Genomic DNA, 54,997 nt, shown 5'->3' on the forward strand with positions numbered 1-54,997 from the left:
CCCCCCCCCCCCCCCCCCCCCCCCCCCCCCCCCCCCCCCCCCCCCCCCCCCCCGGCCGGTGAGGAGTCGGGTGTGGTGGAGGCGAGGGCGGTCAGCTGTCCTTGAGGACGCCGGCCGCGCGGGCCTCGGTGAGCCACTCGGGGAACTCGACCATCAGCTGCTGGTAGAGCTCGTCGTGGGAGAGGCTGCGCGGGTCCCGGCCGGCGTGGAAGAAGCCTGCGTTGTCGACCGCGCGCTTCTCCGGGACGGCCAGGTCGTCGAGCTTGCGGAGGAAGTCGAAGCCCTTGGCGTCCGGGTCACCGAAGCCGATGAACTGCCAGAAGATCGGGAGCCCGGCCGCCTCGCAGAGCGCCTTCTCGGCGGCCGGCTTGGAGGTCGGGGCGCCGTCCGTCTGGAAGATGACGAAGGCCGGGGCGGTGGCGCCGGACTTCTTGTAGTGGTCGACGACCGCGTTGATGGCCCAGTGGTAGTTCGTACGGCCCATGTGGCCCAGCCCGGCGTGCAGTTCCTCGATCCGGCCCTCGTAGTTGGTGAGGTCGAGGTCGGCGGTGCCGTCGATGTCGGTGGAGAAGAAGATCACCGGCACGGTGGCGTCGTCGTCGAGGTGCGCGGAGAGGCCGAGGGCCTGCTCGGCGAGGTTCTGGACGGTGCCGTCCTTGTAGTAAGGGCGCATCGAGCCGGAGCGGTCCAGGACCAGGTAGACGGCGGCGCGCTGGGTGGCGAGGCCGTGCTTCTCCAGGGTGCTGCCCGCGGCCTTGTAGAGGCTGACGAGGGCGGGGGCGGTAGTGGGGAGCGAGGCCGCGACGGCGGAGGCGGTGCGGGCCTCGGCCTCGGGCTGGTCGGCGGTGGGGTGGTCGGCCTTGGGCTCGTCCTTCGGCTCGGCCTTCTGGGGGGCCTCCGTGTTGGGCGCTGCGGCCTTCGGCTCGTCCTTGGGAAGGTCCGCGGCCTGCGGCTCGGCCGCGGCCTTCGCCTCGTCCTCCGGCTTCGCCTCCGCCGCGGGCTTTGCGTCGGCCTCCGGCTCGGGCTCCGCGTCGGCCTCCGGCTGCTGCACGGGTTCCGGCGTGGCCGCCTGCGGCTCGGGCTCCGCCGCCACCTCGGGCTCCGGCTCGACGGCGTCGGCCGCGGCCTCGGCCTGCGCGTCCGCCGTCACCTCGGGCTCTGCGACAACCTCCGCCTTGGCCTTGCCCCCCGCCTTGGCCTCGACCTCGGCCTCCGGCTCCGCCTCGACCTCCGCCTTGGCCTCGACCTCGACCTCCGCCTCGACCTCTGCCTCCGGCTCCGGCTCCGGCTCCGCCTTAGTCTCAGCCGCCTCGGCCGCCGGTTCGGTCTCGGCCGCCGCCGTGCCCGGCTTGTCGAAGGCCTGGCTCACGAGATCGGCGACGGCATCGGCACCGGCCTCGCCCTCGGCCGACACGGACGGCGCGACCGCCACGGTGGCGTCGTCGCCGGCCGCCGGCTCCTCACGGCCCGGGGAGCTCTCCGCCGCCCGCTCCGCCCGCTCCGCACGCTCCGCACGGTCCGCGCGGCTGCCCTGGGCGGGCAGTGTCGGGGTCGTCGGTGCCGGGTCCGTGGCGGGGGCCTCCGTGGGGGCCGTCCGGGCGGCCGGGACCTCGGCTTCCGGAGTGGCGGGGGCCGGTGTGGACTCCTCGCGGGCCTCCGGGATGGTCGCGGACTCCGGCTTGTCGGCGCCGCTCGGGGCCGCGCCGGTTTCTTCACGGGTCGCCTTGGAGCGACCGAAAGCGTTGCGCAGCAGACTCCGAATGCCCATCGGCGAACCTCTCTTGCGGGTGCTGGGTGCGGCGTATGTCCGTGACGCACGGACATGTCCCTGACCAGGACGGATACGTAAGGGTAGCGGCCGGGACCGGCCTCATCGTGGGACCCCGCGCCTTGTAGTGGTGGGCCATCCGGGGGCTGTGACGGGCCGGCGGGTTTCGACCGGGCGCCGGAGTTCCGCCGCGGAGACATCGGTCCTGCGTACGAGGTTGATCAACAGTGTGCGCACCGCCGCGGCGCATGGCCCCGTACGGAATTTTCGATACCGGACTGCATCCTTCCCGCACTCCGGGCCGCCGTTGTTTGCGTCGTTTTGCCCTTCCCGGAGCCGGGATTGACTCCTCGTACGGTGCCGCGCGGACCTGCCGTCCCCCCGGATTCACCGCCTGTTCATGTTTGCGTCGTCATGTGGCGGATCGGCCCCTTTAGCGTCACGGCGAACCATGACCGCGAACCGAACGACGGTGCTCGCCTCCCTATCGGCTGCGCCGCACACCGTTCGACCTCGCTCGACTCCGTCATAGAGGGGGAAATGTGCGCAAGTTCCTGCCGTTGATCGGCTCGCATCCTGGTGGGCGTTCGGCCATGACGTGCCGCTACCGCTGTGGTGACGCCTGCTTCCACGAGACGCCGAACACCAGCGACAACGCCTACGTCGGTGACGTCATCGCCGGTGCGCTGTCCCGGCGTTCGATGGTGCGGGCCGCCGCGGTCGTGACGGTGGCGGCGGCAGCCGGCGGCGTGGTGGGCGGCGTGGGTGCGCCGCCGGCCGTCGCGGCGCCGGTGCCCGGCCCGGCGTCCCCGGGCGGGAAGGGCCACAAGGCGGCGCGCGGGCTGCGGTTCGCCACCGTGGCGCCGAACAAGACCGACGCGGTCGTCGTCCCCGAGGGGCACGCGCAGAACATCGTCATCCGGTGGGGCGACCCGATCCTGCGCGGGGCGCCGGCCTTCGACCCGGACCGGCAGTCGGCGAAGGCGCAGGCGGGGCAGTTCGGTTACAACAACGACTACATGGCTGTGCTGGACGTGCCGGGCGAGCGGCACCGGCAGCTGCTGGTGATCAACCATGAGTACACCGACGAGCAGCTGATGTTCGCCGGGTACGACGCGGAGGCGCCGACGCGGGAGCAGGCCGAGATCGGCTGGGCGGCGCACGGGCTGTCCGTACTGGTCGTCCAGGAGGAGCGGCACAGCGGGCGGCTGACGGCGGTGTCCCGGCACCGGCTCAACCGGCGGATCACCGGCACCACGCCGTTCGAGGTCACCGGCCCCGCGGCGGGCAGCGACCTGCTGAAGACGTCCGCCGACCCCAAGGGGACGCGCATTCTGGGGACGCTCAACAACTGCGGCGGCGGCATCACGCCCTGGGGGACGGTGCTGTCCGGCGAGGAGAATTTCAACCAGTATTTCGCCAACGGGGGCGAGGTCACCGATCCGACGGCGGCCGCCCGTCTCAAGCGGTACGGCATTACCGGCGGGGCGAGCCAGCGTAAGTGGGAGCGTTTCGACAAGCGCTTCGATGTGGCGCGGGAGCCGAATGAGCCGCACCGCTTCGGCTGGGTGGTGGAAATCGACCCGCACGATCCCGAGTCGACACCGCGGAAGCTGACGGCGCTGGGGCGGTTCAAGCACGAGGCGGCCGAACCGCGGCTGACGGCGGACGGCCGGCCCGTTCTCTACATGGGCGATGACGAGAAGTTCGATTACTTCTACAAGTTCGTCTCCGCCCGGCGGATGAAGCAGGGGACGTCACGGGCCGCGCGGGAGCACAACCGGACGCTGCTGGACGAGGGGACGCTCTATGTCGCCAAGTTCACCGGTGACAGCCCGGCGGGGGAGATCGACGGCTCGGGCAAGCTGCCGAAGGACGGCGAGTTCGACGGGTCGGGGGAGTGGATTCCGCTGGCCAGCGGCGACACCTCGCATGTGCCGGGAATGACGGCGGAAGAGGTCTATGTCTTCACCCGGATGGCCGCCGACAAGGTGGGCGCCACGAAGATGGACCGGCCGGAGGATGTCGAGCCCAGCCCGCGGACCGGGCGGGTCTATATCGCCCTGACCAACAACAGCGACCGCGGAAAGACCGGCAAGGCTCCGGCGGACGAGGCCAATCCGCGCAAGGAGAACAAGCACGGGCAGATTCTGGAACTCAGCGAGCGGTGGGACGACCCGGCGGCGGACCGTTTCGACTGGCGGCTGTTCCTGGTGTGCGGTGACCCGGAGGACCCGGCCACCTATTTCGGCGGATTCCCCAAGGACCAGGTCAGCCCGATTTCCTGCCCGGACAACATCACCTTTGATGTGCACGGAAATCTCTGGATATCGACCGACGGAAATGCGCTGGGCAGCCATGACGGGCTGTTCGGCGTGGCGACCGCGGGAGAACGGCGGGGTGAGGTCCGGCAGTTCCTGACGGTGCCCACGGGAGCCGAGACCTGCGGGCCGGTCGTACAGGAGCGCCGGGTGCTGGTCGCCGTGCAGCATCCGGGTGAGGTGGACGGAGCCAGTGTGGAGCGGCCCGCCTCGCAATGGCCGGACGGGGAAGGGGAGTTGGTCCGCCCCTCCGTAGTGGGCGTGTGGCGGAAGGACGGGCGGGACATCGGTATGTGAGGGAACGGCAGGTGCCCATGGGGGCGGGGGCCGGCTCCCCGTCCCCCTGGGCGCCGCCCCGTCCCCTGGCCCCGCGCCCGTCCCGCGACGTGCCCCGGCGGTTCCTCCCGTCCCGCCACATCACGCCGCGGAAACAATGTGGCAAGAGCAGGGTAAGAAGTGTGTCGCTCAGGTATCCGATGCGCAGGTGTGCCCGTCTTCTCCGGTGACCATTGTCCGGAGCCGTCCGTTGTGCCTAAGGCGGCCGGTTAAGAAGGCAAGAACCCTTCCTAGGGTGACGGGAGATGTGGGCGCATGGGGCTGACCAGTCAGTCGCTCGAATACACGGTGATCGTGCTGGCGGTGCTCTGTGTCGCCGCCACGGTCTGGCTCTGGCCCCGGCTGGCGCGGCGCGGCGTGGCGGCCGTCCTCGGCCGGCTGGGCGCGATCGTGGTCACCCAGGTGTCGATCGTGTGCGCGCTCGCCCTCGCCGTGAACACGAACTACGAGTTCTATGGCAACTGGGACGAACTGCTGGGCAACACCGACGAGGCGCCGGCATCCCTGAGCCAGGGCGGCGGGCAGTACGCCTCGATCGGCAACCTCAAGGGCGGACTGGTCCAGCCGGCCGGTCCGCAGGGGCTCGACCGGGTGAGCGGACTTCCCAAGGGGCCCGCCGACCGGGTGGGCAAGGTCGAGTCCGTGAAGATCATCGGCCGTCGCAGCCGGGCCATCAACCCGGGCTTCGTCTATCTCCCGCCGCAGTATTTCCAGCAGCAGTTCCGCCGCCAGCGGTTCCCCGTCATGGTCGTCATCAGCGGCTACCCCGGCGGGATCATGAACCTCGCCCAGCACCTCCAGGTGCCGCAGAACGCCGGCCGGCTGATCGCGCAGGGCAAGATGCAGCCGACGGTCATCGTGATGGTCCGGCCGACGATCGCCCCGCCGCGCGACACGGAGTGTGTGGATGTGCCGGGCGGGCCGCAGGCCGAGACGTTCTTCACCAAGGACCTGCCGGACGCCATGAAGTCGGCCTACCGGGTGGGCCGGGACCCCAGCGCCTGGGGCGCGTTCGGCTACTCGTCCGGCGGTACCTGCTCGTTGCAGCTGGCGATGCGTAGCCCGAAGGTCTACACCTCGGCGGTCTCGCTCTCCGGTGACTACGCGATCAAGGACGACCTGACCACCGGCAGCCTCTTCGGCCCCGGTCCGGAGGGCGCCCGGCGCGAGCGCGAGCACGATCTGCTGTGGCGGCTGAAGAACCTCCCCGCGCCGCAGATCTCCGCGCTGGTGGCCAGCAGCCGTAAGGGAGAGGCGGATTACGGCGACACCATGAAGTTCCTGCGGGCGGCCAAGTCGCCGATGACGACCGAATCCATCATCCTGCCGCAGGGCAGCCACCAGTTCACGACCTGGCGGCGGGAGGTCGTGCCGGCCCTTCAGTGGCAGAGCCAGCAGCTGACGTTCCCCCAGGACACCGAGGCGATCCCGCAGCGCAAGCCGGGCGTGGGCAAGGGCGGCGCCCCGGGGCAGCGGGCCACGCCGTCCGCGGCACCGTCGTCGTCCGACGACAACAAGGGCCGCCGGCGGGTGGAGGCGGAGCGCCCCCAGAGGTGAGCCGCGAGTGAGCTGAACAGGGGCGCCGGAGCTGTCCGGCGCCCCTATTGCATGTGGGCGTCGAGGGCCGGGGCGGGCGCGGAAAGCCGACGGCGGACGCGGAGTGGACCGTTGCGCGCGTCCCGGCCGCGCTACGGGCGGTAGACCATGCCCGGCTGGGGCTTCGCCGGGGAGAGCAGCTGGGAGACCGTGACGATCGTGTAGCCGCGCTTCTTCAGCTCCTTGAGGATGCCGGGGACGGCCGGCACGGTCCCCGGGTAGATGTCGTGCAGCAGGATGATGCCGTCGCGCTCGGTCTGTTCGAGCACCCGCTTGGTGATCAGGGCCGAGTCGTTGGTCTGGTAGTCCTTGGCGGTCACGCTCCACAGGACCTGGGCCAGGCCGAGGTCCTTGCTGATTGTGGAGACCGTCTCATCGGTCCTGCCCTGCGGCGGGCGCATCAGCCGGGGCGTCTTGCCGGTGATCTTGCGGACCGCGTCCTGGAGGCGGGACATCTCGCGCTTGGCCGATGCGGCCGGGATGTCGGTCAGAATCTGGTGCGACCAGGTGTGGTTGGCCAGCTCATGGCCCTCGGCGTCGATCCGCTTCACTTCGGCGGGGCGCTTGTCCACATGGTTCTTGCCCAGCATGAAGAAGGACGCGTGGACCTTCTCCTTCTTGAGGATGTCCAGCAGGCGGTTGGTGTGCTCGCTGGGGCCCGCGTCGAAGGTGAGCGCGACGCACTTGGCCTTGCGGCAGTCGACGGCGTCACCGGCCGCGTCCCGCGGGGCCTTGCCGCCCTCGGCCGAGGCGTCCTTCGCTTTGGCGTCGGCCGCCGGTGCGTCGGCGCGGGCGTCGGCCGGGGCGGTGACGTCGTAGGTGGCGCAGCCGCTGAGGGCCAGGGTGGCGGCCGTCAGCAGCCCGGCTATGGACGTGCGGCGGGCCGTGGATATCGGCTTCGGCATACGGGTCTCTCTTCGGGCGCGGGGGGTCGACAACGAGCCCGTGACCTGTGTTTTTGCGCATGGCAAAGCCGACGCGTACGGGGCGGTGCCGCGCCGCGCCGACCATCGGTGACAGCGGTCGAGAGGACTCGAGGGAACTATACATAGGCAGTACACACCGCGTGTATACGCGAGGTGCGTACGGGGCAGAGGAGGCGGAAGGGGCGGGTGGGAGGCACGGCGGCGGAGGCCGTCCGCGTCCACCCCGATCGGACGCGTCCGCCGCGACACCCCGCCCCCGCCGCGGTGGACTCATACCGTGACCGCACCGCCGCCGGACGACTGCCTGGCGCACAACGACTGGATCTGCGGCGACTACCTGAGCACCCGTCGGCAGATCCTTCTCGACGCGCTCCTCCAGCACCTCCAGCTGACGGTGTTCTCGGTGGCGCTCGGGCTGGTGATCGCGGTCCCGCTGGCGCTGCTGGCCCGGCGCAGACGCTGGACGGTCGGACCGGTGCTCGGCATCACCACGGTCCTCTACACGATCCCGTCGCTGGCGATGTTCTCGCTGCTGCTGCCGGTCTACGGGCTGTCCGCCACCCTCGTGGTGGTCGGCCTCGCGCTGTACTCCCTCACCCTGCTCGTACGGAACATCCTGGCGGGGCTGGACGGGGTGCCCGCCGAGGCCACGGAAGCCGCCCGGGGCATGGGGTACGGGCCGATGCGCCAACTGCTGACCGTTGAGCTGCCGCTGGCCGTGCCGGCGGCGATGGCCGGGTTGCGGATCGCCACGGTCTCGGCGGTCGCGCTCACCACCGTCGGCGCCATCGTCGGATACGGCGGACTGGGCAACCTCATCTACACTGGCATGAACGCGTTCTTCAAGGCGCAGGTGCTCACCGCGTCCGTGCTCTGTGTGCTCCTCGCGGTGGCCTTCGATCTGCTGCTGCTCGGTGCGGAACGGCTGCTCACCCCCTGGCGGCGGGCGAGCCGGCGGACGGTGCGGTCCCGGGCCACCGCCGGACCCAAGCGCCTGGTCGCGGCCCTCGGGCGGCGGACATGAACACCGTCTCCGCGGTCTGGGGATGGCTGACCACCGCCGCCAACTGGTCCGGTGAGAACGGCGTCTGGCACCGCCTCGAACAGCACCTCGTGCTCACCTTCTCCTGTCTGGTCATCAGTGCCCTGATCGCGCTGCCGGTCGCCCTGACCCTCGGGCACCTGGGCCGCGGCGGGGCGCTGGCCGTCAACCTCGCCAACATCGGCCGCGCGGTGCCGACCTTCGCCGTCCTCGTCCTGCTGCTGCTCACCCCGATTGGACGGCACGGGCAGTGGCCGACCATCATCGCGCTGGTGTTGTTCGCCATTCCGCCACTGCTGACCAACGCGTATGTCGGGATGCGTGAGGTGGACCAGAACGTGGTGCGGGCCGCCCGGGGGATGGGGATGACCGGCACCCAGCTGGTGTGGCGGGTCGAGGTGCCGCTCGCCTCTCCGCTCGTCCTGACCGGTATCCGGATCGCCGCGGTGCAGCTGGTGGCCACCGCCACGCTCGCCGCGCTGGTGGGCGGCGGCGGGCTCGGCCGGATCATCACCGCCGGGTTCAACCTGGCCAGCACCCCGCAGGTGGTCGCCGGAGCGGTGCTGGTCGCGGTGTTCGCGCTGCTGATGGAGGCGGTCTTCGAGCTGGCCCAGCGGTGGGCACCGGGGTGGGCCCGCGGACGGGCTCGATGAGGGCCGCTGTCGCCGCCGTCGCGGCCGCCGTCGGCCTCGGGCTCGCGGCCTGCACCAGCGGCCCTTCGCTGGAGACCCGCGCCGCGATCACCGCCTCCCCCGGCGACAGCCACGAACTGACCATCGGCTCGGCCGGCTTCACCGAGAGCGAGCTGCTGGCCCAGATGTACGCGGCGCTGCTCGACCATGCCGGGTACCGGACCCGTGTGGTGACCGTCGGCAACCGCGAGCTGTACGAACCCGCCCTGGAAGTGGGGCAGATCGATGTCGTACCTGAGTACGCCGCCACCTTCGCGGACTGGCTCAACGCCAAGAACAAGGGCTCCAAGGCGCCCCCGGTGGCCTCGCCCGCCATCGGTGCCACCATGGCCGCGCTGCGCCGGCTCGCCGGCCCGCGTGGTCTGACCGTGCTCCCGGCCGGCCGGGCCGTCGACCAGAACGCCTTCGCGGTGAGCGCCGCCTACGCCCGCAAGCACCACCTCAAGACCCTCAGCGATCTGGGCCGCGCCAAGCTGCCGGTGCGGCTGGCCGCGGGCGATGAGTGCGTTCAGCGGCCGTTCTGCGCGCCGGGGCTGAAGAAGCGCTACGGGATCAACATCACCGCCATCGACCCGAAGGGCGTCGGCACCACGCCCGCCAAGCAGGCCGTGCAGAACGGCCAGGACCAGATGGTGCTCACCACCAGCACCGATGCCACCCTCGACCGGTTCGGCCTGGTGCTGCTCACCGACGACAAGAAGCTTCAGAACGCCGATTACGTCCTCCCCGTCGTGAACCGCGCCCGTGCCGGCGGCGCGGGGCCGGCCGCCGCGCTCAACCGCCTCAACAAGGTGCTGACCACTGCCGATCTGGCGTACCTCAACGAGCAGGTGGACAGCTGGCGGCGGCTGCCGGCGGATGTGGCGCGCAACTACCTGAAATCCAAAGGGCTGTTGCCCAAGGGCTGATACCGCGCGGGAGACGTGACGGGTGCGGTGACCGTGACCGTGCCCATGACGCGAGCGGTGACCGGGCCGGCGTTTCACGTGAAACGCCGCGCAGCGCGGCAGGCCGGGCGTTTCACGTGAAACGGCCCTCCCGACGCTCTCACTCCGTGGGCACCGAGTCCACCTCGGCCCGCTCCCGCGGCATTCCCTGCTCGTCCGAACCGATGGTGCGGCGCAATGCCTCATGGAGCTTGGTCGGGGTCAGGACGCCCAGGAACCGGTGGCCGTCCAGGACCGCGATCCAGCCGGCGTCGTGCTTGAGCATCTCGCTGAAGGCCGCCTTGAGGGTGCCGGTCACCGGCACCCAGGCCTCCATCCGGCGGGCGTGACCGGCAACCGTGCCCTCCCCGCCGGCCAGCTCCTCCGTGCCCACCCAGCCGTGCAGCGCGCCGTCCTCGTCGAGCACCACCGCCCAGCGGGCGCCCTCGGCCCGCAGCAGTGCCCTGGCGTCCGCGGCGGGTTCGCCGAGCCGGACGCACGGCGGGCGTTCGAGGTCAGCACGGTCGATACCGGTGACCGAGAGCTGCTTCAACGCCCGGTCGGTACCGACGAATTCGGCGACATAGGGGGTCGCGGGGGCGCCGAGGACGCTCGCGGGGGTGTCGTACTGCTCGATCCGGCCGGCTCCGTAGACCGCGATCCGGTCGCCCAGCCGGATGGCCTCCTCGATGTCATGGGTGACCAGCAGCACCGTCTTGTGCAGATCGGCCTGAAGCCGCAGGAACTCCTTCTGTAGCCGGTCGCGCACGACCGGGTCGACCGCACCGAACGGCTCGTCCATCAACAGCACGGGCGGGTCGGCGGCGAGCGCACGGGCCACCCCGACGCGCTGCCGCTGGCCGCCGGAGAGCTGCTCGGGGTAGCGCGGGCCGTAGACGGCCGGGTCCAGGCCGACCAGATCCAGGAGTTCGGCGGCCCGCGCGCGGGCCCTGGCCTTCTTCCAGCCGGTCAGAAAGGGCACGGTCGCGGTGTTGTCGAGCACGGTGCGGTGCGGGAAGAGCCCGGTCTGCTGGATGACATAGCCGATCCCGCGGCGCAGGGTGACCGGGTCGACGCCCGCGATGTCCGCACCGTCGACGTAGATTCGCCCGTGCGTGGGGTCGATGAGCCGGTTGACCATCATCATGGTCGTCGTCTTGCCGCAGCCCGAGGGCCCTACCAGCGTCACCAACTCCCCCTCGCCGACCTCGAAGGAGAGGCCGTCAACGGCGGTGGTCCCGTCGGGGTAGCGCTTGGTGACGGAGTCGAACCGGATCATCGCGCGTCGGCCATCCGGTACCCGCCGGCCGGCACCGCCTCGATCACCGGCGGGTCGCCGAGCTTGGCCCGCAGCGCGCCGAGGGTGACGCGTACGGCGTTGCCGCCGTAGCTGGTGTGTTCCTCCCACACCTCCTCGATCAGCTCGTCGCCGCTGACCACCGCGCCCTGTGCCCGCAGCAGCACTTCGAGCACCCCGAACTCGGTACGCGACAGCGCCAGCGGGCGGCCGTCGCGGGCGGCCAGCCCGCGCGCGGTGTCGACGGTGACGCCGGCCCGCTCGATGAGCTGCGGCTCCGCGTGGCGGGCGGGCCGGCCCAGCGCGACGACCCGGGCGAGCAACTCCTCGGGGGCGAAGGGCTTGGCCAGCCAGTCGTCCGCGGCCGGCACCGGGTCCGCCGCCCGGTCGTCGTCCGGGCCGGCCGCGGTGAGCAGCAGCACCCGGGTCGGCAGCCGCTCCGCCACCACATACCGGCGGAGGGTTGCACCGTGCGGTGCGGGCAGCTCGTGGTCCAGGACGAGCACGTCGTACCCGCCGAGCCGCAGTCCGGCCAGTGCCGCGCGGCCGTCGTGGGCGATGTCCACCACGATCGCCGCACGGCGCAGCTCCGCGGCGATCAAGTCCGCGAGACACTCCTCGTCCTCCACCACCAGAACGCGCATGGCGTCATGTGTACCCGAGGCGGAGCCGCCGGCGAGCCGAACGCCGTGCGCCGCGACGCCGGGACCGGGGAATTCACCAGGCTGGCGCCGAGCGGCACCCGGCAAGGGCCCTGCACCGCACCGCACCGCTGGCGCGGACCGCCGGCCGGGCCGCCGCGGCTCGTGCGACCGCGTCCCGGCGAGCCTGGGCCGGACAGCCCCGGGGCGCGGGGCCGTACGAGTTGCTTCCGCCGCACCGCCTCTCCTCCTGCCGCCTCCGGCCCGGCCGGCGTGCTTACGATCCACTTCGGCCACCGGTCGGTAGGTGGAAGGGAGCGCCACGATGAGAGCCGTAGCAGTCAGCGCATTCGGTGAACAGCCGCAGCTCATGGAGCTGCCGCAGCCCGAACCAGGGCCCGGTGAGGTCCTGGTGCGGTTGGCCGCCGCCGGACTCAACCCCATCGACTGGAAGCTCGCCGACGGGATGTTCGGCGATGCCGTGCCGGCCGCGTTCCCTCTCGTCCTGGGGTCGGACGGGGCGGGCGAGGTGCTCGCCATCGGCAGCGGGGTGCGGCGGTTCACCATCGGTGACGCGGTGTTCGGCCAGTTCCAGCGGCCGGAGCAGGGCGGCGGGTCGTACTGCGAGCTCGCCGTCGCCGACGAGGAGCGCCTCGCGCACGCCGCCCGCAGCGTCACCTACGCCACCTCCGCGGCCGTGCCGACGGCCGGAATGACCGCGTACAACCTGGTCGAGGAGACCCGGATCGCTGAGGGCAGAAGGGTGCTGATCGTCGGCGCGACCGGCGGCGTCGGCACCTTCGTCACCCAGCTCGCGGCCGGCCGCGGCGCCGAGGTGATCGCCACCGCCCGCCCGGCCAAGGCGGAGCTGATGCGCACGCTGGGCGCCGCCGAGACCGTCGACCACACGGCGGGCCCGATCGCCGACCAGGTCCTCGCGATCCATCCGGACGGGGTCGATGTGCTGATCGACATGACCAGCGGCCCCACCGAGTTCGCCGGACTGACCCGGACCGTGCGCGACGGGGGCACCGCCGTCTCGCTGATCGGCTCGGTCGACGCGGACGAGCTCACCGAGCACAACCTCCGCGGCTTCAACTTCGTCAACCGCCCCTCCCCACAGCTGCTGGAGATCCTCGCCGGCCAGGTCGACGCGGGCCGGCTGACGGTCCTCGTGGGCCGTGAGGTCTCCCTGGAAGAGGCGCCGGAGGCCCTGGCGACCAGCCGCACCGGCCGGGCGCAGGGCAAGACGGTCCTGGCGATCTGAGCGGCGGTCAGCAGCCGGCGCCGGTGCGCGCTGCGGACCGGCGGGCCCGCAGCGCCCGGACCGCCGGCGGTCCCGCCGCGGCCAGCGCGGCGGTCAGCGTGCCCGCGCCGATGACCAGCCAGACCCCGGTGCGCAGCGGTCCGGTGAGGGCGTCGGCGTAGGCTCCCGCGGCCGGCCGGGAGACCATGGCGGGCAGCGCGTCCAGGGTGCGGCTGCGGACCAGCGCCAGCGCCGCGGCCAGCAGCCCGGCGGCCGCCGCACAGCCCAGCCCGGCCCAGATCAGCGCCCGCCGCCGGCGCCGCGCCAGCAGCAGCCCGCCGGTCAGACACAGCGCCGCGGCCGGCGGCAGCAGCAGCGCCCCGGTGCGGACGACCTCGTAGGCGGCCCGGATCCGGGGCACGTCCGGGGCCTTGAGCAGCACGATCTCCACCCCGGCCCGCGGCACCCGCCGGAGGAGGTCGAGCCCCATGCCGTTGTGGGACAGCTGACGCTTGACGCGTTCCACGACCGGGGTGAGGTCCAGCGTGACCGGGGCCCGGCCGGACGCGGCCAGCCGGCCGTCCAGCGTCCGGTGGGCGGTCCGGTGCACCCCGTTCCACACCGTGCGAAAGCCGCGGCCGGTGACGACCTGCCGCACCTGCTTCTCCACGAACTGGCGGACCCCGCGGGTGAAGTGCCGGCGCACCGCGGGACGCTCGGCGCGCGGTACGGCCTTCAGCAGCCCGTCGAGCCGGACATGCGCCATCACGCCGTCCGTCACATCGTCGACGACCGCCTCCTGGACGGCGGCGTTCCCGGCCAGCGGCGCCACCGCCGCCACATAGCCGTCGGTCTCGGTCAGCTCGGCCCGCGCCCAGATCGCGGCCAGGCTCAACGGCAGCAGCAACGCCCCCACCAGCAGCAACACCCCGCCGGCCAGCGCCCGCGCGACGCGCCGCCGCGGCCCGTGCGGCGACCGCGGTGTCATCCGCCCGCCCGCGCGTACGGGTGCGCTCGCTGACATCGCGTCCGGTCCTTCCTGTCCTTCCTGCACGGCGGACCGGGCGCGTTCCACGGACCGGCCGGGCCGGCGGGGCTCCGCAGGACGCGCGCCTCGGCCATCTCCCAGGCAAGTGGGAACCTCCGCCGCCCGCGACCGGGGCCGGTGCCAATGGGTGACCGCCCGCGCGGCACCCCGCCCGGCCCGCCCGCGTGGCTCCGCCTCAGCCCGCCCTTGCGACGCGCCGCCGCCGCACCGCCCGCACCACCCCCGGCCCGAGCAGCGCGGTGGCCCCGGCGCCCACCGCCCACCCCATCCAGCTGCCGCCCTCGCTCTCCGGGGTGCTCTCCGGCAGGTCGTCCACATCGCCCGAGCAGGCCGTGGGGGCGAAGGACTCGCCGACGTAGACACAGACCGTGGCGGCCGGGCGCCGGGTGCCGGGCGCGGCGGAGGCGGCGGGGTCGGCGCGGCCGCCGAGCACGGCCGTGGCGGTGAAGACCTGGATGTCGTGCGCCGGCAGATCGGAGCGCCAGGTCACCTTCTGCGCGCCCACGCCGTGCCCTTCGACCCGTCCGCGGGGCGCGGTCGCCGAGGTCGTGGTGGCCGGCATCCGCTGCTCGATCCGGGCGCCGTGCACCTCCGAGGCGCCCAGGTTGTGCACGGTGATGCGGTAGTCGAGCCGTTTGCCGGACTCGGTGTCGTCGCCGTCGGTCACCGTCACCGTGACCGAGACGGCGGGCGGTGCCTTCGGGGCGGACGCGGCGGCGGACGGTGCGTGGAGCGTGGCGGCGCACAGCAGCGCGCAGACAGCGGCGGTTCTCATGCCGTCATCCGAGCATCGCGGCCGCCGCGACCGGTGGCAGGCGGCCCGCTCCCGGGCCGGGGTTCACCCGAGTGACGCCGGACGCGCGAACGGCGCGCCCACGGCCCGCCGGACATCCGCGCCCGGCGGTCCGGCCGCTCAGTGCCGGTGCGGCCCCGGCCGGTGCACCGGACCGTGCGCGTCCTCGCAGTGGCCGGCCGGCTGCTCCGGGCCCGGACCGGGCCGCGGACTCAGCGTCAGCAGCTCATCCGGCGCTCCCTGTTCGCCGACATGATCGACCTGGAGGGTGGCGTGGGTGATGCCGTACTCCCCGCTCAGCAGCTCCTGAAGGCTGCGGCGGACCTTGTGGCAGTCGCCGCCCGGCGCCACCAGGATGTGCGCGGACAGCGCCGGCTGCCCGGAGGTGATCTGCCAGATGTGCAGGTCATGGATCTCGACGACCTCGTCCGCGGCGACCAGGTGATCGCCCAGCGCGTCCGGGTCAAGGCCGGCCGGCGCAGCCTCCATGAAGATCCGGCCGGACTCCCGCACCAGCCCCGTACCGGCCCGCAGCATCAGCGCGACGACCACGAGCGTGGCGATCGCGTCGGCCCGCTCGAAGCCCGTCGTCAGCACGACCAGACCGGCGACGGCGGTGGCGACGAACCCGAACAGGTCGGTGAGGATGTGCTGATAGGCGCCCTCGACGTTCAGGCTGGAGCGGTTCGCCTTGGACAGCAGCCAGGTGCAGATCAGATTGACCACGATCCCGGACAGCGCGGTGACCAGCACCAGCCCGCCGCCCACCTTCGGCGGCGAGATCAGCCGCTCGACGGCCTCGTACGCCAGCCAGGCGGACAGCAGCAGCAAGGTGATGCCGTTGGCCTGCGCGGAGAGGATCTCGGCGCGCTTGAGCCCGTAGGTGAAGCCACCGCGGGCCGGCCGCGCGGCCAGCCGCATCGCGATCAGCGCCAGCACGATCGAGACCGCGTCGGTGAGCATATGGGCGGCGTCCGAGATCAGTGCCAGGGACTGCGCCACCACACCGATGACGACCTCGACCGCCATGTACGCGGTGAGCAGGATCAGCGCGGCCCGCAGCCAGCGCCGGTCCGCGTCGGGTGAGACACCGTGTGCATGGCTGTGGCTGTGCCCGTGGCTATGGGCGTGCTCGGTCATCGGCGCGCTCCTTCCTGGCTCCTCGCTGCGAAGCAAACCGCACTTCTGCGAAAGATCCAAAGGCTGCACCGGTGACCGTTGTCATTACCGTCGAACGGACGATCATGCCTGGTCAGAGCGGTGCGGAGGAGGGCGGGGGCGGAAGCGGGAAACGGAGTTCGGCCATCCGCTCCCGGCTGGCGCGGTGAGCCGCCGCGGCCCCTCCTGCCGGGTAGCATCCGGCGCCATGAGCAACGCTACGGGGGAGACCCGGCGGCCCGCACCCGGCACGGGACAGCTGCTGGCACCGCTCGGCCTGCTGGCCGCCGTCGCCATCCTGTCCACCCACCACGACGGCCTCACGTTCTGGCTGGGCGCGCTGCTCGGCACCGTCGCCGTCCTCGGCTACCTGGCCTGCTTCGACTCCCCGCGCGGCATCTGGCAGTGGCTGCCGGCGCTGGTGGGCTTCTGCGCGGCGTTCCTGTTCGCGGGGCAGTTCCTGATCGCGCTGCTGGCGTGAGGGCGGGGGGCCTCCCCGCGGGACGGTGCGAGACGACCGGTCAGTAAAGTTCGGCTCCCGTCCCCCGGACCGGTCCCCGTCCCCTCCCGACCTCTGAGGTATCCGGCAGTGAGCCCCGCACCACCCGCCCCGGCCGCTCCTGAACCCCTGTCCGTCGTCGGCATCGGGGCCGATGGCTGGGACGGACTGCCGCCCGCTTCCCGGCAGGCCCTGAGCGCCGCCGAGGTGCTGATCGGCGGCGCCCGCCAGCTCGCGCTGCTGCCCGCGGAGTGCGCCGGCGAGCGCGTCCCGTGGCCGTCGCCGCTGCGCCCCGCCGTCCCCGGCCTGCTCGCCGCGTACGCCGGGCGCCGGGTGTGCGTGCTGGCCAGCGGCGACCCGATGTTCTACGGCATCGGGCGGACGCTGACCGAGGTGCTCCAGGAGCAGGCGGCCACCGGCGCGGGAGCGGCGGCGGACGGGCCCCCGGCCTCCGGGCTGCGCATCCTCCCGCACCCCTCCTCCGTCTCCCACGCCTGCGCCCGTCTGGGCTGGCCGCTGGAGGACACCGAGGTCGTCACGCTGGTCGGACGGCCCGCCGAGAACCTGCTGCGCGCGGTGTACGACGGCCGCCGGGTGCTGGTGCTGTCCGCCGGCGCCCGGACCCCCGCCGAGGTCGCGGCCCTGCTGCGCGCCCATGGCTTCGGCCCGACCCGGATACGCGTACTGGAGCAGCTCGGCGGCCCGCGGGAAAAGACGGCCGAGGGCACCGCCGAGGGCTGGGACCTGCCGCCCGGCGATCCGCTCAACGTCCTCGCCCTCGACTGCCGCCGCGTGCCCGGCACCCCGCCGCTCTCCGCCGTCCCCGGTCTCCCCGACGCCGCCTACGAGCACGACGGCCAGCTCACCAAGCGCCATGTCCGCGCCGCCACCCTCGCCACCTTGGCGCCCGCCCCCGGTGAGCTCCTCTGGGACGTCGGCGGCGGCTCCGGCTCCATCGCCATCGAGTGGCTGCGGGCGCACCGCGGCTGCCGCGCCGTCAGCGTCGAACGCGACCCCGTACGGGCCGAGCGGATCGGCCGGAACGCGCGCACGCTCGGCGTCCCCGGACTGCGCGTCGTCACCGGCCCCGCGCCCGCCGCGCTGGACGGTCTGCCCACGCCGGACGCGGTCTTCATCGGCGGCGGGCTGACCGCCCCCGGCCTGCTGGCCGCGTGCTGGGCGGCGCTGCCCGTAGGGGGGCGGCTGGTGGCGAACACCGTGACGCTGGAGTCCGAGGCGCTGCTCGCCGACTGGTACCGGCGGCACGGCGGCGAGCTGGTGCGGCTCGCGGTCGCGCACGCCGTGCCGGTCGGCGGCTTCACCGGCTGGCGGCAGGCGATGCCGGTCACCCAGTGGTCGGCCGTGAAGCCGCCGCCCGCCTCCCCGTCCCCGACCGCCGTCCCCCAGGAGACCGAGCAACCATGACCGTCCACTTCATCGGCGCGGGTCCCGGCGCCGCCGACCTGATCACCGTGCGCGGCGCCCGTACGCTCGCGTCCTGCGGGGTCTGTCTGTACGCCGGCAGCCTGGTGCCGCGGGAGCTGCTCGCCGAGTGCCCGCCCGGTGCCCGGCTCATCGACACCGCGCAGCTGGACCTCGACACGATCACCGCCGAGATGGTGCGCGCCCATGAGGAGGGCCACGACGTGGCCCGGCTGCACTCCGGTGACCCGTCCGTCTTCAGCGCGGTCGCCGAGCAGATGCGCCGGCTGGACGCGGCCGGTGTGCCGTACGACGTGGTGCCGGGAGTCCCCGCGTTCGCCGCGGCGGCGGCCGCCCTCAAGCGCGAACTGACCGTCCCCACCGTCGGCCAGACTGTCATCCTCACCCGCGTCGCCCAGCGGGCCACCCCCATGCCGGAGGGCGAGGACCTCGCCACCCTCGGGCGCAGCGGCGCGCTGCTGGTGCTCCACCTGGCCGCCATGTACGTCGACCGGGTCGTCGCCGAACTCCTGCCCCACTACGGCGCCGACTGCCCCGCCGCGGTCGTCGCCATGGCCTCCCGCCCCGACGAACTCGTGCTGCGCGGCACCCTCGCCGATATCGCCGGTCAGGTGAAGGCCGCGGGCGTGGTCCGTACGGCCGTCATCATGGTCGGCCGCACCCTGGGCGCCGAGCAGTTCCGCGACAGCCATCTCTACTCGGCGGACCGCGAGCGACCGCATCTGCCGTGTGCGGGGCCGTCTGACACCTCGTCGGACACACCTCCGGTCCCGCCTTCGGTCCCGCCGTCGGCCACGGAGACGCCGTAGCGGGCGCCTACGAGGCGTTCGTCCGCGCCGGTGGACATACGTGAACCCCGGAACTGGATGTTCCGGGGTTCACGTATGTCAGGGCGGCCTGTGGGAGGGCCGGAGAGCGGCGTCGCTCAGAGGCTGGTGATCCCCACCGAGGCCATACCGCCGATCGGCCCGAGGGGCGTGTTCGCCGCGAGGGACCCGCCGGCCTCGACGTCATGGCCGATGCTCACGCCGGCACCGTGCCCGGCGATCTCGGCACCGGCGCCGGCGTTCCCACCGGCGATGGTGTCCAGCTCGGTGTCGGCGATCTCGCAGGTGTCGATCTCAGGGGTGAAGCCGTGACGCATGGCGTGCCCTTCCCTTCAGAGCTATGGATTCCGAACTCACACGGGCCAAATTTGCGGATAAAGCAAATAGGGCCGTAATGGGTCGTCCGGCGCCCGTATATGACGCCCGTAATGACGGCCCGTGTGCTCGCAGAATGCAATCACGCTCAAGTGTCGCCCAGCAACTTACCGTTCGGTTTTCAACCTGTATGTAATTGAGCACCACTATCACCCTGACCTGCGAGTTTGCCCATTTCTTGGCGGTGGGGCGAGCGTGCGGCGGCTATCGGATAACTGTCCCGGAAAAGCCCTTCATGCGTATCCGCCAGGCATATTTGCGGGTACTGTCCACCGAAACCGCGGCGAGTGGCATGGGGGACATGTCCGCCTTCCCGGTATTCCTCTCCATCGGGGCTCTTGACACCGGCCGACGTGCGGCGAAATGTGGAAGACAACCGCTCCGTGAAGCCGCCGCTCATGCCGGATCCGTATCCGCGGGGACCCCCGCCCGGTCCGCTTCCCCGATCACCGGCTGGCCCCTCGTCGGAGGTGCCACCGCCGGGAGGGGACACCACAGATCCGCGTCGGCGCCGCCGTCGTCAGGTGCTGCTGATCGTCGGTCTGGCCTCCTTCGCCATGGCGATCGGGCTGTTCTTCCTGGGCAGACAGGCGCCTCCCGAGGCCCCGCCACCGGAAGCGCCGCCCCCCGAGGCACCCCCGCCCGACGAGCCCCCACCGGAAGCACCCCCACCGGAAGCACCCCCACCGGTGGAGCCCCCGCCTCCGGTCGAGCCGCAGCACCCTGAGCCCCCGCCCGAGGCGCCCCCGCCCCACCCGGCTCCCTGAGTGCTGTCCCGGCGGTCGGCCGGGCACCGCGCACCTCGGCCGCGAGACCCCGGCGGAGGGAACCGAGCACCCGGTCCGGGCGGCCCCACCCCCTCCGGGCCCGTCCGGATGGCTCTGCGACCGCATCAGGGTGAATACCCGTTATCCCGCCACCGGGGGCCGGTAAGGAAGCTGCGACACCCAAGGGGGGCCGAAGCAAAGGAGTACGCCACGATGCGTACCAGACTGGCCGCCGGCGTCGTCGGCGCCGCAGCCCTGCTGACGCTCCTCGGCGGCAATGTCGCCGCGGCCGACGGCAAGGACCATGTCGCACAGGCGACGGACACCCCGGGTCAGATGCACGACAGCTCGCCGTGGATGCACGACAGCCCGCGCCGGATGAACGACCGTCCTGGCCGGCTGCACGACCGCCGCGAACGGCGCTACGACCGCCAGGACCGCTACGAGCGCCCCGGACGGTTCCGCGACAACCCGCTGCGGCTGACCACCTGCGCCCTCGGCACCGCGCTGGGATCGCTCACCGGCAGCTCGGACGACTGCATGGGCGGCCGGTTCGGCCGCGGCTACCGGGACTGACGGCGCACGCCGGCACGGGGGGAGCCCGTCACCGCTGCGGGCTTCCCTGCCGGGCCTCCCCCGGACCCCGCGGCTCCGCCCGACCCACCACCATCCCCGCCCGGTCGATACAGATGACATCGACCGCGACCGGCGCGCCCCGCAGCACCGCCAGCGACTCGTCCCGCGCCGTCGCCGCCACCAGATCCCCCAGCGGCACCCCCGCCGCGGTGCACAACTGGAGTGCCGCCAGGCCCGTGTTGGCCTCCGCGACCGCCGCCGCCAGCGCCTCGTCCGCGCCGCCCCGCCGCGCGAGCTCCGCCAGGAACCCCTTGTCCACCTGGGACCGCGCCGAGTGCAGATCCAGATGCCCCGCCGCCAGCTTGGACAGCTTGGCGAACCCGCCGCAGATGGTGAGCCGCTCCACGGGATGCCGCCGGATGTACTTCAGCACCGCCCCCGCGAAGTCGCCCATGTCCAGCAGCGCGTCCTCGGGCAGATGGTGCAGCGCGACGGCCACCTTCTCCGACGTCGACCCCGTACACCCGGCCACATGCCGCCGGCCGGCCGCGCGCGCCACGTCCACCCCCCGCCGGATGGAGTCGATCCACGCCGAGCAGGAATACGGGACCACGATCCCGGTGGTCCCCAGGATCGACAGCCCGCCCAGAATCCCCAGCCGCGGATTCCAGGTGCTCCGGGCGATCTCCTCCCCGTGATCGACCGAGACCTCCACCTCGACGTCGGCCGTCGCCGCCGTACCGCCGTACCGCGCCGCGACCTCCGCCAGATGCTCCCGGATCATCTGCCGCGGCACGGGGTTGATCGCCGGCTCCCCCACGTCCAGCGGCAGCCCGGGCCGGGTCACCGTCCCGACCCCCGGCCCGGCCCTGAAGACGACCCCCGAGCCCGCGGGCAGCGCCCGCACGGTGGCCCGGACGAGCGCCCCGTGGGTGACGTCCGGATCGTCGCCCGCGTCCTTGACGACACCCGCCATGGCCGTCGTCCGCCCCGGCGCCAGCTCCTCCACCGCCAGGGCGAAGGACGGCGTCTGCCCCTTCGGCAGCGTGATCGTCACCGGATCGGGGAACTCGCCGGTCAGCAGCGCCGTGTACGCGGCCGTGCTCGCCGCCGTCGCACAGGCACCGGTCGTCCAGCCGGGCCGCAGCCCGGTGTGCGCGAGCTGCGCACTACGCCCGCCCGCGGCCTTGCCCGTACCCTGCGGTTGCGCTTCAGCCACGGAGGAACCCACATCCCATGCCCGACGCAGCCCGCCCGCCACGCCATGTACTGATCCTCGGCGGTACGACGGAGGCCCGCCGCCTGGCCGCCGCCTTGGCGCCGGAGTCCGCCCTGCGCGTGACGACCTCGCTCGCCGGCCGGGTCGCCGCGCCACGGCTGCCCGACGGGGAGGTGCGCATCGGCGGGTTCGGCGGCCCCGAGGGCCTCGCCCGCTGGTTGCGCGAGCACGCGGTGGACGCGCTCATCGACGCCACCCATCCTTTCGCCGACACGATCAGTCACAATGCGGCCCTGGCCGCCGCCACCGCCCATGTTCCCCTGCTCGCCGTCCGCCGGCCCGGCTGGGTGCCGGGACCCGGCGACGACTGGCACCAGGTCACCTCCCTGGACGAGGCCGCCGCCGCCCTCCCCGCCCTCGGCAGCCGCATCTTCCTCACCACGGGCCGGATGGGCCTCGCCCACTTCGCCCACCTCACCGGCCCCTGGTTCCTGGTCCGCTCCGTCGACGCCCCCGAGCCCCCGCACCCGCCCCGTATGGAGGTGCTGCTCGACCGGGGCCCCTTCACGGTGGAGGGCGAGCGCGCACTGCTCCGCGCCCACCGCATCGACGTCCTCGTGACGAAGGACAGTGGCGCCGCCGCGACCGCCGCCAAACTGACGGCGGCCCGGGAGGCCGGGATCCCGGTAGTGGTCGTACGGCGCCCGGCGTTGCCCACCGGCGTACCGGTGGCGGCACATCCGGCCGAAGCCCTGAACTGGCTCCGCGCCCATTACCGCTCCGCTTTCAACGCGGCCGGTTCACACTGATCCGATTGGCTTCCCGCACCCTTTCCACTAACTCTTCCCGCCGCTTTACGGATTCCGCCGGCTCATCCTCCGCACCCGGGTCACGGGCAGCGCCGGATTCCGCCGTCTCCTCGCTCCTGGAACTCACGCCCGCACCGCCTCCGCAAGCCGCCGCGCGCGCTGCGGCGTACCTCGCCCGAGGTCCACCAGCGGCCGCGGGAGGTCCCCCACCAGCGACACCCCGTCCAGAGCCAGGGACGGCAAGGTGATGCCGACCCCCTTCAGTGCCGCCCGCATCTCGTCCCGCGCCTGCTCGGCATCCCTGATCCTCCCGCCCGCCGCAGACCGCTCCGCCATTCCCATTCCTCTTCTTCCTCTTCTCCGTTCGAGTCCTGACTGGCCTGTCAAGGCCCTTTCCCCGTCCTGGAGTTGTCACTCCGTCCCGCTCTCAAAAGGGAGTTGGCGTTGTCGTCGACACGGGCAACAGAGGGGTTCGCCGAATGGTCGAAAACAATTCCGACGAGGACGAGGACGAGGACGAGGGCTCGGCCCGCCGGGTCCTCGCCTGCGAACTCCGCCAGGATGCTCTGCCCAAACCCCCACCATGACGATCCAGGCGCTTTCATAGGTGGCGTGAAGGAGGGGCGGCTCGGCTGACCTGGCCGCTCGGGTACGAGTACGCACCTGTCCCCGAGCGGCGGGAGAAAGGAGCACGACGATGTCCGATACCCATGGCCGTATCTCTGAGGCTGAGCGTGCAGAACACGCGGCAAAGGCGCTCGCGGCGCTGAAGAAGTGGAACGGGTACGCCCCCACCGCGGCACAGCAGCAGGACGTGGACAGTGAGCTCGACCGGCGTCTGGCGCAGGCGACCGGTGGGTGAGCGATGGGCTCACCCGGGGCTCCGCTGCCGCCGGGTTGCCGCCACGATCACGAACGTGACGCTGATCAGGAGTGCCCATGAGCCGAACTTCTCCAAGGGGACCGGCTGCCAGCCGTGGAGTTGGTGCGGGTAGCGCCATGCGCCCAGGTAGGTGGCGATGTTCTCGGCCAGCCACAAGAAGAAGCCGATCAGCGCGAAGGACAGCGCCAGTGGCATGCGGTAGCGCGCCTTTCCCACACTGAACCGCACCGACGTGCCTCCCGTGACCGCGACGAGCAGCGCGGCGAGGGGCCAGCGCAGGTCGGGCAGCCAGTGGTGACTGAAGAAGTTCACATAGATGGCCACGGCCAGGGCGGCGGTGGCGCGGGGGCGGTAGCGGACGAGTTCCAGCTCCATCAGCTGCCATGCGCGGCAGACGTAGCTGCCCACCGCGGCATAGAGGAATCCCCCGTACAGGGGCACACCCGCGAGCTTGAACACCGCGGGCTCCGGATAGCTCCAGGAGCCGAGCGAGACCTTCACCAGCTCGAAGGCCAGCCCGATCGCATGACACACGGCGATGACCAGGACATCCCTGCTGCTTTCCCACCGGCGCAGGCGGAACACCAGCGTGAGCAGCAGTCCGTAGACGAGCAACAGGTCGTACCTGGCCACCGGCAACTGCGGCAGCACGGTGGACAGCGCGACCCCCGCGAGCAGCGCCACGGCGAACGCGCAGCTGCTCGTCTGGAGCCGGGTGAAGATCAGTAGTTGCTGTACGCGGGCCGGATTCGCGTGCATGTCGCGAGAGACGCGTCCCTGACGGGAGGGGTTGCCAGAGGGACGAGAGGGACGGGAGGGGTTGCCGGAGGTGGGCCTCGGCGCCGGGCCCACGGCCTGATGGGGCCCCGGCACCTCTCATGGCGCGAGCCGGGGCCCCTACCTTGCCGGTCGGCTCACCCCTCCGGATACCTCCGCGGTGTCCATACGACCTCTGTCCCGTCATCGCGCCGTACCGCCTGCGTCTGTGACGACCCGACGATCAGGAGCGTCCGCATGTCGACCTGGGTGGGGTCGAGGTCGGCGAGGCGGACCGTGCGCACCGACTCCTCGGGGCCGCCGATGTCGCGGGCGAGGATGACGGGGGTGTCGGGGGCGCGGTGTTCCAGGAGGAGTTCGCGGGTCTTGCCGACCTGCCAGGTGCGGCTGCGGGAGCCGGGGTTGTAGAGGGCGAGGACCAGGTCGGCGCCGGCCGCGGCATGCAGGCGTTCGGCGATGACCTCCCAGGGCTTGAGGCGGTCGGAGAGGGAGATGACCGCGTAGTCGTGGCCGAGCGGGGCACCGGCGCGGGCGGCAGCCGCGTTGGCGGCGGTGACCCCCGGGAGGACCCGTACGGGGATGGCGCGGTAGGGGGAATGGCAGGCGACCTCCAGGACGGCGGTGGCCATCGCGAAGATGCCCGGGTCGCCGCCGGAGACCACGGCCACCCGGCGGCCGCGCCGGGCCAGGTCGAGGGCGAGTTCGGCGCGTTCGGACTCGACCTTGTTGTCGGAGGCGTGGCGGCGCTGTCCGGGACGCAGCGGGACGCGGTCCAGGTAGGTGGTGTAGCCGACGAGGTCCTCGGCGGCGGCCAGGGCGCCACGGGACTCGGGCGTCAGCCAGAGCGGCCCGGCCGGACCGGTGCCTACGACCACGACTTCGCCGGGGTGGGGGGTGGAGTCCGCCTCGGCGGCGCCGGACGGGGCGTCGGTGGTGGTGGCGGCGGTGGTCGTAGCCGGGGCCGTGGTCGTAGCCGAGGCTGAGGCCGGGGCCGGGGCCGTAGTTGTGGCCGCGGCAGGGGCCGTGCCCGTCCCCGCGGCCGTGCCCGTCGCCGTTGCCGTGCCCGCCGGTGGCAGGTCCGCGATGCGGCTCGGCACCACGCTGACGGAGAAGTACGGGACCGTCTCCGCGTCGATGTCCGCGAGCCGCTCCGTGCGCTCGCCGGACATCGTGGCGCGCTCGACGTAGTGGGCCTCCGGGAGACGGCCGGAGCGTTCCATGGCGCGGCGGACGGTGGGGAAGGTGCGGCCCAGTTTCATGACGACGGCGGTGTCGGTCGAGGCCAGGCGGGCGGTCAGTTCCTCCTCCGGGAGCGTGCCGGGGAGGATCGTCAGGACCTCGTCGGCCTCGGCGAGCGGCTTGCCCAGGCGGGCCGCGGCGGCGCTGATGGAGGTGACGCCGGGGATGACCTCGGTCGGATAGCGGTGGGCCAGCCGCTTGTGCATGTGCTGGTAGGAGCCGTAGAAGAGCGGGTCGCCCTCGGAGATGACGGCGACCGTGCGGCCGGCGTCGAGGTGCGCGGCGAGGCGGGCCGCCGCGGTCTCGTAGAACTCGTCCAGTGCGCCCCGGTAGCCGCCGGGGTGATCGGTCGACTCCGTGGTGACCGGGTAGATCAGCGCTTCCTCGATGTGGTCGGCACGGAGATGCTGGGCCGCGATGGAGCGCGCGATGGAGCGTCCGTGCCGGGCGCTGTGGTAGGCGATGACGTCGGCCTCGGCGATGACCTCGACCGCCCGTACCGTCATGAGGGACGGGTCGCCGGGGCCGAGGCCCACACCGTAGAGGCGACCGGTCAGCTGCTGCTCGCTCACGCTCACTCTTCCTCGCTTGCCAGGGCGTTGATCGCGGCGGCGGCCATGGCGCTGCCGCCCCGGCGCCCGCGCACGACGATGTGGTCCAGCTCCGACGGGTGGGCGATCAGCGCGTCCTTGGACTCCGCGGCGCCGATGAAGCCGACGGGTATGCCGATGACGGCGGCGGGGCGGGGCGCGCCCTCCTCGATCATTTCGAGGAACCGGAAGAGGGCGGTGGGGGCGTTGCCGAACGCGACCACGGCGCCTTCCATCCGGTCCCGCCACAGCTCCAGGGCGGCGGCGCTGCGGGTCGTCCCCATCCGGGCGGCCAGGTCCGGCACCGACGGGTCGGCGAGGGTGCACAGCACCTCGTTGTCGGCCGGCAGCCGCTTACGGGTGACGCCGCTGGCCACCATGTTGGCGTCGCAGAGGATCGGCGCACCGGCGCGCAGCGCCTCGCGGGCGCGGGCCACCACCTCGGGGGTGAAGGCGAGATCGCGTACCAGGTCGACCATGCCGCAGGCGTGGATCATCCGGACCGCGACCCGGCTGACGTCGGCGGGCAGGCCGGCGAGGTCCGCCTCGGCGCGGATGGTGGCGAAGGACTGGCGATAGATCGCCGCACCGTCCTTCTCGTAGTCGAACGCGGTCACTGTGGCCTCGGGGTTGTCGGGTACGGGACGGTTCTGGCGGTGGGGCATGGCGCTGTGGGTCGGGGGTGGTTCATGGGGTGGGACGTGGAGCTGTGTGTTGGAGGTGGTTCATGAGGTGGGGCGGGGGGCTGCGGGGGGTGCAGGTGCCGCCGGGGCGGGCGGGGTCTTCGGCGGGACGACCGATACCCGGTAGCCGTCCGCCGTCGCCAGCACATCGACCCAGGCACCGTGCGGGTGCCCACACCGCCGCTCACAGCCGGACCAGTACACGGGGAGGTGGTGACGGGGGGCCGGGTTGTCCGGTCCCGGTCCCGGTCCCCGTCCTGCTCCGGGCCCTGGTCCTGGCGCTGGCGTGGGCCCCGGCCCCGGCCCCGGTTCGCCGGGGAGGCGGGGGACGGCGTCGGAGCAGGTGTCAGGGCTGGATACCGATACGGGGACGGGCGTGCCCGCCATGACCGCGGCCGTTGCATCGCCCCGTACGTCGGTACGGGACTTGGCGCAGCCGGGGCGGCCGGTGCAGGCGCCGATGCGATGCCAGGGGGAGTCCGGGTCGGTGATCAGCCCGGCGGCGGCCAGTTCACGCAGGCGGACGGACGCCACGTCGGCGGACAGCCCCGGGATCACGATGCCGCGCCAGGGGGTGAGCCGGAGGGCGCCCTCCCCGTCCGCCGCGGCGACGCCGGCCAGCAGCCGCCACTGCGCGACGGACAGCCTCCCGAGCGGCGCAAGAACGGAGAGCGCGCGGACGCCGCCGCGACCCTCGACGATGCCGGGGGCGGAGGAGTCGGAGTAGGGGACGGGGGCGGGGTACGGCGCGGGGGCCACCTCCGCCCCTCCAGCCACGTCCATAGCCCCAGCCACAAACGCACACCCAATCCCCGCCCCCCGCAGCCGCTCCGCGACGCCCCGGGCCGTCAGGCCGTGGCCGGGGGGGAGTTCACGTACCCGCCAGGCGCCGCTGCCGCTTGCCTCGGCGGCGGCGAGGAATGCCTCGGCGGCGGTGAGGGCGGCGCGTGGGGCGTCGGGGCCGGCGATGCGCAGGGCCGTCGGGCCGTCGCCGATCCGCAGCAGGGCACTGCCGGTGGGCCGGGCCGGGTGTGCGGTCCCGGACTGGTCCGCGTGGTCCGCCGGTGCCTCGGTCCCGGCCGGTTCTGCGACCAAGCTCACATCGCCGCCGAGCGCCGCCACATCGACCCGGCCGTCGTCCAGGACGAAGAGGAAGCGGCCCGACAGCGCGGTCACGGACTCGCTCGTGCAGAGCAGTCCGTCCAGGTCACGGGCCCACAACCGCACGTCAGAAGGGGTGTGCCGGTCCAGTCCGGCCAGGGGGGAGGCGAGGATGTTGCGGATGCGTTCGTGGCGCTCGGAGGGCAGCAGACCGGCGTCGCGCAGCAGGGCGGCGAGCCGGCCGCCGCAGTCGTCCGGGAGGCCGCGGAGTTCCGCGTTGCCGCGGGAGGTGAGGGAGAGATGGCCGTCCCCGAGCCGGTCCGCGGCGTCGGCCAGCGCCTCGGCCTGACGCACCGTCAAGTCTCCGGCGGGCAGCCGCACTCGGGCGAGGTGGCCGTCGGCGGCGGAGTGCAGCCGCAGCGCTCCCGGGCAGGCGTCACCGCGGTCCCGTATGGGCGGTTCGGACCCGTGGGGCCGTGTCGAGGGGGAGGGCGGCATGGCCGCGAGCATACCCACGGAGGTGGGTGGCCCATCCGGGCCGGATCCGGCCAAGCTCGCGGCCCGGATCCGCGTGCGGAGCCGCGCGCCCCGTACCGATACGGCAGGTTCGGAGGCCCGCTTACCTCGCTCGGCCGCAGCCCTTACTATGCAGGTCGGTGGGTCGGCTGGCCCGCCGACGCCAGCGACGGCGCAGGGCCTTACGGCCCCAGGGAGGAAGCCCGGTGTGAATCCGGCGCGGTCCCGCCACTGTGAACCCGGCAACTGCCGGGTGAGCCAGGAACTCCCGCCGTCCATACGACCACCCGGGGCGCGGATACCCCGAGGAAGGCCTGCGCTCGCATGCTTCTGCTGCTGTCGACCTCCGACACCGACCTGCTCAGCGCCCGCGCGGCCACGGGTCCCGTGCCGTATCGGCTCGCCAACCCCGCCCGCCTCGACGTCGCCGAACTCCCCGCGCTGCTGGAGGGCACCGACCTCGTCGTCGTACGTCTCCTCGGCGGCATCCGCGCCTGGGAGGAGGGCCTGGAGGTGCTGCTCGCCGAGGACCAGCACCGGCCGGTCGTCGTACTCACCGGTGAACAGGCCCCCGACGCCCAGCTCATGGAGCAGTCCACGGTCCCGGTCGGCATCGCGGCCGAGGCGCACGCCTATCTCGCGCACGGCGGTCCCGCCAACCTCGACCAGCTCGCCCGCTTCCTCTCCGACACGGTGCTGCTGACCGGCCATGGCTTCGAGCCGCCTGAGCCCGCCCCGTCCTGGGGACCGCTGGACTGGGAGGGACGCAACGAGAGCGGCCCGCTGGTCGCCGTGCTCTACTACCGCGCCCACCACATGAGCGGCAACACCGCTTTCGTACGGACCCTGTGCGAGCAGATCGAGGCGGCCGGCGGGCGTGCCCGGCCGCTGTTCGTGGCCTCCCTCCGCGCCCCCGAGCCGGAGCTGATCGAGGCGCTGGGGAGCGCCGACGCCCTGGTCACCACGGTCCTCGCGGCGGGCGGCAGCAAGCCCGCCGAGGCCTCCGCGGGCGGCGACGACGAAGCCTGGGACGCGGGCGCGCTGGCCGCCCTGGACGTGCCGATCCTTCAGGCCCTGTGCCTGACCGGGCCGCGCAGCGCCTGGGAGGAGAACGACGAGGGGCTCTCGCCGCTGGACGCCGCCTCGCAGATCGCGGTCCCCGAGTTCGACGGCCGGCTGATCACCGTCCCGTTCTCCTTCAAGGAGGTCGACGAGGACGGACTGCCGGTCTACGTCGCCGACCCCGAGCGCGCCGCCCGGGTCGCCGGGATCGCCGTCCGGCACGCCCGGCTGCGCCACATCCCGGCCGCGGAGAAGCGCCTCGCGCTGGTGCTGTCCGCCTACCCGACCAAGCACTCCCGCATCGGCAACGCGGTCGGGCTGGACACCCCGGCCAGTGCCGTGGCCCTGCTGCGCCGCCTCCGGGCGGACGGCTACGACTTCGGTGACGAGACCGCCGAGCCGGTCCCGGGCCTGGAGTCCGGCGACGGTGACGAGCTGATCTACGCCCTCATCGAGGCCGGCGGCCATGACCAGGAGTGGCTCACCGAGGAACAGCTCGCCCGTAACCCGGTCCGCATTCCGGCCGCCGACTACAAGCGCTGGTACGCCACGCTGCCGCAGGAACTCCGGGACTCCGTCGAGCAGCACTGGGGGCCGCCGCCCGGCGAGATGTTCGTCGACCGCAGCCGGAACCCCGACGGCGACATCGTGCTGGCCGCGCTGCGCCGCGGCAATCTCCTGATTCTGATCCAGCCGCCGCGCGGCTTCGGCGAGAACCCGATCGCGATCTACCACGACCCCGATCTGCCGCCCTCGCACCACTACTTGGCGGCCTACCGCTGGATCGCGGCCTCCGCCGACGACGGCGGTTTTGGCGCGGACGCCATGGTCCACCTCGGTAAGCACGGCAACCTGGAGTGGCTGCCCGGCAAGAACGCGGGCCTGTCCGCGGCCTGCGGCCCGGACGCCGCCCTCGGTGATCTGCCGCTCGTCTACCCCTTCCTGGTCAACGACCCCGGCGAGGGCACCCAGGCCAAGCGCCGGGTGCACGCCACCCTCGTCGACCACCTCGTCCCGCCGATGGCCCGCGCCGAGTCCTACGGCGACATCGCGCGCCTGGAGCAGCTCCTTGATGAGTACGCGGCCATCTCCGCGATGGACCCGGCCAAGCTGCCCGCGATCCGCGCCCAGATCTGGACGCTGATCCAGGCCGCCAAGCTCGACCACGACCTGGGGATGGACGAACGCCCCGACGACGACGGCTTCGACGACTTCCTGCTGCATGTCGACGGCTGGCTGTGCGAGGTCAAGGACGCCCAGATCCGCGACGGACTCCATGTGCTGGGCGGCGCGCCGGCCGGCGAGGCACGGGTCAACCTCGTGCTGTCCATCCTGCGCGCCCGCCAGATCTGGGGCGGTACGTCCGCCCTGCCCGGTCTGCGGGAGGCGCTCGGACTGGACGAGTCCGCGGCCACCCGCACGACCGCCGACGAGGCGGAGGCCACCGCCCGCGCCCTCGTACAGGCGATGGAGGACGCGGACTGGGACCCGGCAGCGGTGGCCAGGACCGCCGAGGGGCACCCGGCCGCGGTCGCCGACATCCTCGACTTCGCCGCCCGTCAGGTCGTCCCGCGCCTCGCCGCCACCACCGACGAGATCGACCACGCCGTGCACGCCCTCAACGGCGGCTTCGTCCCGGCCGGGCCCTCCGGATCCCCGCTCCGCGGCCTGGTCAACGTGCTGCCGACGGGCCGGAACTTCTACTCCGTCGACCCCAAGGCCGTGCCCTCCCGCCTTGCCTGGGAGACCGGCCAGGCCCTCGCCGACTCCCTGCTGACGCGCTACCGCGACGACAACGGCGACTGGCCGCAGTCCGTCGGCCTGTCGCTGTGGGGCACCAGCGCCATGCGGACCTCCGGCGACGACGTGGCCGAGGCGCTGGCGCTGCTGGGTGTCCGCCCCGTCTGGGACGACGCCTCGCGCCGGGTCAACGGGCTGGAGCCGATCCCGCTCGCCGAGCTCGGCCGCCCCCGTGTCGATGTCACGCTGCGCATCTCCGGCTTCTTCCGGGACGCCTTCCCGCACGTCATCGGCCTGCTCGATGACGCCGTACGGCTCGCCGCCGGACTGGACGAGCCGGCCGCGGAGAACTTCGTCCGCGCCCACACCCAGGCCGACCTCGCCGACCACGGCGACGAGCGCCGCGCCACCACCCGCATCTTCGGCTCCCGCCCGGGGACGTACGGCGCTGGCCTGCTCCAGCTGATCGACTCCCGTGACTGGCGCACCGACGCCGACCTGGCCGAGGTCTACACGGTCTGGGGCGGCTACGCCTACGGCCGCGGGCTGGAGGGCCGGCCGGCCCGCTCCGAGATGGAGACCGCCTACAAGCGCATCGCGGTCGCCGCCAAGAACACCGACACCCGCGAGCACGACATCGCGGACTCCGACGACTACTTCCAGTACCACGGCGGCATGGTCGCCACCGTCAAGGCGCTCAAGGGCAAGGCGCCCGAGGCGTACATCGGTGACTCCACCCGCCCGGAGACGGTCCGCACCCGCACCCTGGTCGAGGAGACCTCCCGGGTCTTCCGTGCCCGGGTGGTCAACCCCCGCTGGATCGAGGCGATGCGCCGCCACGGCTACAAGGGCGCCTTTGAACTCGCGGCCACTGTGGACTACTTGTTCGGCTACGACGCCACCACGGGCGTGGTCGCCGACTGGATGTACGACAAGCTCGCCCAGACCTACGTCCTCGACCCCGAGAACCGGGCCTTCCTGGAGGAGGCCAACCCCTGGGCCCTGCACGGGATCGCCGAACGCCTCCTGGAGGCGGAATCCCGCGGCATGTGGGAGAAGCCGGACGCCGAGACGCTGGCGGCGCTGCGCCAGGCATTCCTGGAGACCGAAGGGGAGCTGGAGGGCGAGGACTGACCCACCGCGGGGCGGGCCGGCCGTGGCCCGCCCCGGCGGAAGGCCGCGGCCGACCACGACGAGAGGCTGCGGCCGGATCCCGGCAGCTGACCGGGGCGCGGGCCGGCCGTCGGCCCGGACCGCCGGCTCCGTCAGGCGGCCTTCGCGGTGATGTCCCCGTTGCTGGTGGTCAGCTCCAGGCGGTAGCGGGCCGCCGGGTCCTGGGCGATGCCTATGTGCTCCTCCCCGTTGTTGGTCTCGGCGGCGACGCGGTACGGGCCCTTCGGCAGTTGCAGTCGGATGGCGCCGTTGGAGGTCTTCGCGCGGACGTTCTGCGCGGTGGTGGGGGTGAGGTCGATATCCCCGTTGGACGACTCGGCCGCGATCCCCGCGCCCGACAGCCCGCGTCCGGTGATCCGGCCATTGGTGGTCCGGGCATCGACCGCGCCGCTCACCCCGTCCAGCTGGATGTCCCCTGAGCTGGTGGTCATCTTCACCGGGCCCACCTTGGCCAGCTCCACCGAACCGGACGAGGTCTCCCCGCTCACCGGGACACCGGCCGGCAGCTCGACCGTGTAGTCCACGGTGCAGCTGCGGCCGCAGCCGGAGAGCACCAGCACCCCGTTCTCGACGCGGTGGGTGGCGCCCTGCGGACGGTCGCCGTGGTACGAGACCGCGCGGTGCACCGAGACCGTGCCGCCACCCTTGCCGCCGTGCACCGTGAGGCCGCCCGAGCCGGTGTCCAGCCGGACGGACGTGATCTTCTTCGAGACCGTGGCGTCGTCCTTGAAGGTCTTCCCGGGCAGCAGCCCACAGGCGCTGAGGCCGATTGCCCCGATGCCGGCCAACGCGACGACGCCGATGAATCGGACCCGCATACGCATGAACTCCCCCGGAAAAAGTCGCTGGTTGGCGAGGTGCGGGCCCGTGCCCCGCAAGCTCCCCCGCTGTTTCGAGGCTATGGCCGCGACCGCGCCCGGACCATGAGGAAAACCCCCGGATCTAGGTGGTGTGAGCCCCAGGTGCGACCCACGGGTGGCGGTGCGACGATTTTTGTGGGGGCGGTTCCTGTGCTGCTCAACGGGTGGACGAGGAGGCTTCCGGTGACTGCCACGAAGACATGGAACGCCGAGATCAGCATCACCGAGACCGACAGCGAGGTCAGAGCCGAGGCCAGGCTGCGTGGCAAGGAAGGCGGGCAGATGGTCGGCCAGGGAGCGGCTCGCTGCAATCCCGAAGACGAGAACGTCCCGGCCATCGGCGACGAGCTGGCGGTGGCACGGGCGATGTCGGACCTCAGCCATCAGCTGCTCCAGCGGGCCGCGCACGACATCGAAGTGCACACGGCCCGGCCGGTGGAACGGCTGCGCGCCTGAGGCCCCGGCACACCGGGCGCAGGCCGGACAGTCACGGCCGGCGCTCCGTCGGCATGCCGTGACGCACCCGGTGACGTACCCCGGTGCCGTACCCCCTGCCGGCAGAGCCCGGCGCCCGCCGCTCACCGCCCGCCCGCTCTTGTAATGGTTGAATGTATTTAATCCATGACCGCACGCTGGCGGACATGGCACGAATCCCAGATGAGCAGTGCGAACCGTGGTGGTGTCCCGTATGCGGACTGTCCTCCGAATCCTGCCGACCGATATCCGAACACCTCACGTCCGAGGGAATGGTGCGGTACCTGTGGTGCCACACCGCTGGATGGCTCATCGCTTGCTCCGACGTTCAGCTGATCCATGTGAGCCCGGAGGGAAAGCACCACACCGCGGACGGTGGGGTTCTGTAACGCCCGGGAAGGTCCCGTGAAGCAGAATCACTACGGCCGTCTCGGGGCCGTGCTGTCGGCCGATCTGATCAATCTGCCCGAAATGAGCGCGGCAAGCGTGCGGCGCTTGCTGGAGGCGCATGAGATCCGCCGCCCGGCAGTCGGCGCTGCCGATGTGGACGGCTTTCGAGACTGGCGGGACCAACTGGCCCGCGTTTTCGGTTCCACCGATGCCGCCGAGCAGTGCTCAGCCGTGAACGACCTGCTGGTGGCGGCGACCATCCGTCCCTGGGTGACCACCCATGACGGTCTCCAGCCCCATCTTCACTTCGTCCCCGACTCGGCCGACGTGGTCTCCAGGGTCAAGGCGGTCACCGCCGGCGGCCTTGCCTTCGTCCTGTGCTGGGAAGGGGGAGCAAGGCTCGGGCGATGCCTGCGCGCCGAGTGCTCCCGCGCCTATGTGGACACGTCCAGGAACGGGCGGCGGCGGTACTGCACGGCACGCTGCGGGAACACCGAAGCGGTGATGCGCCACCGTTCCCGGCAGCCGGGCGGCAAGCGTTAGCGGCCATTTGAATCTCTCTAATTGCCCGCCGCGAAGTCCGGCCCGATCGTCAGCGTCACCGCGCCCGGAGCCGCGTCGGCCGATTCCTTCGCCTTGATACCGGGGAAGCGGCCGGTGAGGACCGCGCTCCGGTCCTTGAGGGCGGCCGGGTAGGTGAGCGTGGTCCTGTCCGTCGCCGGGGCGTTGCCGGTGGCGATGACCGTGAAGCCGAACTTGCGCAGCTGCTCGGCGGCGGCCGCCGCCCGGCCGGGGGTGCCGGTGCCGTTGAGCACCCGGACCTGCACGGAACGGGCGGTCACCGGATTCTTGGCGGCCTCGGCGAGCTTCTTCTTCCCGGCGGCGCCGATCTCCCGGTCGTGCGCGAGATCGCTGAACAGCCCGCCGGCCTGCGGGTATTGCCAGACGACATTGGCCTTGTCGGTGGGGACGTCGGCCTCGCGGGAGTAGTTGGGGACGGTCAGGAAGGTGAGGCGGTCGCTGGGGATGTCCTTGACCGTCGCGGCCAGGTCGTACAGCGGCTTGAGGCCGGCCAGGTCCTTGTCGGTGGTGATGGACTCGGTGGCCGCCTTGAGGAAGTCGTAAAGCTCGCCGGGGCTGGTGAGCTTGGACTGGGCCTTGGCGCCGAGCGCCTTCATGAACTCCTGCTGGCGGCCGATGCGGCCGAGGTCGGAGCCGTCGCCGACGCTGTAGCGGGTGCGGACGTAGCCGAGCGCCTTCTCGTCCCGGACGTTCTGGCAGCCCGCCTCCATGTCGAGGTGGGCCTTCTTGTCGTGGATGGCGTGTTCGGGGCAGACCTCTATGCCGCCCAGGGCGTTGACCATCCCCTTGAAGCCCTGGAAGTCGACCGAGGTGAAGTGGTCGATCCGCAGCCCGGTGTTTTTCTCGACGGTCTTGATGGTGCAGGCCGCGGCCTTGCGGATATCGCCGGAGTCACCGCCGATCGAGAAGGCTTCGTTGATCTTGAAGTGGTGGGGCGACGACTTCGCACCGTTGCCGCGGGTGCAGGCGGGGATCTGTACCCAGGAGTCCCGTGGGAAGGACACCGCGGTGGCCCACTTACGGTTGGCGGCGATGTGCAGCACCATCAGTGTGTCCGACTGCATGGTGGTCAGGTTCTTGCCGTATTTGGCGTTGGCGCCCGCGCGGCTGTCGGAGCCGACGACCAGGACGTTCTTGGAGCCGGGGCTGAGGTTGGCCGGCCGGTCGCCGTCGACGCCGATGTCCACACCGCGGATGTTGCCGTCCAGCTCCTGGTAGACCCAGGCCCCGACGCCGGCCGTGGCGAGCACCAGGACGCCGAGCACCCCGCCGGTCCAGGCGAGGATGCGGCCCCGCCGGGTGATCCGGAGCGTGCCCGTCCGGCCTGCCTTACGGGAGCCCTCCCCGGCCCGGCGGTCGGAGCCGGAGGGCTTACGGCGCCCGCCGGGGCCGGATGCGCGGGAGCCGCCGGGCGCGCGGGAGTCGCCGCCGGTGGGCGAGGACGAGCCGGGTGCGCCGTCGGCGCCCCGTCGGGCCTTCTGCTGGTGCGTCTGCCTGTCATGCACGCCGATGGCCCTTCTGGTCCTTCTGATGCTGGTGATGCGGGCGGTGCGGTACGGAGGTGGGGGTGATCCCGTCCATGGCCCCGGCTCCGGCTCCGGCGGTCGGCGGGACCGGCGGTGTCGGCGGGGCGTGGCGGATCAGATACCGGCGCTGGGCAGCAGCAGGATGAACTCGGGGTCGTAACGCCGCCACTGCGGACACGCGCCGGGCAGGGTGCGCAGCCGGCACCACAGCTCGCCCGCGCCGTCCGTCCACCAGGCGTTGATCCGGCCCAACGTCCATCTGCCGTCCGGGTATTGGACCTCCACCGGCTGATAGACCCATCGCACCTCCGCCTCTGGAGGCGGGCAGTCCCTGGTCAGGAGTCCGCACCTCGTCGCCATCTCCCCCTCCGGCCACGCCTGTTGCGTATGTGTGCGCACTCTACCGGCGACGTCTACAGCCTTGTAGAAGTTGTCCGATGTGGAGCGTGCACGGTCCGGTGGGCCGTGTCCGGCCCGGTGAGGTCAGGGATCAGTGTGCACTCAGAGCGGCGTTGCCGCCTTCAGAACGACGAACAGCGCAACCGCGGCGTTGAGCAGGGAGGGTGCGGAGGCGACCGCGGAACGCAGCGGCAGCAGCAGCGGGTTGACGCAGTCGGCCAGACGTACGACGAGCAGCGAACGTGGTGACGGCAGTTCAGATGTGCCCGCTCATGGCGTCGCCGGATCGTCGGCCGGGGCGGGGCCGTCGGCCGTGGCGCGGTCGAGGAGCGCCCGCAGCACCTGCTCGTCGTGCGCGGACAGTGCGGAGACAAAGCTGGTCAGTACGGCGTCCCGGTCCGGTTCGCCGTCCAGTACGCGGCGCATCCGCAGCGCCGCGAGACCGGCCTTGTCGGCAGCCGGGATCCAGACGTACGCACGGCCGGACCGCTCACGGGTGACGGCCTGTTTGGCGTGCAGTCGGGACAGGATCGTCATCACGGTGGTGTACGCGAGGTCGCCGCCGAGCCGTTCCTGTACCCAGGCGGCGGTGGCCGGGCCCGATGCCTCGTGCAGCGCGGCGAGCACCTGGGCCTCCAGCTGGCCCTGGCCGCGCCGGCGGGCGCGCTCCCGTCCGGAGCCGTCGCCTTCCTCCGGTCCAGGGGTTGCCGCACCGTCCGGCGCCTTCCCGAAGGACTTCCCGCCCACTGTCGTCGCCTCCCGTCGCGCCGGGTGTCCCGCCGCCCGGGACGTCCGGGCATCTTACTGAGTGGCCGAATCCGGGCGGTGGTTCGTCCGGGTCCGGAGCCTGCGGCGTCGATCCCCGGCGCTTTACTTCTACACTCCCGTAGATTTTGAGGCTCACCCGGAACGCAGGCAACACCTGGAGGGAAGCCATGGGAGTCTCGCTGGGCAAGGGCGGCAACGTCTCCTTGTCGAAGGAAGCACCCGGACTGACCGCGGTCACGGTCGGCCTCGGCTGGGACGTCCGCACGACCACGGGCGCGGACTACGACCTGGACGCCAGCGCGCTGCTGTGCACCGAGGCGGGCAAGGTCGCCTCGGACGCGCACTTCGTCTTCTACAACAACCTCACCAGCCCCGACGGCTCGGTGCAGCACACCGGCGACAACCTGACCGGCGAGGGCGAGGGGGACGACGAGTCCATCGACGTCACGCTGTCGGGAGTGCCCGCCGAGATCACGAAGATCGTCTTTCCGGTCTCCATCCACGAGGCGGAGGGCCGGGGGCAGAGTTTCGGCCAGGTCCGCAATGCGTTCATCCGCGTGGTCAACCAGGCGGACGGGGTGGAGCTGGCCCGCTACGACCTGAGCGAGGACGCCTCGGCCGAGACGGCGATGGTCTTCGGTGAGCTCTACCGGCACGACGGGGAGTGGAAGTTCCGCGCGGTGGGCCAGGGCTATGCGTCCGGCCTGGCCGGCATCGCGACGGACTTCGGCGTCAACGTCTGAGGCGGGACCTCCGGCCCCGGCCCGGCCCACGGCGAGCGCTGTCTACAACCTTGTAGAAGATGCCTGGCCGCGGCCTCCTCGCCGGTGAGTGCCGGGCTATCGGCACCTATAAGGGGATTTGCCCGGCCGGTGCGGGGTACCGTGAAGACACCAAGGGACTCGGGGACCACAACACCGGGCGCGTCGCTGCTGCGGCCCGCCCGAGTGAGGTGAGCACCATGCAGACTCTGTGGACCGTGGTGGTGCTGCTGGCGCTGGTGGCGCTGGGAGCGCTGTTCATCGCCCGGGTCAATGCCCAGGGGGCCGGGCGGATGCAGACCCATCGGTACGCGGACTGGAAGCAGTCCGTACGGCAGCGGATGCACAAGCGGCCGCATGACGCGGCCGGCTCCGAAGCGCCGGCGACCGGCCCACCGCCGCCCTCGGGCAAGGCGGGAAACGACCTGTGACGTCCACCGCCCGCTCCGTCCCGTCGGCCCAGGACTACGACGGGACCTCCCCGTTCCCTGACGACGGCACCGAGTCCCCGCCGAGCAGCGGCCGGCGGATGTACGTCACCGTGACCGGCATCATCGTCGTCGCCCCGTTCGTCGGCCTGGCCGTCGGGATCCCACTCCTCTGGGGCAGCGTCGTCGGCCCCACCGACCTCGTGCTGCTGGCCGTCTTCTACGTCATCAGTGGTCTCGGCGTCACCATCGGCTTCCACCGCGGCCTCACCCACGGCAGCTACACGGCCGCACCCGCGCTGCGTATCGCGCTCGCCCTCGCCGGCTCCCTCAGCTTCCAGGGCGATGTCATCGACTGGGTCGCCACCCACCGCCGCCACCACGCCTACACCGACCGCCCCGGCGATCCGCACTCCCCCTACCGCTACGGCACCAGCCTGCGCGGTCAGCTGCGCGGACTGGTCCACTCGCACATCGGCTGGCTCTTCGGCGACGACCCCACCTCGCACCGCCGCTTCGCGCCCGATCTGCTCGCCGACCGGGGCATCCGCGCGGTGGACCGGGCGTTCCCCGTGCTGTGTCTGCTCACGCTCGGCCTGCCGTTCGCGCTGGGCTGGGCGCTCGGCGGCTCCTGGGTCACCGCGCTGACCGCCCTGCTGTGGGCCGGGTTCATCCGGATCGCGCTGCTGCACCACGTCACCTGGAGCGTCAATTCGCTCTGTCACCTCATCGGCGAGCGGCCCTTCCGCACCCGGCGCCATGACCGGGCGACCAATCTGTGGCCGCTGGCCCTGCTGTCGTTCGGCGAGAGCTGGCACAACCTGCACCACGCCGACCCGACCTGCGCCCGGCACGGTGTCGACCGGGGCCAGGTCGATGTGTCCGCCGCCGTCATCCGGCTCTTCGAGCGTCTCGGCTGGGTCCGGGACGTGCGCTGGCCCGATCCTGAACGGGTGGCGGCCCGCCGCCTCAGGAGCACCGCATGACCACCGCCGGGGACCCTCCCCACCCCGCCCACACCCAGCACCACGAGCCACCGCCCGTCGCCCGCCTGACCATCGCGCCCCACACCGATACGGCCCGGCGCCTGGACGGGCTCTGGTGGCCGCACTCCACGGACCTGCTGGCCGAACTCCCCGAGCTGCTGACCGCGTTGCCCTTCGACTGGCCGCGGATCACCCATGCCACGGTGAACGGCGCCGGCTGGTCCGCGCTCCCCTCCCACACCCTCGTCGCCGGCCACGTCGTCCGCCTCCGCAGAACCACCGGCCGCCCCGGCCCGGACACCATCTGCCTGGTCTCCTCCGGCCACGGCCGCTGGGACCTGCTGATCATCCCGCCCACCACGCCTGAGCCCGAGGCCGTCCGCATGATGGCGGAGATGGCCCGCACGGGGGAGCCGACACCGGCCTGAGGCGGAGACGCGGCGAGCGGGGAACGGCTCCGGGAGCCGCCAACTCGCCCCCATCGGCGGCCGTTTCACGTGAAACCGCCATGACGGCCTCAGGAGATGCGGGGCGGGTCCGAGTCGATGCAGGGCGATAGGGGCGGGCGTGAGGAGGCCGCGGGCGAGAGCGCCGTACGGCCCTCGGTAGCGCCGTACGACCCTCGGCGGCCGGCCCCTGACGGCCTCGGCCCCGGCCACGGCCACGGCTTCGACTACTGCGTACGGGTGGTGTTCATCAGAAGAACGCCGCTCCGGGGGCGTCGGTGCGCGAATCCGCCCATTACGTACTCATCATAAGAAAACGCAACAGAAGCGACGCCATCCAAGTGGTGCACCGGTAGCGGCGCAACTGAAGCGAAGCAACAGAGGAAGCACGACGCAGGAGACGCAACGGATCTCTCGGGGAGATCCCGACCGAAAGCGAGGGGCCATGGCTGCGACCAAGGTCATGAAGTTCTGGGCGGTATGCCTTGCCGTGCTCGGCAAGCTGCTGGCATCACTGGGAGTCTCCGCGGCGGCTTCGGCCGCGCGCCGGGACGCCGCACTGTACGAGCGGACCCTGGGCAAGGAGAACGCGGGCGCCGAGACCCCGGGCGGTGATGCCTCGGAGGCTGAGCGGGCCGCTGTACCTGAGCCCCATCCGGAACGGCACACCCATGCCGTACCCGGTCCGCGCACCGTACCGCTGTACGGCCAAGCCGCCCCAGCCAGGCGGGGGTTCGCCCGTCCGGAGCTGCCGCCGACGATCAAGCAGCGCATCAGGGCCGAAGCGCATGGCACCTCTCCGGGGATGCGCAGCCGCCTCGCCTCCGGCACCGAGCCGCTGACCGCCGCCGATCACACCGACCCGGCCGGGACCACGCCGGACACCGACCGTGCCGACGCGCACGCGCGCTCCGCGGTCATTCCGGCGGCCCGCAACCGTGCGCACACCGCCCGCTTCGTCTGAGTCGGACGGCGCACTCACCGGCGTGATCCACACGGCTGCGTACGCACACCACGCGGCAGCCCCGGGGACATGCACGGGCACAGCAGTAGAGGCGCACGCGCAGAGATCGAGGCAGACGCAGACGCAGGCTCGCAGGCAGACACGCAGACCTGGATGCAGGGGCGGGCGAGAGTGCGGAAGCCGACATGTTCCACGTGAAACCTACGCAGAGGTGAACGACCCGAAGGCGCCGGGACGGACGAAGACCCGCAGCAACGGGCGACCCGGTCGGCGACAGCCGTAGCCAGAGCAGCAGTGACCACCTGAGAGACCGCAGGACCACAGACCTGAACCACCTGTCACACACCCGGAGTTCTACCGCTCCCGTCTCGACCGGGGCGCCGGTTCCCGGGCCTCCTCCCAGCTCCCGCCCGGGCTCCGCACGCGACGCATGCGACGCACGCGTGTCGGGCCTCCGTCGGCAGCGAGCGGGAGTCACCTCCGTTGTGCACCCCTATTGCGCACCTCTGCTGCGCACCCTCGCAGCGTGCTTCCGCCGGCCCGTGATGTGTCTCCGGGCGGCGGTCCGACGCCGATGAGCGCCCCCGCGGGCCCCGGCGACCGTGCGGTGCACGCGCACCGGCTGACCCGGCTTTTCGCTGCCGCGCGCCGGCCCCTTGCGGACGTGTCCGCATTGCGCGCATCCCTGCTAAATGATCTCCGCACGCCCGGCGAAGGGCGGTGGAGGAATCCCCATATTGGTCGACTTCCTCTTGACCGCTTGGTAAAGTCCGAGCACTCATTGTGACTCGGCGAGATTTGATGCGGCCGCCCGGGGTCATCCACCGTTCGAAAACCGGAGGGTTTGTGGAATGCCTGAGCTGGCGGACACGGGGAGGCGAATCAAAGAACTGCGGGTCAGTGCGGGAATGACACAGCACGACCTGGCCGGGTCCGAAATGTCATCCAGTTATATCTCGCTGGTCGAACACGGGAAGCGTATTCCCAGTGGCCGGGCACTCAAGATCCTGGCCGAACGCCTCGGGGTCGGAGTGGCGGAAATATCCGGAGACCCCGTACCGGCCGAAAACACCGGTGTCCGTCGGCTCGACCTCGTCGGACGATTGGTGGCGGCCCGCCGGCAATGGGACGGCGGCGATGTCGAAGGGGCCCTGTCGGAATTCCGGGCACTCGCCGACACGGAGCCGGCCCATCGGCAGGACGATGTCTTCATCGAGGCCCAGCTCGCCATCGCGGAAATCCTCGGCACGCTCGGCCGCCCCGACGAGGGCGCCGAGGTCCTGGAGCGGATGCTGACGGAGCTCGCCCCCGAGCCGTACGCCGAGCCCCGGCTGCGCACGCTGATCGCGCTCGCCGATCTGCTGGAGTCGGCCGGCCGGGTCCAGGACGGCCTGCGCTATGCGCTGACCGGCCACCTCGAATGCACCGCCCGGCGCCCCGGCACCGGGTTTCACTCGCTGCTCGCCCTCGATGTGCTCACCCGCTGCGCCTATTGGAGCGGCTGTCCGGACTGGGCGCCCGCCACCGACCACGGCCGGCCCTCGGCGGACGGGGTGCTGCCCGGGCCGCGGGCCTCGGTCGATCTGCACCGGGCGCTCGACCTGCGCGACCGGGGCGAGCCGGAGCGCGCCGCCGCGCTGCTGGGCGAGTGTGCGCGCCGGGTCACCCCCGCCGCCGGATTCCCGCTGTGGGAGAAGATCAACGGCCATTACGCGCTGCTGTTGCTGCGCCGCGGCGAGACGGCGGCGGCCCGCAGCCTCGTCGAACGCGGTCTGGTGGTCGCCTCGGTGGCCCAGGAGCCGGGCTTTCCGCTGTGGCTGACGACGGCGGAGGCGGCCGGGGCGGAGGCGGCCGGTGACCCCGCCCGGCTCTTCGCCCTCGGCGAGGAGCTGGCCGCGCTCCCCGACACCGGCCGCAGCCATGAGAAGGCCGCCGCGCTCGGGGAGATCGCAGCGGCGTGCGCACGGGCCGGCGACCGGAAAAGGGCCGCCGGATACTTCCGCTCTTCCGCGGAGCTCTTCCGGCGGGCCCAGGCATACCGGCACGCCGAGCAGGCCCGGGAACGCCTGACGGAGCTCATCGAAATGCGGGAATGACGGCCGCAGGGACAAAGAAGCCGCAGCGGCGCATATTCCGTTGTCTCGCGTAATGCGTGCTATTTCTTTGTCTTCTTTCCGAGTCCCAGTAAGGCGAACAGGGCCTCCGCGGCGCCGATGATCGCCAGAATCAGCCCGGCCTTGTGGAGCGAGATGACCGCGTTCTCCACTTCCTCTGTGCTCAGCCAGAGGGCCAGGCCTACGATCGCCACGACAATGCCTATGGCAATACCCTTCATGGGCTTTCCTCGTTCCGTGTGATGGTGTCGGACTCCGTGGCCGGGTTCCGGGTCGAACTCCGCATCGGACTCCTTGTACGGACCAGGATCCCGTCCCGCCGGAACATTTGGATCATCCGCAGGTAGACACTTTCCGCCCGCCGTCTGTCACTTTCTATGTACTCCCGCTCCGGTCAGGGGCGGCTAGGGGACGGATAGGGGAGGCCCGGGGGAAAATCAGGGGCCGGTCGGGGCCGCTCCCCTGAGAGCGCTCCCCTTTACCCCCGCCCGGCTATCCCGTGCTGCTGCGCCACAATCGCCGCCTGCACCCGGCTGCGCAGCTTCAGCTTCGACAGGATGCGGCTGGTGTGGGTCTTGACGGTGCCCTCCGCGAGATCGAGGGTCTCCGCGATGGCGCTGTTGGTCAGCCCGCGCCCGATACAGGCCAGCACCTCCAACTCCCGTTTGGTGAGGGTGTCGAGGGCCTGCGCCGCGTCGTCCGGAAGAGTGGGGTCCGGGGCCGGGCGGCCGGCGAACTCGCTGATCAGCCGCCGGGCGATGGCCGGAGTGAGGAAGCCCTCCCCGTGTGCCACCGCCCGTACCGCGCCGACCAGTACGGCCGGTTCCGCGTTCTTGAGGAGGAAGCCGCCGGCCCCGGCCCGCAGCGCCCCGTAGATGTACTCGTTGAGGTCGAAGGTGGTCAGCACCAGCACCTCGGCGAGGCCGCGCTCCACGATGCCGCGGGTGGCGGCGACGCCGTTGAGCCGCGGCATCTGGATGTCCATCAGCACGACATCGGGCCGCAGTTCGTCGGCCAGACGGACCGCCGTCGCACCGTCGCCGGCCTCCCCGACCACGGTGATGCCCGGGTCGGTCTGGAGCAGCAGGACCAGCCCGGACCGTACGGCCGCCTGGTCGTCGGCCACCAGCACCCGGATGCCCGGGGGCCGGCCCGCCGGACCGTCCGCCGGTGCCGTCGCCGGCCCGCCGCTCGGCTCGTCCGCCGCTGACTCCCTCACTGGCTGCGCCACCTTTCTCGTCTCCTTAAGGGTTCTGGGTCAGCGGGAGCACCGCCCGCACCCGCCAGCGCCCCGGGGCGGTGCGGTCGGGACCCGCGTCGAAGCTGCCGCCGACCAGGGCCGCCCGCTCGGACATCCCGGCGAGCCCGGCGCCCGCACCGGTCGTCAGCTGCTCCACGGGGCGCTGCCGGGCCCGGCCGTCGGGGCGGGCCAGCGGGCTGTCGACCGAGATGGTCAGCTGCTCGCCGCCGGTCTCGCAGCAGATCCGCACCTGCCCCGCCGAGGCATGCTTGAGCACATTGGTCAGCGCCTCCTGCACGATCCGGTAGGCCGTCACCTCGATCACCGACGACACCTCGGGGAAGGTCTCGGGGAGGTCGGTGTGCAGGGTCAGGGCTGCCGCGTCCGCGGCCGGCCGGGCCTGTTCGACCAGCGCCCCCAGCGCGTTCAGCTGCGGCCGGTCCCAGTCGTCGGCCACCCCGCGGTCGGACCGCAGCAGCACCACCATGCGCCGCATTTCGGCCAGCCCCTGCACACTGTTCTCCCGGATCACCGAGAGCGCCTGGAGCACCGGATCCTCCTTCGCCGTACCGTCCTTCTCCCGCTGTGCCTCGGTCAGGGAGAGCACGGCGCTGGAGTGGATGGCGATGGCGCTGAGGTGGTTGGCCACCAGATCGTGCAGCTCACGGGCCATCCGGGTGCGTTCGGTCTGGAGCACGGTCTTGCGGTCCAGCTCCGCCAGCCGGTCGATCTGGGCGGCCCGCTGCCGCTCGGCATCCGCCCGCTCCTTGTGGTTCCGGATCAGCACAGCGGTCCATACGGGAGAGATGAGCACCAGGGCGATGAGGACACCCGTCGTCACGCCCTCGGAGCGGTCGCCTATGACGACCAGGGCGACGGTGGCCGCCAGAGTGGCCGCGATGGTCCCGAACTGAAGGACCCGGCACAGCAACGGGGCTCCGTACAGGGCGGCCGCATAGAGCAGGTCCGTATAGACGAGCAGGGGGCCCAGGCCACCGCCGGCGGCCATCTGCACGCCGACGGTGAGCGTGCCGACGGCGACCGCGACCAGCGGCACGGTGCTGCGGAAAGCCGTCGCGGTGCACAGCACGAGCACCGGCAGCACGGCCTGCCAGACGGGGAGATCGCCTCCCATGACCCGTGGCCCGCCCAGGACGTACAGGATCAGGCAGCCGGCGAAGAAGCCCACTGCCAGGCGCAGGTCACGGAGCGGCAGGGGGCGGCCGCGCGCGTGCGTATTGGTGAAGGGACGTAACCACACACCAGGACAGTACGACGGCGCAGGACCCGTCTCCTGGCCCTGGCGCCGGAATTCGGGCCGGTCCCCCGTACATCGAAGTATGTAGCCCGACATCACCAGGAGGGATGACCCGAACGCTCCGGGGGGCTGGAAACCTGGGGCTGTCCCGTCCGGTCGATGGAGGCGGAAGAGGGGGGAGGGGCCATCGATATGGCGGGAAGTCACTGACCCGGTATGGCCTCGGCACCGCTCAACTGCGGAGGACGGAAAGCACGTGGAAACGAACGCCGCTCTTCTCGAACTCTGTCCCCAATCCCCTGACCAGGGCGTGGTCGCCCCCCGGCCGCACCCCGGCCGGGCCCGCACGGCCCCGCTCGCTCCCGCACCCGTTCACCCGGACCCCGCCACCCCCGTCCCGGTCTTCGTCGTCCCCGTAGGGCCCGCCGCTCCCCACGGCTCGGGCACGGGGCTCTCCCCCGACGACTGTGCGGGCCTCAACGGCCATTCCCGGGCCACCCTCGACGGCGCGGCCGGCCGCGGGCTGCGGGACCGGCTCCCCGGGCAGGTGAGCGCCGCGATGGCCGCCGCCGGCCACTGGGAGCTGTACGGAACCCGCGGTCTGCTGGTCGTGGCCTGCGGGGACGACGCCCGCCGGATGGGGTTCTCGGTGGAATCCGTCCGCCCCGAGACCTCGCCCCCGTACACCCCGTACGAGGTGCTGACCGCCCATGAGACGGGCCTCGTGGCCGGCCGCCCGGCCGCCGGGCGCGACCGTCTCGTCACCCGTTTCTGGGTCCGTAAGGACGCCGCCCTCCAAGCGGTCGGCCGTGGGCTGTCCCTCGCGCCGGAACGCATCGAGGCGGGCTTCCCGGGCGACCACGGAACGGTCCGGGTCCCCGGTTTCCACGGCGGTGAAGTCCTGCTATCGGTACGGAACTTCGCCTTTTCCGCGGCGTACGAATGCGCCGTGGCCGTCCCGGAATCCCTCGCGCTCACCCCGGCCTTCTGCTATTCGGCCGGGTAATTGCCGGATTCCGCAGGCATCCGGCGCCCACCCGGGTGAAACCTCCGCATGTCGCGGCGCCGCGGCACGGCAAAAACCATATTGCCGGGTTACTTGGTGCGTGCCCACCGGTCGTGGCGAGTACCGCGTCACGGCGTTGCCGGAGCACTGCGGAGGATGTCATGCCGTCGCCCCTCGCCAAACGGTCCGTCGAAGCGCTGCTGTCCGTGCTGCTGGTCGTGCTGAGTGTCCTGGGGGCGGCCGGCCCGAGCGCCGCGACGGTCGGCTCACCGGCCGGCCCGGCGCCGGACTGGGAGCGCATCGCCGCCTGTGAGAGCAACGGCCGCTGGCACATCAACACCGGTAACGGCTACCACGGCGGGCTCCAGATCGACCCCGCCACCTGGCGCGCCTACGGGGGCCGTCGTTACGCGCCGCGCGCCGACCTCGCCACCCGCGACGAGCAGATCGCCATCGGCGAGCGCATCGTCCGGGACCGCGGGCTGTCCGCCTGGCCCAACTGCGCCCGGACCACCGACAGCGATGAGAGCACCACCCGTGCCGCGGAGCAGACCCCGCCGGCCGACCCGGCCCCGCAAGCGGCCCCCCGCACCCGCAGCCTCACCTCCCCCGGCCACACCACCGCCCGCAGCTATGTGGTGCAGCCCGGCGACTGTCTCTCCGTCATCGCCGCACGCACCCACACCCCGGGCGGCACCAAGGCCCTGTACGACCTGAACAAGGACAAGCTCGACCAGGGGCCGGACCACATTTACCCGGGGCAGCGGCTGCGGCTGCGGTCCTGAGGGCGGCGCGAGCCCCCGCTGCCGGGTGCTCCGGAGGGCCGTCACGGTGAATCCGCTGATCGGTGCGGGTGAATGCGCGGGACGGGCCGTTGCTCAGGCTTGGTGGACGGGGGCATGGCCGGTAGCAAGTCCGCGGGGTACCAACCGCGAGGTGCAGGAGCACACAGTGAAGAACATGGCACGCATCAATGTTGTGGTCGCAGGAGCCTGCGGTCTGCTCCTGGCCGTCGGCGGGGCGTCACCCGCCCAGGCCTGGGACGGGCCGTTCGACGGGGACGGCGTGTGGAACAGCGACACCTTCGCCAACTTCCATGCCGGATTCAGCTGCCGCAACCGCGCCAGAATCTGCATCAACGGGCCGCTGAACAGCGGAAACGTCCGGAACTCGCAGAACGTGCGGCTGTCCGGCAACGTCAGCAACAGCGGTAGCCCGACCAACGTCAACGGCAACACCAACGACGATGCCGGCGGCACGACCGGAGCCGAGAACAAGACCAGCAACAACTTTCAGCACGTCGGCCGCGGCGGCAAGCAGCGGCTGTGACCCGACGCTGAGGTGACCCTCCGGCCCCGGTGCGTCCGGGGCCGGAGCCGTGTCCGTACGGGGGCGCCGCACGGCCGCGGCACATACGGCGAGCGCCCGGCGGAATCCGCCGGGCGCTCGGGAACGGCTGTCGAAGAGGGCCGTGAGCCGTAGCCGTATCAGGGGGCCGTCCGTATCAGTGGAGGAAGCCTCCCAGGATGCGCTGCACGCTGTTGCCGCTCTTCGACGAGGAGCCGGTGACGGCGTTGCCGCTGTTGGTCGACCCATTGGTGTTGGCGATGTTGCCGCTGGCGTTCGGGTTGCCGTGGTTGAGGAAGTTGCCGCTGTTGAGGCTGTTCCCGCTGTGCACCGGCCCGTTGATGCAGGGATGCGGCGAACGGAACACCGGTGACTTGTAGTTGAAGTCGGCGAGCCGGTTGTTGCAGACCACCCCGGAGACCATGCCGGCCACGGTGCCGACGTCGGCGCCCACGACGGCTGCGAGCAGGGAGTCGCTGGGAATCACCTGGGCCCGGGCCACCCCGCTGCCGAGCAGCACCAGCCCGCACGCCCCGGCCACCGTGCCTGCCTGCGCAATTCTTCTCACGTCGCTCCTCGCCTCTTCGTCCTGCGGATGCCAGACGTATCGTGCTGCCGCGGTCGGTCCGCACCGGCGTTCAACCCGCGGGAGCGAAACCCCCGGCGGCCACAATCAGCCGGGTGGCCCAACACCTCGCGGGGCTTCGGGGGACGGTCCGGCCGGGGGCGGGCAGCCGCCCGGCCGGGCGCGGGCAGGCGAAGATCTTCGGTGGCGGGGCCGCGGCCTGCCGGTCCTCCGGCGGCCGGCACGCCGGGGCTCAGAGCACCAGCCGCTCCGGCATCGGCTGCTCCACACCGTCCAGCTCCAGCGTGCACCGGGGCACGGAGGGGACGAGATGCGGCTGGCGCAGCAGGACCCGGAAGGGGTGGGCGGGCTCTTCGGGGAGTTCGCCGGTCAGCACGTTCATTCCGGCGCGGTGTTCCTTCTGGTACGCGACGACCTTGCCGTCGACCAGGAGCTCGATCTCGCCGGACCGGCCGGGTCCGACGTTCACGGTGATCGAGTGGTCACCCTGATCCAGATGGAAGTGGTGTCTGTGCGCCATGACGACCTCCGGCAGTTCGTCGGTCACGACCGGCCGCGCCGTCGGTACCCACCGAGAGCCGGTCCGTTCTTCCAGCGTAAGGGGCCTCCGCCCGGGTTTCGCGAGCGACAATTGGGGTGAGTGCCGGGCGGCCGGTTCACGGAGCGCGGGTCGGCGAGACCTGCCCGGGAAACCGGGCGCCGGGCCGGCAGGAGACGACCATGAACGGCTCGGTCCGGGTGGGACAGGTGGTCGGGGTACCGCTGCGTATGCACTGGAGCGTGCCGCTGCTGGTGGGCCTGTTCGCGTACGGACTCGGCCGGCAGGGCCTGCCCGTCTGGACGCCGGGCCGCTCGGACGCCGTGTACGCCGTCGGCGGGGTCGTGGGGGCCGCGCTGCTCATGGGCAGCCTGCTGCTGCACGAGACGGCGCACGCCGCGACCGCGCTGCGGAAGAAGATCTCGGTGCAGGACGTGACGCTGTGGGCGCTGGGCGGGACGACCCGGATGGGGCGGCCGCCCAATGCGGCGGCGGCCTTCGCGGTGGCGGTCAGCGGGCCGCTGATCAGCCTGGTCATCGGTGGTGTCGCGCTGGGGGCGGGGATCGGGCTGCACGGGGTGTCCGGCTGGGCGGTGCCCTCCGTCGTCCTGGCCTGGCTGGGCTGGGCGAATCTGTTCCTGGGCGTGTTCAATCTGCTGCCCGCCGTGCCGCTGGACGGCGGCCGGGTGGTGCAGGCGGTGCTGTGGTGGCGCACGGGGGACCGGGAGCGTGCGGACCTGGCGGCCTCCCGGGGCGGCCAGATCATGGGGCTGCTGTTTGTGGCCGCCGGCTGGATCTCCGTGCTGCGCGGGGCTACGGGCGGGCTGTGGATCATCTTCATCGGGCTCTTCATCATGATCGTCGCCGGTGCGGAGCGGCGCCGCGCGGCCCTGCACCGGGCGCTGCGGGGGCTCCGGGTCGGCGAGGCGATGTCCGGTCCGGTGGCCACCGGCGCCGACTGGCTGACCGTTCAGCGCTTCATCGACGAGGTGGCCGTGCACTCCCGGTACTCCGCGCTGCCGCTGCTCGACTTCGAGGGCCGCCCCAGCGGCATCGTGCAGCTGCGCCGGCTGGCGACGGTACCGGCCGCCGGCCGGGAGACGCTGCGGGTGCGTGAGGTCGCGACCCCGCTGTCCCAGTGCGCGGTCGCCGCGCCGGACGATCTGCTGACCGAGGCGCTGGACAAGCTCAGTCTGCGGACCGGCGCCCGCATCCTCGTCGTGGACGCGGGGCATCTAGTCGGGATCGTCACCGGGAAGGACATCTCCCGTCTGATGCAGCGCGAGACCCTGGGCGGTAAAGAGAGCGCCTGACCGGCCTTCCCGGGGCGTCGCGGCGGGCGCGCGCCGCCGCCCGTCGGCGCCCACAATGGTGGTACGGAACGCCCCCGGGGGATACGGGGCCTGCCGGAGCGGAGGCCCGGAACGGGACAGGGGTATGGAGTACGTCACCGTGACCGCGCTGAGCCACCCCGGGCTGCTCCGCGAGCACAACGAGGACAGCCTGGTGGCCGGCCCCTGGACGCTCTGCGGCACCATGACCGAGAACCCGCAGACCCTGGTCTTCCCGCTCGGTAACCCGCTGGTCGTCGCGGTCGCCGACGGCATCGGCGGGCAGCCGGCCGGTGAAGTGGCCAGCTCCCTGGCCGTGCGCCAACTGGCGGCGCTGGGCCCGTCACTGGACACCGAGGAAGCGGTCCGGGACGCCCTGGACCTCTGCAATGACGCGGTGTACGCGGCCGGCCGGGACCCGGAGCTGAACACCATGGGCACCACGGTCGCCGGTGCCGTCGTCCTGGCGGAGTCGCTGCTGGTGTTCAACGTCGGCGACAGCCGGGTGCTCGACGCGACGGCGGACGGGCTGCGCCAGGTGAGCGTGGACGACAGCCCGCCGCTGTCACCGGGGCGGCGCTCCACCTCGCTCGTCACCCAGGCCCTCGGCGGCACCATGGACTTCAGCGCCATCACCCCGCATGTCCGGGAGGCGCCGCTGTCCGCGGGCGACCGCTACCTGGTGTGCACCGACGGGCTGACCGATCCCGTCCCGGAGGACGACCTCAATGACGTGCTGCAACTTCACAGCGGTGGCCGGGCCGCCTTCGAGCTGTGGAAGTCCGCCATCGAGGCGGGCGGCCCCGACAACATCACGCTGGCGCTGATCGCCATAGGCGAGTAGGGCGGAGGGACCGGCCGGAGCGCCCCATGGCGGACAGGCACGGCGCGGCATCCTCGGGCTAACCCCACCCCCGGTATCAGGGCTGCCGGTTGGGCAGCGGGATACCGCTCAACCACCCTTGTCCCATGACGACTTACGCTCATCGAACCCTCCTCCTCGCGCTCTCCGCCGCCACCGTCGCCGCTACCGTGACCGCGGCCGCCCCGGTGGCCCGCGCCAACGCCCCCGGCACCAACGGGCCCGGCACCAACCGGCCCGCCCTCACCTGGCGGCCCTGTGCCGAGCCCGGCGGCCTCAGCGGGCAGGAGTGCGCCCGGCTGCCCGTACCGCTCGACTACCGCGACCCGGACGGCCCGCAGATCGGCCTCGCCGTGACCCGGGTGCGCAGCGAGCGGCCCGCGGCGCGCCGGGGGACGCTGCTGGTGATCCCCGGCGGGCCGGGCGGGTCCGGGGTGCAACGGCTGGCGGCGAAGGGGCCGGCGCTGCGGAAGGCGATGGCGGGGGCGTACGACCTGGTCAGCTTTGACCCGCGGGGGGTGGGGGGGAGCACCCGGGCGAGCTGTGAACTCGACCCGGCCGACCGGCACTTGGTGACGCTGCGGTCCTGGCCGGGGCCGGACGGGGAGATCGATGCGAATGTCGCCCGCGCCCGGCGGGTCGCCGAGGCGTGCCGCCGTCATGGTGGTGCCGTGCTGCGCAGCTTCAGCACCGTGAACGAGGCGCGCGACATCGACCGCCTCCGCCGGGCCCTGGGCGAGGAGAAGCTGTCGGCCTGGGCGTACTCCTACGGGACGTACGTCGGAGCGGTGTACGCGCAGAAGTTCCCACGGCACACCGACCGCTGGGTACTGGACAGCAGCGGCGACCCCGACCCGTCCCGGGTGGGGCGCGGATGGCTGGCGAACACGGCGGCGGGCACCGACGACCGCTTCCCCGACTTCGCGGCCTGGGCGGCCGATCCGGCACGGGAGAGCGAGGGGCTGCGGCTGGCGCGGCGGCCCGCGGACGTGCGGCCGCTGTTCCTCGCACTGGCCGCGAAGCTGGACCGTGAGCCGAAGGAGTCCACCACACCGGGCGTCCCGTTGACCGGCAACCGGCTGCGGCAGGCACTTCAGAGCGCCCTGCAAAGCGACGCGCTGTTCGCGGAGGCCGCCCGGCTCATCCAGCAGGCCCAGGACCCGGCCGCCGCGCCGGTGCTGCCGGACGTCGTCGCGGGGCCGCTGCCGGACGAGGACGCGGCGGTCACGACGGCCACCGTCTGCAACGATGTGCGCTGGCCGGCGTCGGTCCCGGCCCACCGGCGCGCGGTGGCCGCCGACCGCGCCCGGCACCCACTGACGGCCGGGTTGCCGGCCAACATCACGCCCTGTGGCTTCTGGCAGGCACCGGCGGAGCCGCCCACCCGGATCACCGCCGACGGCCCGTCCAACATCCTGATGGTCCAGAACCGCCGGGACCCCTACAACCCGTACTTCGGCGCGCTGAAGATGCGCCGGTCTCTGGGCGAGCGGGCCCGGCTGCTCACGCTCGAACACGGGGGCCACGGCGCCTACTTGACCAACGGCCCCGTCTGCGGCGACCGCACCGTCACGGCCTTCCTGACGACGGGCCGCCGCCCGCAGACGGACACCGGCTGTACCGACTGAGCCGCGGCCGGGGCCGGGGCCGGGGCCGATGCGGAGAACAAGCTCCTAAGCGCGCAGCCGGACGCCCTGGAGGGCGGTGTCGAAGATCGGCCGGTACCGGGTCCACTGCTCGTTCGGGGCGACCAGATAGACCACGCACTGGGTGCCGTCGGCGCTGCTGAAGGCCACCTCCACCGCCCGGTACTCCCGTGCCGAGCCGTTGAAGGTGAACTCCCAGTAGCCCGCCGGCCGGCCGCGGAAGGTCGTGGGGTCCATCCGGACCCGCTCATAGCCCGGGTTGTCCCGGCGCGTCTGGTCCTCCTCGGTCTCCCGCCAGTGCTGGACCGGATCCTTCGCGCCGGCGAACGGGACGATGTTGATCCGCAGGCCCACCTTTCCGGACGGGTCCACGTAGGCGACGTCACCGCCGGGAGGATGCTTCTGCTTCCAGCCGTCCGGTACGGGGAGGGAGAAGCCCTTGCCCGGCTCCTCCAGGTGGTAGCCGGAGGGCACCGGCGGGGGCGAGTAGGGGCGGGGAGCCGACGGGTGGCCGGAGGTCTTGGACTTGGGCGGGGTGGCGCTGGTCGCATCGGCACCGCCCCAGGGCCACAGCAGCACGCCACCGGTCACGGCAGCGGCGACCGCCATGGCCGCGGCGCTCCACAGCGCCGTGCGGCGGCCGCGCCTGCCCTTCCGGGCGGGAACCGCGGGGGCCGCGGCGCGCTGCGGCCCGGTGGGCTGGTCGTCGAGAAGGATTTCTGTGCCGGTCGTATGGCCGCCCAGGAGGCGCTCGGCCTCATGGGCGTCCATGCGCTCCCCGGGTTCCTTCACGAGCAGACCCGCGATCACCGGGGCCAGGTCACCGGCGTTGCGCGGGGGCGGGTACTCCTCGGTGGCGATGGCGTAGGCCGTCTCGATGGCGGTGTCCCGGCTGAACGGGGGGCGCCCCTCGACCGCCTGGTAGAGCGTCGCCCCGAGGGACCACAGGTCACAGGCCGGGCCGGGCTCGGCGATGTTGGTCCGGAGGCGCTCCGGGGCGAGGTACTGGATCGACCCGACCAGTTCGCCGGTCCGGGTCAGCGAGGGCGTGCCGGACTGCACGGCGATACCGAAGTCCGTGAGGACGATCCGCCCGTCGTTCCCGAGCAGCACATTGGCGGGCTTGACGTCCCGGTGCAGCACCCCGGCGTCGTGGGCGGCGCGCAGCGCGGAGGCCATGCCGGCGCCGATCCGGGCCGCTTCGCCCGGCGGCAGCGCCCCCTTGCTCTTCACCAGGTCGCCCAGGGTGACCGAGGGGATGTACTCCATGACGATGCACGGCAGGCCCTCGTCGTCGACGACATCGTGCACCACGATCACATGGGGGTGGGTGATCCGGGCGGCGCTGCGGGCCTCGCGGCGGGTGCGCTCGTAGAGCGTCTCGATCTCGTCGTCGTTCAGATGCGGCGGTACCAGCAGCTTCTTCACGGCGACCGGTCGCCCGAGCAGCTCGTCCTCGGCCCGCCACACCGTGCCCATGCCACCACGGCCGACCCGCTCCACCAGCCGGTACCGCCCGGCTACGAGCCGTCCCTGATCGGACACCGTGAGTTCGCCTCCCCCGCACGGGTTGAACAGTCTGCGGAAGCACCATAGCCCGCCTGTTCGAGGGTGCCGAGGGGCGGCGTTTCCCGGGCGCCGGAGCCGTGGACGGGCCCGCCCGGCACGGCTGCCGGGCGCGGGGTCAACTGCCGCGGGAGCCGCCCTCGTTCGTCGCCGGCCGGCGCGCGTGGCGCCCCGCCGTCACCGCCCGCGCCGCGCGAAGGGCGGCGCGCGGAAGTCGTGTGGCGCCTGGGATGACGCCATGGTGGCGCCACTGGCACCATTCATGCGCCAAGGTGGCTTGCGATGGCGCCATGATGGTGCCATGATGGCGTCATGGACCTCACGCCCTACGTCGACAATCTCCGGCACGAGCTCGCGGTCGCCGCGGACACGGGCGGAGAAGAAGCCCGCGCCCTGGCCGAGCGGCTCACCACCCCCCTGGAGTCGGCCGTCCGGCTCACGCTGCTGAACGCCCTCTCCTCCGCCGCGACCGAGATCACCCGCGATCTGGCCCCGGGATCGGTCGATCTGCGGCTGCGCGGGCTCGATCCCGAGTTCGTGGTGACCGCACCGCCGGCCCAGGAGCCGTACGACCGGCCGGAGTTGCCCGAGGCGGCGGCGAGCGAGCCGCGGGCGGTCGCGCCCCCGGCCGCTGCGGACGCCGACGAGGGCGGCACCGCGCGCATCAACTTCCGTCTCCCCGCCCCGCTCAAGGCCCGGGTCGAGGAGGCCGCAGGACAGGAAGGACTCTCGGTCAACGCCTGGCTGGTGCGGGCCGTCGGCTCCGCCCTGGAGCCCGGCGCCCCCAGGCGCCCGGCCGACCGCGGCCCCCGCTACGGGGGCAAGCAGGGCTACACGGGGTGGGTCCGCT

The 54,997-nt window shown here is 72.4% G+C and carries 52 protein-coding genes and 1 riboswitch (1 of these 53 cut by a window edge); of the genes, 28 read left to right on the plus strand and 24 right to left on the minus strand.

Going from position 1 to position 54,997, the window contains the following annotated elements; all coding sequences use genetic code 11:
- Positions 1-91: 91 nt before the first annotated feature.
- On the minus strand, positions 92-1,768 hold the full coding sequence (locus AC3EUV_RS28915) for a VWA domain-containing protein (protein ID WP_435604213.1): 1,677 nt from the start codon (positions 1,766-1,768) through the stop codon (positions 92-94).
- A gap of 542 nt (positions 1,769-2,310) precedes the next feature.
- Here AC3EUV_RS28915 and AC3EUV_RS28920 point away from each other — a divergent pair.
- Complete coding sequence (locus AC3EUV_RS28920; protein WP_435604214.1) at positions 2,311-4,386, plus strand: PhoX family protein; 2,076 nt, start codon at positions 2,311-2,313, stop codon at positions 4,384-4,386.
- A gap of 294 nt (positions 4,387-4,680) precedes the next feature.
- On the plus strand, positions 4,681-5,982 hold the full coding sequence (locus AC3EUV_RS28925; RefSeq protein ID WP_435604215.1) for an alpha/beta hydrolase: 1,302 nt from the start codon (positions 4,681-4,683) through the stop codon (positions 5,980-5,982).
- Positions 5,983-6,113: 131 nt separating this feature from the next.
- Here AC3EUV_RS28925 and AC3EUV_RS28930 read toward each other — a convergent pair whose 3' ends face one another.
- Complete coding sequence (locus AC3EUV_RS28930; protein ID WP_435604216.1) at positions 6,114-6,926, minus strand: polysaccharide deacetylase family protein; 813 nt, start codon at positions 6,924-6,926, stop codon at positions 6,114-6,116.
- A 298-nt stretch (positions 6,927-7,224) separates the two neighbouring features.
- On the opposite strand from AC3EUV_RS28930, the gene AC3EUV_RS28935 reads away from it, so the two are divergent.
- From AC3EUV_RS28935 to AC3EUV_RS28945, 3 genes are read left to right on the plus strand one after another with little or no spacing between them, the layout of a single operon-like run.
- Complete coding sequence (locus AC3EUV_RS28935) at positions 7,225-7,971, plus strand: ABC transporter permease (protein ID WP_432141281.1); 747 nt, start codon at positions 7,225-7,227, stop codon at positions 7,969-7,971.
- Positions 7,968-8,642, plus strand: a complete 675-nt coding sequence (locus tag AC3EUV_RS28940; protein WP_435604217.1) for an ABC transporter permease — start codon at positions 7,968-7,970, stop codon at positions 8,640-8,642. Before AC3EUV_RS28935 ends, AC3EUV_RS28940 begins: the two co-directional genes overlap by 4 nt.
- On the plus strand, positions 8,639-9,589 hold the full coding sequence (locus AC3EUV_RS28945) for an ABC transporter substrate-binding protein (RefSeq protein ID WP_432141279.1): 951 nt from the start codon (positions 8,639-8,641) through the stop codon (positions 9,587-9,589). Before AC3EUV_RS28940 ends, AC3EUV_RS28945 begins: the two co-directional genes overlap by 4 nt.
- Before the next feature lie 139 nt (positions 9,590-9,728).
- Here AC3EUV_RS28945 and AC3EUV_RS28950 read toward each other — a convergent pair whose 3' ends face one another.
- On the minus strand, positions 9,729-10,886 hold the full coding sequence (locus AC3EUV_RS28950) for an ABC transporter ATP-binding protein (protein ID WP_432141278.1): 1,158 nt from the start codon (positions 10,884-10,886) through the stop codon (positions 9,729-9,731).
- Positions 10,883-11,548, minus strand: coding sequence for a response regulator transcription factor (locus tag AC3EUV_RS28955; protein ID WP_432141277.1), 666 nt, complete (start codon positions 11,546-11,548; stop codon positions 10,883-10,885). Before AC3EUV_RS28955 ends, AC3EUV_RS28950 begins: the two co-directional genes overlap by 4 nt.
- 322 nt (positions 11,549-11,870) lie before the next feature.
- Between AC3EUV_RS28955 and AC3EUV_RS28960 the strand changes: the two genes are divergently transcribed.
- Entirely contained in the window at positions 11,871-12,812 is a 942-nt protein-coding gene (locus AC3EUV_RS28960; protein WP_432141276.1) for an NADP-dependent oxidoreductase, read from the plus strand.
- A 7-nt stretch (positions 12,813-12,819) separates the two neighbouring features.
- On the opposite strand, the gene AC3EUV_RS28965 is transcribed toward AC3EUV_RS28960, so the two are convergent.
- The 3 genes from AC3EUV_RS28965 to AC3EUV_RS28975 form a co-directional block, all read right to left on the minus strand.
- Entirely contained in the window at positions 12,820-13,815 is a 996-nt protein-coding gene (locus AC3EUV_RS28965) for a hypothetical protein (RefSeq protein ID WP_435604218.1), read from the minus strand.
- A 199-nt stretch (positions 13,816-14,014) separates the two neighbouring features.
- On the minus strand, positions 14,015-14,614 hold the full coding sequence (locus tag AC3EUV_RS28970; protein WP_435604219.1) for a hypothetical protein: 600 nt from the start codon (positions 14,612-14,614) through the stop codon (positions 14,015-14,017).
- 138 nt (positions 14,615-14,752) lie between these two features.
- On the minus strand, positions 14,753-15,772 hold the full coding sequence (locus AC3EUV_RS28975; protein ID WP_432141273.1) for a cation diffusion facilitator family transporter: 1,020 nt from the start codon (positions 15,770-15,772) through the stop codon (positions 14,753-14,755).
- A gap of 226 nt (positions 15,773-15,998) precedes the next feature.
- Between AC3EUV_RS28975 and AC3EUV_RS28980 the strand changes: the two genes are divergently transcribed.
- From AC3EUV_RS28980 to cobM, 3 genes are all read left to right on the plus strand, one after another.
- Complete coding sequence (locus tag AC3EUV_RS28980; protein ID WP_042151247.1) at positions 15,999-16,271, plus strand: hypothetical protein; 273 nt, start codon at positions 15,999-16,001, stop codon at positions 16,269-16,271.
- Positions 16,272-16,379: 108 nt separating this feature from the next.
- Positions 16,380-17,714 (plus strand): precorrin-6y C5,15-methyltransferase (decarboxylating) subunit CbiE, encoded by a 1,335-nt coding sequence (cbiE, locus tag AC3EUV_RS28985; protein WP_435604220.1) that lies wholly within the window; start codon positions 16,380-16,382, stop codon positions 17,712-17,714.
- Positions 17,711-18,541 (plus strand): precorrin-4 C(11)-methyltransferase, encoded by an 831-nt coding sequence (gene cobM / locus AC3EUV_RS28990; protein WP_432141271.1) that lies wholly within the window; start codon positions 17,711-17,713, stop codon positions 18,539-18,541. The genes cbiE and cobM overlap by 4 nt, the downstream gene beginning before the upstream one ends.
- A gap of 116 nt (positions 18,542-18,657) precedes the next feature.
- Here cobM and AC3EUV_RS28995 read toward each other — a convergent pair whose 3' ends face one another.
- Complete coding sequence (locus AC3EUV_RS28995) at positions 18,658-18,876, minus strand: hypothetical protein (protein ID WP_432141270.1); 219 nt, start codon at positions 18,874-18,876, stop codon at positions 18,658-18,660.
- Between the two features lie 1,038 nt (positions 18,877-19,914).
- Here AC3EUV_RS28995 and AC3EUV_RS29000 point away from each other — a divergent pair.
- Positions 19,915-20,277 carry a hypothetical protein gene (locus AC3EUV_RS29000; protein WP_432141267.1) on the plus strand — a complete coding sequence of 121 codons (363 nt, stop codon included), beginning with the start codon at positions 19,915-19,917 and terminating at the stop codon, positions 20,275-20,277.
- A 28-nt stretch (positions 20,278-20,305) separates the two neighbouring features.
- Here AC3EUV_RS29000 and AC3EUV_RS29005 read toward each other — a convergent pair whose 3' ends face one another.
- Positions 20,306-21,496, minus strand: coding sequence for a cobalt-precorrin-5B (C(1))-methyltransferase (locus AC3EUV_RS29005; RefSeq protein WP_435604221.1), 1,191 nt, complete (start codon positions 21,494-21,496; stop codon positions 20,306-20,308).
- Between the two features lie 17 nt (positions 21,497-21,513).
- Between AC3EUV_RS29005 and AC3EUV_RS29010 the strand changes: the two genes are divergently transcribed.
- A complete protein-coding gene (locus tag AC3EUV_RS29010; protein WP_435604222.1) occupies positions 21,514-22,305 on the plus strand; it encodes a cobalt-precorrin-6A reductase in 792 nt (263 codons plus the stop codon).
- 123 nt (positions 22,306-22,428) lie between these two features.
- Here AC3EUV_RS29010 and AC3EUV_RS29015 read toward each other — a convergent pair whose 3' ends face one another.
- Positions 22,429-22,641 carry a hypothetical protein gene (locus AC3EUV_RS29015; protein WP_432141264.1) on the minus strand — a complete coding sequence of 71 codons (213 nt, stop codon included), beginning with the start codon at positions 22,639-22,641 and terminating at the stop codon, positions 22,429-22,431.
- Between the two features lie 361 nt (positions 22,642-23,002).
- Between AC3EUV_RS29015 and AC3EUV_RS29020 the strand changes: the two genes are divergently transcribed.
- Complete coding sequence (locus AC3EUV_RS29020) at positions 23,003-23,167, plus strand: hypothetical protein (RefSeq protein ID WP_435604223.1); 165 nt, start codon at positions 23,003-23,005, stop codon at positions 23,165-23,167.
- 9 nt (positions 23,168-23,176) lie between these two features.
- Here the strand turns inward: AC3EUV_RS29020 and AC3EUV_RS29025 are convergent, their stop codons facing one another.
- The 4 genes from AC3EUV_RS29025 to AC3EUV_RS29040 form a co-directional block, all read right to left on the minus strand.
- Positions 23,177-23,947 (minus strand): DUF817 domain-containing protein, encoded by a 771-nt coding sequence (locus AC3EUV_RS29025; protein ID WP_432141262.1) that lies wholly within the window; start codon positions 23,945-23,947, stop codon positions 23,177-23,179.
- Between the two features lie 155 nt (positions 23,948-24,102).
- Positions 24,103-25,782: a precorrin-2 C(20)-methyltransferase gene (locus AC3EUV_RS29030; protein WP_435604224.1), complete on the minus strand. Its 1,680-nt coding sequence runs from the start codon at positions 25,780-25,782 to the stop codon at positions 24,103-24,105.
- Positions 25,779-26,459, minus strand: coding sequence for a precorrin-8X methylmutase (locus tag AC3EUV_RS29035; RefSeq protein ID WP_432141260.1), 681 nt, complete (start codon positions 26,457-26,459; stop codon positions 25,779-25,781). Before AC3EUV_RS29035 ends, AC3EUV_RS29030 begins: the two co-directional genes overlap by 4 nt.
- A 60-nt stretch (positions 26,460-26,519) precedes the next feature.
- Entirely contained in the window at positions 26,520-28,076 is a 1,557-nt protein-coding gene (locus tag AC3EUV_RS29040) for a cobalamin biosynthesis protein CobG (protein ID WP_435604225.1), read from the minus strand.
- 173 nt (positions 28,077-28,249) lie between these two features.
- Positions 28,250-28,382, plus strand: a riboswitch (cobalamin riboswitch).
- Between the two features lie 36 nt (positions 28,383-28,418).
- On the opposite strand from AC3EUV_RS29040, the gene cobN reads away from it, so the two are divergent.
- Positions 28,419-32,030, plus strand: a complete 3,612-nt coding sequence (gene cobN, locus AC3EUV_RS29045) for a cobaltochelatase subunit CobN (protein WP_432141259.1) — start codon at positions 28,419-28,421, stop codon at positions 32,028-32,030.
- Between the two features lie 131 nt (positions 32,031-32,161).
- Here the strand turns inward: cobN and AC3EUV_RS29050 are convergent, their stop codons facing one another.
- Entirely contained in the window at positions 32,162-32,887 is a 726-nt protein-coding gene (locus AC3EUV_RS29050) for a DUF4097 family beta strand repeat-containing protein (RefSeq protein WP_435604226.1), read from the minus strand.
- 225 nt (positions 32,888-33,112) lie between these two features.
- On the opposite strand from AC3EUV_RS29050, the gene AC3EUV_RS29055 reads away from it, so the two are divergent.
- Together AC3EUV_RS29055 and AC3EUV_RS29060 are read left to right on the plus strand one after the other, a co-directional pair.
- Positions 33,113-33,385 (plus strand): DUF1876 domain-containing protein, encoded by a 273-nt coding sequence (locus tag AC3EUV_RS29055; RefSeq protein WP_435604227.1) that lies wholly within the window; start codon positions 33,113-33,115, stop codon positions 33,383-33,385.
- A 423-nt stretch (positions 33,386-33,808) separates the two neighbouring features.
- Positions 33,809-34,336 (plus strand): CGNR zinc finger domain-containing protein, encoded by a 528-nt coding sequence (locus AC3EUV_RS29060; RefSeq protein WP_432141257.1) that lies wholly within the window; start codon positions 33,809-33,811, stop codon positions 34,334-34,336.
- A gap of 17 nt (positions 34,337-34,353) precedes the next feature.
- Here the strand turns inward: AC3EUV_RS29060 and AC3EUV_RS29065 are convergent, their stop codons facing one another.
- From AC3EUV_RS29065 to AC3EUV_RS29075, 3 genes are all read right to left on the minus strand, one after another.
- Positions 34,354-35,679 (minus strand): LCP family protein, encoded by a 1,326-nt coding sequence (locus AC3EUV_RS29065; RefSeq protein WP_432141416.1) that lies wholly within the window; start codon positions 35,677-35,679, stop codon positions 34,354-34,356.
- Positions 35,680-36,015: 336 nt separating this feature from the next.
- Positions 36,016-36,261 (minus strand): hypothetical protein, encoded by a 246-nt coding sequence (locus AC3EUV_RS29070; protein WP_432141256.1) that lies wholly within the window; start codon positions 36,259-36,261, stop codon positions 36,016-36,018.
- 309 nt (positions 36,262-36,570) lie between these two features.
- Complete coding sequence (locus AC3EUV_RS29075) at positions 36,571-36,939, minus strand: BlaI/MecI/CopY family transcriptional regulator (RefSeq protein WP_432141415.1); 369 nt, start codon at positions 36,937-36,939, stop codon at positions 36,571-36,573.
- Between the two features lie 296 nt (positions 36,940-37,235).
- Here AC3EUV_RS29075 and AC3EUV_RS29080 point away from each other — a divergent pair, with 296 nt between their 5' ends.
- The 6 genes from AC3EUV_RS29080 (at position 37,236) to AC3EUV_RS29105 (ending at position 42,749) form a co-directional block, all read left to right on the plus strand.
- Entirely contained in the window at positions 37,236-37,811 is a 576-nt protein-coding gene (locus AC3EUV_RS29080) for a TerD family protein (RefSeq protein WP_432141255.1), read from the plus strand.
- A 218-nt stretch (positions 37,812-38,029) separates the two neighbouring features.
- Positions 38,030-38,260, plus strand: coding sequence for a hypothetical protein (locus AC3EUV_RS29085; protein WP_432141254.1), 231 nt, complete (start codon positions 38,030-38,032; stop codon positions 38,258-38,260).
- Complete coding sequence (locus AC3EUV_RS29090; RefSeq protein ID WP_432141253.1) at positions 38,257-39,243, plus strand: acyl-CoA desaturase; 987 nt, start codon at positions 38,257-38,259, stop codon at positions 39,241-39,243. The genes AC3EUV_RS29085 and AC3EUV_RS29090 overlap by 4 nt, the downstream gene beginning before the upstream one ends.
- Complete coding sequence (locus tag AC3EUV_RS29095) at positions 39,240-39,671, plus strand: DUF5994 family protein (RefSeq protein ID WP_432141252.1); 432 nt, start codon at positions 39,240-39,242, stop codon at positions 39,669-39,671. The genes AC3EUV_RS29090 and AC3EUV_RS29095 overlap by 4 nt, the downstream gene beginning before the upstream one ends.
- Positions 39,672-40,134: 463 nt before the next feature.
- Entirely contained in the window at positions 40,135-40,653 is a 519-nt protein-coding gene (locus AC3EUV_RS29100) for a DUF6344 domain-containing protein (protein ID WP_432141251.1), read from the plus strand.
- Between the two features lie 851 nt (positions 40,654-41,504).
- Entirely contained in the window at positions 41,505-42,749 is a 1,245-nt protein-coding gene (locus tag AC3EUV_RS29105; RefSeq protein WP_435604228.1) for a helix-turn-helix domain-containing protein, read from the plus strand.
- A gap of 59 nt (positions 42,750-42,808) precedes the next feature.
- Here the strand turns inward: AC3EUV_RS29105 and AC3EUV_RS29110 are convergent, their stop codons facing one another.
- From AC3EUV_RS29110 to AC3EUV_RS29120, 3 genes are all read right to left on the minus strand, one after another.
- Positions 42,809-42,988 (minus strand): DUF5708 family protein, encoded by a 180-nt coding sequence (locus AC3EUV_RS29110; RefSeq protein ID WP_432141249.1) that lies wholly within the window; start codon positions 42,986-42,988, stop codon positions 42,809-42,811.
- Positions 42,989-43,245: 257 nt separating this feature from the next.
- Entirely contained in the window at positions 43,246-43,905 is a 660-nt protein-coding gene (locus AC3EUV_RS29115; protein WP_432141414.1) for a response regulator, read from the minus strand.
- A gap of 106 nt (positions 43,906-44,011) precedes the next feature.
- Entirely contained in the window at positions 44,012-45,268 is a 1,257-nt protein-coding gene (locus tag AC3EUV_RS29120; protein WP_432141248.1) for a sensor histidine kinase, read from the minus strand.
- Positions 45,269-45,521: 253 nt separating this feature from the next.
- Here AC3EUV_RS29120 and AC3EUV_RS29125 point away from each other — a divergent pair, with 253 nt between their 5' ends.
- The 3 genes from AC3EUV_RS29125 (at position 45,522) to AC3EUV_RS29135 (ending at position 47,600) form a co-directional block, all read left to right on the plus strand.
- On the plus strand, positions 45,522-46,271 hold the full coding sequence (locus AC3EUV_RS29125; RefSeq protein ID WP_432141247.1) for a 4'-phosphopantetheinyl transferase family protein: 750 nt from the start codon (positions 45,522-45,524) through the stop codon (positions 46,269-46,271).
- A gap of 161 nt (positions 46,272-46,432) precedes the next feature.
- The gene (locus AC3EUV_RS29130) at positions 46,433-47,056 is read left to right on the plus strand and encodes a LysM peptidoglycan-binding domain-containing protein (RefSeq protein WP_435604229.1); all 624 of its coding nucleotides are present in this window, start codon (positions 46,433-46,435) and stop codon (positions 47,054-47,056) included.
- A gap of 166 nt (positions 47,057-47,222) precedes the next feature.
- Positions 47,223-47,600 carry a hypothetical protein gene (locus AC3EUV_RS29135; RefSeq protein ID WP_432141413.1) on the plus strand — a complete coding sequence of 126 codons (378 nt, stop codon included), beginning with the start codon at positions 47,223-47,225 and terminating at the stop codon, positions 47,598-47,600.
- A 175-nt stretch (positions 47,601-47,775) separates the two neighbouring features.
- Here the strand turns inward: AC3EUV_RS29135 and AC3EUV_RS29140 are convergent, their stop codons facing one another.
- Both AC3EUV_RS29140 and AC3EUV_RS29145 read right to left on the minus strand, forming a co-directional pair.
- Entirely contained in the window at positions 47,776-48,186 is a 411-nt protein-coding gene (locus AC3EUV_RS29140) for a hypothetical protein (RefSeq protein ID WP_432141245.1), read from the minus strand.
- Positions 48,187-48,436: 250 nt separating this feature from the next.
- Positions 48,437-48,724: a hypothetical protein gene (locus tag AC3EUV_RS29145; protein ID WP_268832280.1), complete on the minus strand. Its 288-nt coding sequence runs from the start codon at positions 48,722-48,724 to the stop codon at positions 48,437-48,439.
- Positions 48,725-48,924: 200 nt separating this feature from the next.
- On the opposite strand from AC3EUV_RS29145, the gene AC3EUV_RS29150 reads away from it, so the two are divergent.
- The 3 genes from AC3EUV_RS29150 to AC3EUV_RS29160 all read left to right on the plus strand — a co-directional run bounded on the left by AC3EUV_RS29150 (position 48,925) and on the right by AC3EUV_RS29160 (position 52,563).
- Positions 48,925-50,055: a site-2 protease family protein gene (locus tag AC3EUV_RS29150; RefSeq protein WP_432141244.1), complete on the plus strand. Its 1,131-nt coding sequence runs from the start codon at positions 48,925-48,927 to the stop codon at positions 50,053-50,055.
- Positions 50,056-50,179: 124 nt separating this feature from the next.
- Positions 50,180-50,917, plus strand: coding sequence for a PP2C family protein-serine/threonine phosphatase (locus AC3EUV_RS29155; protein ID WP_432141243.1), 738 nt, complete (start codon positions 50,180-50,182; stop codon positions 50,915-50,917).
- 125 nt (positions 50,918-51,042) lie between these two features.
- On the plus strand, positions 51,043-52,563 hold the full coding sequence (locus tag AC3EUV_RS29160; protein WP_435604230.1) for an alpha/beta hydrolase: 1,521 nt from the start codon (positions 51,043-51,045) through the stop codon (positions 52,561-52,563).
- Positions 52,564-52,608: 45 nt separating this feature from the next.
- Here the strand turns inward: AC3EUV_RS29160 and AC3EUV_RS29165 are convergent, their stop codons facing one another.
- Positions 52,609-54,126: a serine/threonine-protein kinase gene (locus tag AC3EUV_RS29165; RefSeq protein ID WP_435604231.1), complete on the minus strand. Its 1,518-nt coding sequence runs from the start codon at positions 54,124-54,126 to the stop codon at positions 52,609-52,611.
- A 333-nt stretch (positions 54,127-54,459) separates the two neighbouring features.
- Here AC3EUV_RS29165 and AC3EUV_RS29170 point away from each other — a divergent pair, with 333 nt between their 5' ends.
- Positions 54,460-54,997: the 5' portion of a hypothetical protein gene (locus tag AC3EUV_RS29170; protein WP_435604232.1), read on the plus strand. Its footprint extends 2 nt past the window's final position; only the first 538 of its 540 coding nucleotides appear in the window; it begins with the start codon at positions 54,460-54,462; only part of the stop codon is in view: it crosses the right edge, with 1 base visible at position 54,997.

This window comes from Streptomyces sp. bgisy130 (assembly GCF_057708345.1).

What these genes read in the sequence shown, in the direction of transcription:
- AC3EUV_RS28915 (WP_435604213.1), bottom strand. Translation starts at nt 1,768, where the DNA reads ATGGGCATTCGGAGTCTGCTGCGCAACGCTTTCGGTCGCTCCAAGGCG.
- AC3EUV_RS28925 (WP_435604215.1), top strand. Translation starts at nt 4,681, where the DNA reads ATGGGGCTGACCAGTCAGTCGCTCGAATACACGGTGATCGTGCTGGCG.
- AC3EUV_RS28930 (WP_435604216.1), bottom strand. Translation starts at nt 6,926, where the DNA reads ATGCCGAAGCCGATATCCACGGCCCGCCGCACGTCCATAGCCGGGCTG.
- AC3EUV_RS28940 (WP_435604217.1), top strand. Translation starts at nt 7,968, where the DNA reads ATGAACACCGTCTCCGCGGTCTGGGGATGGCTGACCACCGCCGCCAAC.
- AC3EUV_RS28945 (WP_432141279.1), top strand. Translation starts at nt 8,639, where the DNA reads ATGAGGGCCGCTGTCGCCGCCGTCGCGGCCGCCGTCGGCCTCGGGCTC.
- AC3EUV_RS28950 (WP_432141278.1), bottom strand. Translation starts at nt 10,886, where the DNA reads ATGATCCGGTTCGACTCCGTCACCAAGCGCTACCCCGACGGGACCACC.
- AC3EUV_RS28955 (WP_432141277.1), bottom strand. Translation starts at nt 11,548, where the DNA reads ATGCGCGTTCTGGTGGTGGAGGACGAGGAGTGTCTCGCGGACTTGATC.
- AC3EUV_RS28960 (WP_432141276.1), top strand. Translation starts at nt 11,871, where the DNA reads ATGAGAGCCGTAGCAGTCAGCGCATTCGGTGAACAGCCGCAGCTCATG.
- AC3EUV_RS28965 (WP_435604218.1), bottom strand. Translation starts at nt 13,815, where the DNA reads ATGTCAGCGAGCGCACCCGTACGCGCGGGCGGGCGGATGACACCGCGG.
- AC3EUV_RS28970 (WP_435604219.1), bottom strand. Translation starts at nt 14,614, where the DNA reads ATGAGAACCGCCGCTGTCTGCGCGCTGCTGTGCGCCGCCACGCTCCAC.
- AC3EUV_RS28975 (WP_432141273.1), bottom strand. Translation starts at nt 15,772, where the DNA reads ATGACCGAGCACGCCCATAGCCACGGGCACAGCCACAGCCATGCACAC.
- AC3EUV_RS28980 (WP_042151247.1), top strand. Translation starts at nt 15,999, where the DNA reads ATGAGCAACGCTACGGGGGAGACCCGGCGGCCCGCACCCGGCACGGGA.
- cobM (WP_432141271.1), top strand. Translation starts at nt 17,711, where the DNA reads ATGACCGTCCACTTCATCGGCGCGGGTCCCGGCGCCGCCGACCTGATC.
- AC3EUV_RS28995 (WP_432141270.1), bottom strand. Translation starts at nt 18,876, where the DNA reads ATGCGTCACGGCTTCACCCCTGAGATCGACACCTGCGAGATCGCCGAC.
- AC3EUV_RS29000 (WP_432141267.1), top strand. Translation starts at nt 19,915, where the DNA reads ATGCGTACCAGACTGGCCGCCGGCGTCGTCGGCGCCGCAGCCCTGCTG.
- AC3EUV_RS29010 (WP_435604222.1), top strand. Translation starts at nt 21,514, where the DNA reads ATGCCCGACGCAGCCCGCCCGCCACGCCATGTACTGATCCTCGGCGGT.
- AC3EUV_RS29015 (WP_432141264.1), bottom strand. Translation starts at nt 22,641, where the DNA reads ATGGCGGAGCGGTCTGCGGCGGGCGGGAGGATCAGGGATGCCGAGCAG.
- AC3EUV_RS29020 (WP_435604223.1), top strand. Translation starts at nt 23,003, where the DNA reads ATGTCCGATACCCATGGCCGTATCTCTGAGGCTGAGCGTGCAGAACAC.
- AC3EUV_RS29025 (WP_432141262.1), bottom strand. Translation starts at nt 23,947, where the DNA reads ATGCACGCGAATCCGGCCCGCGTACAGCAACTACTGATCTTCACCCGG.
- AC3EUV_RS29035 (WP_432141260.1), bottom strand. Translation starts at nt 26,459, where the DNA reads ATGCCCCACCGCCAGAACCGTCCCGTACCCGACAACCCCGAGGCCACA.
- AC3EUV_RS29040 (WP_435604225.1), bottom strand. Translation starts at nt 28,076, where the DNA reads ATGCCGCCCTCCCCCTCGACACGGCCCCACGGGTCCGAACCGCCCATA.
- cobN (WP_432141259.1), top strand. Translation starts at nt 28,419, where the DNA reads ATGCTTCTGCTGCTGTCGACCTCCGACACCGACCTGCTCAGCGCCCGC.
- AC3EUV_RS29050 (WP_435604226.1), bottom strand. Translation starts at nt 32,887, where the DNA reads ATGCGGGTCCGATTCATCGGCGTCGTCGCGTTGGCCGGCATCGGGGCA.
- AC3EUV_RS29070 (WP_432141256.1), bottom strand. Translation starts at nt 36,261, where the DNA reads ATGGCGACGAGGTGCGGACTCCTGACCAGGGACTGCCCGCCTCCAGAG.
- AC3EUV_RS29080 (WP_432141255.1), top strand. Translation starts at nt 37,236, where the DNA reads ATGGGAGTCTCGCTGGGCAAGGGCGGCAACGTCTCCTTGTCGAAGGAA.
- AC3EUV_RS29085 (WP_432141254.1), top strand. Translation starts at nt 38,030, where the DNA reads ATGCAGACTCTGTGGACCGTGGTGGTGCTGCTGGCGCTGGTGGCGCTG.
- AC3EUV_RS29095 (WP_432141252.1), top strand. Translation starts at nt 39,240, where the DNA reads ATGACCACCGCCGGGGACCCTCCCCACCCCGCCCACACCCAGCACCAC.
- AC3EUV_RS29100 (WP_432141251.1), top strand. Translation starts at nt 40,135, where the DNA reads ATGGCTGCGACCAAGGTCATGAAGTTCTGGGCGGTATGCCTTGCCGTG.
- AC3EUV_RS29105 (WP_435604228.1), top strand. Translation starts at nt 41,505, where the DNA reads ATGCCTGAGCTGGCGGACACGGGGAGGCGAATCAAAGAACTGCGGGTC.
- AC3EUV_RS29110 (WP_432141249.1), bottom strand. Translation starts at nt 42,988, where the DNA reads ATGAAGGGTATTGCCATAGGCATTGTCGTGGCGATCGTAGGCCTGGCC.
- AC3EUV_RS29130 (WP_435604229.1), top strand. Translation starts at nt 46,433, where the DNA reads ATGCCGTCGCCCCTCGCCAAACGGTCCGTCGAAGCGCTGCTGTCCGTG.
- AC3EUV_RS29145 (WP_268832280.1), bottom strand. Translation starts at nt 48,724, where the DNA reads ATGGCGCACAGACACCACTTCCATCTGGATCAGGGTGACCACTCGATC.
- AC3EUV_RS29150 (WP_432141244.1), top strand. Translation starts at nt 48,925, where the DNA reads ATGAACGGCTCGGTCCGGGTGGGACAGGTGGTCGGGGTACCGCTGCGT.
- AC3EUV_RS29155 (WP_432141243.1), top strand. Translation starts at nt 50,180, where the DNA reads ATGGAGTACGTCACCGTGACCGCGCTGAGCCACCCCGGGCTGCTCCGC.
- AC3EUV_RS29160 (WP_435604230.1), top strand. Translation starts at nt 51,043, where the DNA reads ATGACGACTTACGCTCATCGAACCCTCCTCCTCGCGCTCTCCGCCGCC.